The organism is Psychrobacter sp. 4Dc (assembly GCF_002836715.1).
GTDB lineage: Bacteria > Pseudomonadota > Gammaproteobacteria > Pseudomonadales > Moraxellaceae > Psychrobacter.
Genome location: NZ_PJAT01000104.1, coordinates 1 through 42,811, shown reverse-complemented (window position 1 = coordinate 42,811; position 42,811 = coordinate 1). Strand labels below are relative to the sequence as shown.

Annotated in this window: 36 protein-coding genes, 1 pseudogene and 1 riboswitch; of the genes and pseudogenes, 21 read left to right on the top strand and 16 right to left on the bottom strand. The window is 43.5% G+C overall.

The features are described from left to right. Nucleotides 1-256 precede the first annotated feature (256 nt). The 7 genes from CXF61_RS09150 to CXF61_RS09120 all read left to right on the top strand — a co-directional run bounded on the left by CXF61_RS09150 (nt 257) and on the right by CXF61_RS09120 (nt 8,710). On the top strand, nt 257-1,480 hold the full coding sequence (locus CXF61_RS09150) for an efflux RND transporter periplasmic adaptor subunit (protein ID WP_165597983.1): 1,224 nt from the start codon (nt 257-259) through the stop codon (nt 1,478-1,480). A gap of 255 nt (nt 1,481-1,735) precedes the next feature. After that, nucleotides 1,736-2,458: a response regulator transcription factor gene (locus CXF61_RS09145; RefSeq protein WP_057761578.1), complete on the top strand. Its 723-nt coding sequence runs from the start codon at nt 1,736-1,738 to the stop codon at nt 2,456-2,458. Nucleotides 2,459-2,543: 85 nt separating this feature from the next. Then, entirely contained in the window at nt 2,544-4,673 is a 2,130-nt protein-coding gene (locus CXF61_RS09140; protein WP_165597982.1) for a sensor histidine kinase, read from the top strand. A 256-nt stretch (nt 4,674-4,929) separates the two neighbouring features. Further along, entirely contained in the window at nt 4,930-5,700 is a 771-nt protein-coding gene (locus CXF61_RS09135; protein ID WP_057761581.1) for a methionine ABC transporter ATP-binding protein, read from the top strand. 49 nt (nt 5,701-5,749) lie between these two features. Further along, entirely contained in the window at nt 5,750-6,406 is a 657-nt protein-coding gene (locus CXF61_RS09130; RefSeq protein ID WP_371547603.1) for a methionine ABC transporter permease, read from the top strand. A 170-nt stretch (nt 6,407-6,576) separates the two neighbouring features. Next, nucleotides 6,577-7,545 carry a MetQ/NlpA family ABC transporter substrate-binding protein gene (locus tag CXF61_RS09125; protein WP_165597981.1) on the top strand — a complete coding sequence of 323 codons (969 nt, stop codon included), beginning with the start codon at nt 6,577-6,579 and terminating at the stop codon, nt 7,543-7,545. Nucleotides 7,546-7,861: 316 nt separating this feature from the next. Continuing rightward, the gene (locus tag CXF61_RS09120) at nt 7,862-8,710 is read left to right on the top strand and encodes an aldo/keto reductase (protein ID WP_165597980.1); all 849 of its coding nucleotides are present in this window, start codon (nt 7,862-7,864) and stop codon (nt 8,708-8,710) included. 100 nt (nt 8,711-8,810) lie between these two features. Here CXF61_RS09120 and ccmE read toward each other — a convergent pair whose 3' ends face one another. The 5 genes from ccmE to ccmA all read right to left on the bottom strand — a co-directional run bounded on the left by ccmE (nt 8,811) and on the right by ccmA (nt 12,317). After that, entirely contained in the window at nt 8,811-9,311 is a 501-nt protein-coding gene (gene ccmE / locus CXF61_RS09115; RefSeq protein WP_165597979.1) for a cytochrome c maturation protein CcmE, read from the bottom strand. Between the two features lie 243 nt (nt 9,312-9,554). Further along, nucleotides 9,555-9,776, bottom strand: coding sequence for a heme exporter protein CcmD (ccmD, locus tag CXF61_RS09110; RefSeq protein ID WP_165597978.1), 222 nt, complete (start codon nt 9,774-9,776; stop codon nt 9,555-9,557). 16 nt (nt 9,777-9,792) lie between these two features. Beyond that, nucleotides 9,793-10,581: a heme ABC transporter permease CcmC gene (ccmC, locus tag CXF61_RS09105; RefSeq protein WP_165597977.1), complete on the bottom strand. Its 789-nt coding sequence runs from the start codon at nt 10,579-10,581 to the stop codon at nt 9,793-9,795. 314 nt (nt 10,582-10,895) lie between these two features. Next, nucleotides 10,896-11,603: a heme exporter protein CcmB gene (locus CXF61_RS09100; RefSeq protein WP_165597985.1), complete on the bottom strand. Its 708-nt coding sequence runs from the start codon at nt 11,601-11,603 to the stop codon at nt 10,896-10,898. Between the two features lie 84 nt (nt 11,604-11,687). Beyond that, nucleotides 11,688-12,317 carry a heme ABC exporter ATP-binding protein CcmA gene (ccmA, locus tag CXF61_RS09095; RefSeq protein WP_165597976.1) on the bottom strand — a complete coding sequence of 210 codons (630 nt, stop codon included), beginning with the start codon at nt 12,315-12,317 and terminating at the stop codon, nt 11,688-11,690. Between the two features lie 162 nt (nt 12,318-12,479). Between ccmA and CXF61_RS09090 the strand changes: the two genes are divergently transcribed. From CXF61_RS09090 to CXF61_RS09080, 3 genes are all read left to right on the top strand, one after another. Further along, complete coding sequence (locus tag CXF61_RS09090) at nt 12,480-13,583, top strand: hypothetical protein (protein ID WP_227526648.1); 1,104 nt, start codon at nt 12,480-12,482, stop codon at nt 13,581-13,583. Between the two features lie 30 nt (nt 13,584-13,613). Next, nucleotides 13,614-14,432, top strand: coding sequence for a type III secretion system chaperone family protein (locus CXF61_RS09085; protein ID WP_165597975.1), 819 nt, complete (start codon nt 13,614-13,616; stop codon nt 14,430-14,432). A gap of 145 nt (nt 14,433-14,577) precedes the next feature. Next, nucleotides 14,578-15,492: a histone deacetylase family protein gene (locus CXF61_RS09080; protein WP_165597974.1), complete on the top strand. Its 915-nt coding sequence runs from the start codon at nt 14,578-14,580 to the stop codon at nt 15,490-15,492. 33 nt (nt 15,493-15,525) lie between these two features. On the opposite strand, the gene CXF61_RS09075 is transcribed toward CXF61_RS09080, so the two are convergent. From CXF61_RS09075 to coaBC, 3 genes and pseudogenes are all read right to left on the bottom strand, one after another. Beyond that, nucleotides 15,526-16,308 carry a sulfite exporter TauE/SafE family protein gene (locus tag CXF61_RS09075; RefSeq protein WP_101206033.1) on the bottom strand — a complete coding sequence of 261 codons (783 nt, stop codon included), beginning with the start codon at nt 16,306-16,308 and terminating at the stop codon, nt 15,526-15,528. Nucleotides 16,309-16,388: 80 nt separating this feature from the next. Then, nucleotides 16,389-17,036 carry a phosphopantothenoylcysteine decarboxylase domain-containing protein gene (locus CXF61_RS14330; RefSeq protein ID WP_413775334.1) on the bottom strand — a complete coding sequence of 216 codons (648 nt, stop codon included), beginning with the start codon at nt 17,034-17,036 and terminating at the stop codon, nt 16,389-16,391. Beyond that, a pseudogene (gene coaBC / locus CXF61_RS14325) lies at nt 17,031-17,804 on the bottom strand (bifunctional phosphopantothenoylcysteine decarboxylase/phosphopantothenate--cysteine ligase CoaBC); the annotation flags it as partial. The pseudogene coaBC and the gene CXF61_RS14330, both read right to left, overlap by 6 nt. Nucleotides 17,805-17,932: 128 nt before the next feature. On the opposite strand from coaBC, the gene radC reads away from it, so the two are divergent. The 3 genes from radC (at nt 17,933) to CXF61_RS09055 (ending at nt 23,800) form a co-directional block, all read left to right on the top strand. Then, a complete protein-coding gene (gene radC, locus CXF61_RS09065) occupies nt 17,933-18,616 on the top strand; it encodes a RadC family protein (RefSeq protein ID WP_165597972.1) in 684 nt (227 codons plus the stop codon). 349 nt (nt 18,617-18,965) lie between these two features. Continuing rightward, entirely contained in the window at nt 18,966-21,899 is a 2,934-nt protein-coding gene (locus CXF61_RS09060) for an acyl-CoA dehydrogenase (protein WP_165597971.1), read from the top strand. Between the two features lie 524 nt (nt 21,900-22,423). Next, a complete protein-coding gene (locus CXF61_RS09055) occupies nt 22,424-23,800 on the top strand; it encodes a dicarboxylate/amino acid:cation symporter (protein ID WP_057761609.1) in 1,377 nt (458 codons plus the stop codon). 118 nt (nt 23,801-23,918) lie between these two features. On the opposite strand, the gene CXF61_RS09050 is transcribed toward CXF61_RS09055, so the two are convergent. Next, nucleotides 23,919-24,674, bottom strand: a complete 756-nt coding sequence (locus tag CXF61_RS09050; protein WP_057761611.1) for a TSUP family transporter — start codon at nt 24,672-24,674, stop codon at nt 23,919-23,921. A gap of 464 nt (nt 24,675-25,138) precedes the next feature. On the opposite strand from CXF61_RS09050, the gene nhaA reads away from it, so the two are divergent. The 3 genes from nhaA (at nt 25,139) to CXF61_RS09035 (ending at nt 28,589) form a co-directional block, all read left to right on the top strand. After that, nucleotides 25,139-26,341 (top strand): Na+/H+ antiporter NhaA, encoded by a 1,203-nt coding sequence (nhaA, locus tag CXF61_RS09045; RefSeq protein ID WP_102091810.1) that lies wholly within the window; start codon nt 25,139-25,141, stop codon nt 26,339-26,341. 209 nt (nt 26,342-26,550) lie between these two features. After that, nucleotides 26,551-27,153, top strand: a complete 603-nt coding sequence (locus tag CXF61_RS09040; RefSeq protein WP_165597970.1) for a DUF2799 domain-containing protein — start codon at nt 26,551-26,553, stop codon at nt 27,151-27,153. Nucleotides 27,154-27,230: 77 nt separating this feature from the next. Continuing rightward, entirely contained in the window at nt 27,231-28,589 is a 1,359-nt protein-coding gene (locus tag CXF61_RS09035; RefSeq protein WP_165597969.1) for an oxygenase MpaB family protein, read from the top strand. Nucleotides 28,590-28,721: 132 nt separating this feature from the next. On the opposite strand, the gene CXF61_RS09030 is transcribed toward CXF61_RS09035, so the two are convergent. Continuing rightward, nucleotides 28,722-29,456 (bottom strand): NUDIX hydrolase, encoded by a 735-nt coding sequence (locus CXF61_RS09030; protein WP_165597968.1) that lies wholly within the window; start codon nt 29,454-29,456, stop codon nt 28,722-28,724. Between the two features lie 557 nt (nt 29,457-30,013). Between CXF61_RS09030 and CXF61_RS09025 the strand changes: the two genes are divergently transcribed. Next, on the top strand, nt 30,014-30,577 hold the full coding sequence (locus CXF61_RS09025; protein ID WP_101206043.1) for an NUDIX hydrolase: 564 nt from the start codon (nt 30,014-30,016) through the stop codon (nt 30,575-30,577). Between the two features lie 82 nt (nt 30,578-30,659). Here CXF61_RS09025 and CXF61_RS09020 read toward each other — a convergent pair whose 3' ends face one another. Further along, nucleotides 30,660-33,740, bottom strand: coding sequence for an insulinase family protein (locus CXF61_RS09020; protein ID WP_165597967.1), 3,081 nt, complete (start codon nt 33,738-33,740; stop codon nt 30,660-30,662). 292 nt (nt 33,741-34,032) lie between these two features. Between CXF61_RS09020 and CXF61_RS09015 the strand changes: the two genes are divergently transcribed. Together CXF61_RS09015 and CXF61_RS09010 are read left to right on the top strand one after the other, a co-directional pair. Then, complete coding sequence (locus CXF61_RS09015) at nt 34,033-34,494, top strand: universal stress protein (RefSeq protein WP_165597966.1); 462 nt, start codon at nt 34,033-34,035, stop codon at nt 34,492-34,494. A gap of 99 nt (nt 34,495-34,593) precedes the next feature. After that, the gene (locus CXF61_RS09010) at nt 34,594-35,055 is read left to right on the top strand and encodes a universal stress protein (RefSeq protein ID WP_057761630.1); all 462 of its coding nucleotides are present in this window, start codon (nt 34,594-34,596) and stop codon (nt 35,053-35,055) included. Between the two features lie 120 nt (nt 35,056-35,175). Here CXF61_RS09010 and CXF61_RS09005 read toward each other — a convergent pair whose 3' ends face one another. Next, nucleotides 35,176-36,111: a LysR substrate-binding domain-containing protein gene (locus CXF61_RS09005; RefSeq protein WP_165597965.1), complete on the bottom strand. Its 936-nt coding sequence runs from the start codon at nt 36,109-36,111 to the stop codon at nt 35,176-35,178. A gap of 220 nt (nt 36,112-36,331) precedes the next feature. On the opposite strand from CXF61_RS09005, the gene CXF61_RS09000 reads away from it, so the two are divergent. After that, complete coding sequence (locus CXF61_RS09000; protein ID WP_165597964.1) at nt 36,332-37,453, top strand: YeiH family protein; 1,122 nt, start codon at nt 36,332-36,334, stop codon at nt 37,451-37,453. 240 nt (nt 37,454-37,693) lie between these two features. On the opposite strand, the gene CXF61_RS08995 is transcribed toward CXF61_RS09000, so the two are convergent. Further along, nucleotides 37,694-37,903 carry a cold-shock protein gene (locus CXF61_RS08995; RefSeq protein ID WP_045453470.1) on the bottom strand — a complete coding sequence of 70 codons (210 nt, stop codon included), beginning with the start codon at nt 37,901-37,903 and terminating at the stop codon, nt 37,694-37,696. Nucleotides 37,904-38,146: 243 nt separating this feature from the next. After that, nucleotides 38,147-38,569: a YbaN family protein gene (locus tag CXF61_RS08990; RefSeq protein ID WP_165597963.1), complete on the bottom strand. Its 423-nt coding sequence runs from the start codon at nt 38,567-38,569 to the stop codon at nt 38,147-38,149. Nucleotides 38,570-39,002: 433 nt separating this feature from the next. Continuing rightward, a riboswitch (TPP riboswitch) is annotated at nt 39,003-39,119 on the top strand. 172 nt (nt 39,120-39,291) lie between these two features. On the opposite strand from CXF61_RS08990, the gene CXF61_RS08985 reads away from it, so the two are divergent. Further along, a complete protein-coding gene (locus CXF61_RS08985; RefSeq protein ID WP_165597962.1) occupies nt 39,292-40,188 on the top strand; it encodes an ABC transporter substrate-binding protein in 897 nt (298 codons plus the stop codon). A gap of 108 nt (nt 40,189-40,296) precedes the next feature. Here the strand turns inward: CXF61_RS08985 and CXF61_RS08980 are convergent, their stop codons facing one another. Then, nucleotides 40,297-41,625 carry a VWA domain-containing protein gene (locus tag CXF61_RS08980; protein ID WP_165597961.1) on the bottom strand — a complete coding sequence of 443 codons (1,329 nt, stop codon included), beginning with the start codon at nt 41,623-41,625 and terminating at the stop codon, nt 40,297-40,299. 14 nt (nt 41,626-41,639) lie between these two features. After that, nucleotides 41,640-42,811: SEC-C metal-binding domain-containing protein (locus CXF61_RS08975; protein ID WP_193834208.1), on the bottom strand; the 1,172-nt coding region annotated here is incomplete at its 5' end.

Sequence of the window (42,811 nt, the reverse complement as noted above, 5' to 3'; positions counted from 1 at the left end):
ATTTGTAATAAAAATGTATCAATGCATTTTATAGTGTTTGTTTTAGCACAGTTATTATTGCTTTTCCAGTAATTAGTAAAATTATGTTCGAACTCATTAGTATCACAAATAGCTGTTCTTATTTATTAAAGGTGTAACTTCAACTTTCCTTAATACTTGAATTATCAGCTTTCTTAAGTTTAGTAAATATCTTACAGTCGTTCCACCGCGTTACAATTCACTATATAATAATATGACGATTACAATGGTGACTGCTATGACAGCTTCTAGACGTTTAAGAAAAATCCTCTATTTATTCAGCGTACTATTTATCGCAGCTTGTCAGCCGTCACCTGTAAATGAATCGACTGTTACTGACACTGAAGCAGAGACCGCTGACACGCCACTTATCATCACAAGTGATAGTGTCACAATGACGCCAGAACATATCTTGAGTATCAAACCTTCAAGATATCAGCCGAGTCTCGGATTACAAGGTAATATCGAACCTATCAAGCAGACCACATTTGTTGCGGTACATCCGATTCGTATAGAAAAAACACTGGTCAGTGAAGGTCAATGGGTAGAAAAAGGCACGCCATTGCTTGTCTTTAGACGTACGGGCACGGCTAGCAAAGCTGAAGATCTAAAAAAGCCTGAGCAAGTTAATTCAGAATCGAACGATGTTAATAAAACAAATCCAGAAGATACGCAAAACTCTGATGCTAATTCCGCACAAGCTGCGCCAGACACAGACATTGCTGTTGTAAGAAAAACTGATAGTGACAAAACGTTAGAAGCAATATCTTCGATAGATACTGATAGCAACACCTCTATTAGTCAGGATGCAGACATTAATACGGCTAAACAAGATGTACAGTATAATTCGATTACCATTCATGCCAGCTTTTCGGGTCGGATAGAAAACTTATCTGCTGATGCAGGACAACAGCTAGCGGCGCGCAAACCTCTACTACAGATCAGTGACGAGACCAAGCTGCACTTTATGGCTACCCTGCCTATACAAGCAAAACCACAGCTCTCAGTTGGTCAAACAGTCAACTTTACCGCCGAAGGTATCTCAGACAAGTTTACGGGCCAGGTCAGCAAACTGGTATCGACCAGTCAGCCCAAAAAGCTCTTGGTCTATGTTAATGTCATTGATAACGAAGTAAGTCGTGATAAGTTATTACCAAATATGAAAGTCACAGGCCGCGTCAATTATGGTCAAATAGATGTCGGTACTATCGTACCTAAGCGCGCGCTACATGATGTTGATCTGACAGAGTTGCAAACTCCTCCTTATATGCCGCTACAACCATTGACTGCAAATGTTTGGATAATCGGACAAGATCAGCGTTTAACGCGCCAACCTATTGAGGTAGTTGAATACGACCCTACTACGCAGCAGTATTTAATAGCTGGTGTTAGCAATGATAGCTTGATTTGTTTGGCCGACTTACCTGTTGATTCTAAAGGTAAAAAAGTTATTGTGTCATAATAGCTTATGCTGACAGTTACATTACGCAGAAACATTAACAAAGCTTCTCTTGTTTTGTAACAGCATAATTAGGCAATATGACCCTACTATATAGCATTATCCGAGTATTGAAATACGACTCATATTTAATTATGCGCTATTCTTTATATTTGAAAACATAGAGGCTGAGGTTTAACTGTTTATTATTTCCAACAGCTCATCATTACCGAAAACGTTATATTTTTATAAATCACAATAACAATTAGAGGACACTCCATGAGTAAGCAGATTTTATTGATTGAAGACGATCCAGATTTGGCTGAGCTGATCAGCGATTATTTGACCATGAACTACTATGATGTGCATCATGCTGGTCTTGGTCAAGAAGGTCTCGACTTATTAGACACCAAAGAGCGCGATATTGACTTGGTTGTATTGGATCTTATGCTACCTGATATGGACGGTATGCAAGTGTGTCAAAAGATTCGTGGCAACAAGAACAACATGACCAATAAAGTGCCTATTATTATGCTAACCGCAAAAGGCGATACAACTGATCGCGTGTTGGGGCTAGAGATGGGTGCTGACGATTATATCGCCAAGCCTTTTGAGCCACGTGAGCTTTTAGCTCGTATCCGTGCGGTTATTCGTCGTCATGAGCAACCAAATCAAGCCGATAGCCAATCAGACAGCTTAACCTTTGGCCGTTTGAGTGTGTTCCCTGATAGTCATGAAGTCACTATCGATGACCAACCGGTACGTCTAACCACGCATCAGTTTCAGTTGTTACATTACTTTGCCACTCATTCTGGCAAGGTGTTGAATCGTGAGCAACTCTGGCAAGCGATGCCAAACGATGACAGCTCAGACAACATTGACCGTGCAATTGACGTACATATTTCGCGTCTACGTGCTTTGATTGAAGACAATCCACGCCAGCCAAAGCGTATTATTACTGTACGCGGCGTCGGCTATCAATTTGCTACTGATCAGGTATGACCATAAAGGATGCCTAATTAGCTGACTCATGGTGTAAACTCTATACCATGAGTCGGTACAAGCGTTTAATAATAGAGATCGTTTAATGCAGCAATTGGGTTTTCGTTCCGTATTTGCCAAACTATTTGCCAGCGTTATGCTGGCACTTACGTTATTTGCTGTAGCAATGGTGCTGTTGACCCAACTTGTTCATGATAAAGATGCGGGTATTCGCTCAGAGATATTAGCCACACAGATTTTGGGTCAAATCGATCCATTCTTGCACGAATTAAATATTTCCATCAGCAAAGACAACCGCTTACAAGCGCGCTTTATGCTAGCGGTGGTCAAGAAAAGCTTTGATATTTTTGATGAATCACTGCAAGCAAAAATGGGGCTATATGACAATGAAGGTCATTTGCTCATGCAAAGCGACAACAGTGATTTGCCGTTAGAACTCCCCCCTACTCCGTCTTTATTCTCACGTGTTTTTCCATCACTTGCAGATACATCACCTACCAAGCAAGCCCAAGTGTATAGCAGTACGGGTTATACCTTACTGTATGAATCACGTCTAACGCCTAAAAAACCTGTCCTTTCTGCAGCCTTGAACTTATTCACTGGTACGCTACTACTCTTGCTCATTATGGCAGGTGTACTATGGTTGATTGCACGGACGATGACATGGCGTATTGACCAGTTAAGCCAACAAATGACTCAATTGGGTGATGGTGATTTTACGGTACGAGTGAACGCACGTGGTAATGATGAAATCGCTGCATTAGCACGCGGATTCAACCAAGCAGCACAAAAAATTGAACACTTAATTGATGCCAATAACTTGCTACTGGCACATGCCTCCCATGAGCTGCGTACACCGATTACGCGTATTCGCCTACAGATTGAAATGATGGATATGTTGGCTGGTGCGCTACCAACTGATACCAAAGCAAAATTTGATAAACGGGCACAGGCTATCAACAGAGACTTGTCAGGTCTTAATGACTTAGTAGAAAGCATATTATTGGTTAGCCGTTTGGATGCGGGACATGCCTTACAGCAAGTTGAAAACTTAGATTTATACGATTTGGTAAATCAAGAACGTCAGCACTATCCTGAAGCCACGCTGATTGGTGAGCACATCGTGATAGATGGTCAATCATCAATGTTGACTCATTTGATTCGTAACTTACTTACCAACGCTATGCTACATGGCAAGCCACCTGTTACGGTATTGCTATATGGTGTTCAGAGCATAGAAGAAGCTGGAACTGTGCCTGACTATCTATTACAAACAGTGCTATGCAGCAGTTTTGTCGATTACAACAGTTTAGACTTTGACGATTATGAAGAAAACGCTGATGCCAAAGTAATTGAACACAAAACTGCTAAACATGAAGCTACTAGTTCAGTTGATAAAAATAAATCAGAAACGACTGACTCGATAGCAGAGCTACCGACGCCGACTATCTACAAAAACGGTGAAGATATAGCTGCCAGCAATGAGAACAACGATAGCGATGATGACACCAGTATTGATAATGACCTTTCAGATGAAAGCTTAATAGACAGTGTTAGCAAACCCCAAACTACTACTGGCGAATCATCACTACTTGCTGACTATTACAGCTTTACCAGTGAGTTGACCGACAGAATTAAGAAGGTTATTTGGAAGGCTGTTCCAGATTCTACTGAATCTACTAATGACGCCGATAATACTAACAATGCTAACGTGACTGAAGTAACGTCAATAAGCTCTATAAGCAACGTAGAAAGCGAGAATACTGGCACTCTTGTTAATAATAGTGCTCAAAAATCAGATAGTTCTACTACTGATGCCGCTACTAAAAATAACGGTTCAAACAATACGAAAGATGACGCCAAATCTAATAGCTCAAATAATGAGAACTCAGGCGCAGTTGTGCGTAAAGAGGGCTTATTTGCTAAACATATGAAGAAAGCCAAAACTGAACCTGAACGTCCTCTGCCAAAATATGCCGTGCTAGCTGTAATCGACGAAGGCACTGGTATCCCTGAAGGCAAGCGAGAAGAAGTCTTCAGTCCATTTGTACGTTTACAGCAGAAAAACAAAGGCTCTGGATTAGGGTTATCTTTAGTCTCACAAATCGTCACCGCCCATCAAGGGCGCATTATTACAGATACGCTAAATGGTCATACTAGATTTTTAGTGACTATTCCAATTCATCATGACCCTCATTACAACTATCACGAGTAATCAATCCCCATCGTTATATAGATAGCTATTACGCTGTCGCCTTCACATTTGCCATTTTAACTGCTTATTCTTAATAGCTATTAATCATAAGCCGGACACGTATGTGCATATCCAAAGTGCCCGATAATATGCTATATTACCGCCCCTTATTATACGGTTATTGACTGTTGTCGTTTTGACAAGCTTCTTACATATTGAAAGAGGCCTGAGGACGCGTTCTTAACCATTAAAAAATTTATTAAATTTTGAGCCCTCCATGAATGACATGATTGTCTTAAACGATGTGACCAAAAGTTTTTTAAGCGACCGATCAATCAAAGACAAAGACGGCAAACCACATTGGTTTACCGCTGTTGAGCCGACATCTCTGACTATCAAACAAGGCGAAATCTTTGGTCTAATGGGTTATTCAGGGGCAGGTAAATCTACCTTATTGCGCCTAATTAACATGCTTGAGCGTCCAGATTCGGGTCAAGTCGTGATAGATGGTACTGACCTAACCACGCTGTCTGCCAGTGAGCTACGCATTGCCCGTCATAATATCGGTATGATTTTTCAGCAGTTTAATCTGATGTCTAATCAAACGGTTTTTGACAACGTGGCATTTAACTTAAAAATCTCTGGTTATCCAAGTCGCGACATTCATAAACGCGTCATGGATTGTCTTGCGATTGTTGATTTGACCGATCGTGCTGGTCACTATCCTGCGCAGCTATCAGGTGGACAAAAACAGCGTGTGGGTATTGCCCGCGCGATTGCCCCTAGTCCAAAAGTATTGTTGGCCGATGAGCCAACCAGTGCGCTTGACCCTGCAACGACCCGTAGTTTGCTAACTTGTCTGCGCGATATCAATGAGCAGCTTGGCGTGACTATCGTCATCGTGACCCATGAGATGAGTGTTATTCGTAGACTTTGCGATCGCGCAGCATTATTGCATCAAGGACAACTATTAGAAGTTGCGGATGTGCGAGACGGTCTGATTCAAGCAACCACCCCGATTGGCAAAGGCCTAGTCGTCGAGGACTAATGAGGCAGGAGAAATAGATATGTTAACTGGTACTGAATTATCCGCCTCTATAGACAAGCTGCTTGTGTTACGCAAAGAGATCGCAAGCGCGTTTATTGATACGTTTGTGATGCTCGGTATTTCCACCACAGTCGCAATCGTCATCGGTGGACTGTTTGGCGTATTCTTGTTTTTGTCTAGTGATCGACAGTTTTTGCAAAACAAGACGTTGTACGGTGTGCTTGGCGGTATTACCAACTTTATGCGTGCTTTCCCTTTCGTGATTTTGATGATTGCAATGAGTCCGTTTACTAAGGCCATCGTTGGTACGGGTATCGGACCAATTGCTGCATCACTAGTACTGGCTATCGCTGGTTCGTTTTATTTTGCGCGTTTGGTCGAGCAAAATTTACGTGAAGTGCCGCGCGGTATTATCGAAGCAACCGAGTCGATGGGTGCCAGGCCTTTTACCATTATTAAAGTATTACTTAACGAAGCGCGCTCAGGTTTAGTATTATCAGTCACTATTCTTTGTATCAGCTTGCTCTCTTATTCAGCGGCGGCTGGTATGATTGGTGGCGGCGGTTTGGGTGATTTGGCCATTCGTTATGGCTATTATCGCTATCAAACCGAGGTAATGATTTTTATCGTGATTGTACTATCCATCATGGTCGTCTCGATTCAAGCCTCTGGTAACTGGCTCGCCAATCGTTTAGACAAACGTTAAACCGCTTTAGAGAATACTTGACATTACGAGCGACTAGGTTTATTTTTGGCAACACTCAACCCTTATCTCAGCTCTTACAACAAAAGCAGCATTACTATTTATAATGTTGCTTTTTTAATGTTCAGACGATAAACGTTTTACTCAACCCCATTCATTATTAAGGACATATTATGAAATTAACAGATATCAGCCGTCAGTTAGCTACCGCATTTGCTGCTGTTGGTGTATCAGGTCTAGTCTTAGTTGGTTGCAGCAATTCATCAGCGCCAGAAGCGACTAAAGAGCCAGTAACCGAGGGTGCCACTGCAGAAACTGCCGCTAGCGATATCGATCCTGACCATACCAAAATCGTTATCGGTACGACTGAAGGCGATTTTGCTGATATGGTTCGTAACCAAGTGAAGAGCACGCTTGAAGCTCAAGGTTATGAAGTTGAGTTGATTGCTTTTACTGATTATGTCCGTCCTAACCTTGCATTGGCTGAAGGCGATTTGGATATCAACATCTTCCAACATAAGCCTTACCTTGATACCTTCAAAAAAGAAAACAACCTTGATTTGGTTGAAGTATTCCAAGTACCAACGGCTCCACTCGGTATCTACTCAGGTAAAAAATCTAGCCTAGATGAAGCATTCAAAGGCATGAGTGTGTCTGCACCGAACGATCCAAGTAACTTTGCTCGTGCGTTGGTCATGATGGACGATCTTGGCTGGATTAAGCTAAAAGACGATATCGATCCATTGACTGCATCAAAAGCTGACATCGCTGACAACAGCAAATACGATATCGACATCGTTGAGCTAGAAGCGGCTCAATTACCACGCGCACGTGATGAAGTTGACTTCGCAGTTATCAACGGTAACTATGCTACCGACTCTGGTATCAAATTGACCGAAGCCTTGTTCCAAGAGCCAAGCTTTGCTTATGTAAACTGGTCAGCGATCAAATCTGCTGATACTGGTAAAAAATGGGTTGAAGATGTGACCAACGCTTATAACTCAGAAGCTTTCAAAAAGTACGCTCATGAAACGTTCCCTGGCTACAAGTACCCGAAAATCTGGGGTACTGATCATAGCGCACATACGGACACTGCTGCTAAAACTGAAAGCGCTGACGCTCCAGAAGCTGCTGCTCAGTAAGACTTTAAATCAAAGTACCTAGTTTTTTAGGTGTTATGATTAATAGAAACGCCCATTACTTAGAGTGATGGGCGTTTTTTATGGCCTTGATTTTGAGGGCATCATTTCTTCAAACCTCTCATAAAAAGCCAAATGGTCACAAACAATCACGTTACAGCCTGTTTGCCCTTTGTAGGAAACCGTCACTCACGCTTCCACTTGTCTTTGGTTTTTCTTATAGTGGACAGGCTCAATAGTAATTTACTCGTTAGACCATACTATTGATGACATTTAAAACTAATGAAAATTATAAGACACACATAACAAGGATAATAATATGAGCGCTAAAAACTATAATATTCGTACCGCTGGACAAGCAAATATCCCAATCCTAGGCCTAGGTACTTGGCAGTCAACTGGACAAGATTGCGTAGACGTGGTCAAAAAAGCGTTAGAAATGGGGTATGAGCATATCGATACTGCTCAGGCTTATGGTAATGAAAAAGAAGTTGGCGAAGGCATCAGACAATCAGGTGTGGCTCGCGATAAGTTCTTTTTGACTACCAAGATTTTTCCAGATGATATGAAGTTTGAACCGGAAAAACTGGTCGCAGCAGCCAAGCGTTCTTTGGAAGATTTGGGTACAGATTATGTCGATCTGTTGCTGTTGCACTGGCCTGATGACCGCGTGCCGTTATCTGAGACCATTCCTGCGCTGTGTGAACTCCAAAAGCAAGGTTTGACGCGTCATATTGGTGTTTCAAACTTCAATATTGCTAATATCATTGAAGCCAAGAAATATGCTGATGTGCCTATCGTCGTCAACCAAGTAGAGTTTCATCCGTTCATTAAACAAAACACATTGCAGACCTTCTTAAATAATCATCATATTCTACTAGAAGCCTACTCGCCATTAGCGCGTGGTGATGTATTTGATAACGCAGTAATTAAAGAGATTGCAGATAAGCACAACGTAACGCCAGCACAAATCTCACTAGCATGGATCTTATCAGACAAGCATCGTGTGGCTATTCCGAAAACGTCTAACCCTGATCACTTGCAAGGCAATCTAGATGCCATTAAAGTTGAGTTAAGTGCAGATGAGTTAGAAAAAATCGGTAACCTAGCCAGCTCTGACGGTCGTAAAATTGAACATCCTGACTATAGTCCAGTATGGGATGACTAACAGGGTTAATAAGTACGATTAATTGATTAGCTAAACGCAGCAAAATAAAAAGCCACCGATAATCGGTGGCTTTTTTATATGGTATGAAAACTCACAATCATTACTGTTGTAACGTTTCAGTCTCATGAACCTTTTCAGCAGGATTATACTGTTCAGAAGAAGGTATCGCTCCGCTGCGATTATTTTCTTTCATAGATTTGGCAACTTCTGGTGGCATATAGTTTTCGTCATGTTTAGCCAATACTTCACCAGCGACGAAAGTATCGCCCTGCATTTTACCCGTAGCCACGACGCCTGAATTTTCAGCAAATAGGTCTGGCAAAATACCTTGGTAAGTCACTGGCACGGTTGACTGAAAATCAGTAATCGCAAACTCAACATCTAATGGATTGTCTGCTGCACGCTGCACACTACCGGCAACCACCATACCACCAGCACGAATACGTTTGTCTTGAGGCGCTTCACCTTGGGCAATCGCAGTTGCATCAAAGTAGTAGTCAGTTTGCTGCCCGATGGCATAGATAACCAACATAACTGCTACTGCCGCACCTGCCAGCGTAAACATAACCCACGTCAGTTTTTTCCGACGAACTGCATTCATACCACTACCCCATTAATGAGTCACTGTTTTATAAACCATTATCAATCTACAAAACAGAAAATTTTGAAGAAACTACCATTAGAAAAACGTTCTAAAAATGTCTTTCTAATCGTACTCTTCTAATTGCTATATGGTAGCATTTTTCAGACAAATCAATAAGCCTCATCACTGCCTATAAGGTCATATTTTTGTCAGTGTAAGGATACGGTTTCTTACGCTAAAACCATGATATTAAGATGATTTTTATTCAGCTTGTTTGGTTACAGGCATTGAGGTTTTGGTCGTCCGTTGTGCTTGTCGCGCTTGCTGGATGGTCAGCTGTTTGATAAGTGACTGTCGCTGTCTGCGGCTATAGATAATAAATGCCAACATCACGCCGATCGTTATCGCCCAGCACGACCACACAAAAACCCCATGCTTACCCATGGCAAAAAACTCAGATACGCTATAAAAGTAAGGCTGCATAGTGTTTTCCTAGCCGTTATTTGTATTGACCACGAATGTATTCTTTGACCCACGCTTTGCCTTGATCACGGTATAGAATCAGCGTGTTGGTACGATAAATCGCTAATGTTGCAACCAGTAAATAGCTGCCTATAATCATCAGTAACAAAGGCATCCACATATCTGCCGACATCTTCGGTGCGGCGGTCAAACTAAACGTCGCGCCTTGATGCAAGGTATTCCACCACTCTACTGAGTACTTGATAATAGGCAGGTTCACTGCGCCTACAATAGATAAAATAGCAGCCGCTTTACCGCGATTGGCCGTATGCTCAAAAGCGGCAAACAGTGCCATCACGCCCGCATATAGAAACGCTAATATCAGCATTGACGTAAGGCGTGCGTCCCACACCCAGTAAGTGCCCCATGTTGGCTTTGCCCAGATAGAGCCTGTAAGCAAACTGATAACGCATAGTAAAAACCCCATCGGGGCAAGTGCCTGCGCAACCAAACTGGCCGTCTTAATCTTCCATACCAAATAGATTACCCCTAGAACTGCAAGGGAAAAATAGATAGAAATGGCAAGACTGGCCGCTGGAACATGGATAAAGATAATGCGATAGCTATTGCCCTGAAGATAATCAGGCGGCGCAAAAGCAAGGCCCCATACGCTACCAATGAGCAAACAGAGACTGGCCAATATCGCTAACCACTTGACCCAAGGGCTAAAGATACGAAAAAACTGCTTGGTACCCACAGTGGTCAAGAAACCCTGCCAAATGCGCTGCCACAAGTTAGGGGATGAGACGTTATTCAGGTTGGGCATGGGAAGAAACCTATTACACAGCTTACTGGCGATAAAGGATGCGGTCTATAAAGGCACCACTATCAACTCACCTGCTGGCGTTAAACACTGGATAGAATCTACAAAGAGCTGTTTACGTATTCAATTGACTATTATAGCAAAATTGCCAGTTTTCACCACGATGTTAATACATGTGATGCAGATAACTAAATTTCGATGGCTAGGTTTAGATAACTAGATTTAGATAACTAGATTTAGATAACTAGATTTAGATAACTGGGCTTAAATAATCAAATTTCGACAACTGGACTTTAGGACTGCAAAAAGCAAATCGTTTAATTAAGCCATGACATTTTTAAAGTTGTAGCAATCACCCATGGCATAACTAAGACAGAAATAATACTTCCTGCTAGTAATAAGGCTAGAATAGGCAAACCGTTCAGCCCAGAGGCAAATAAGTCGACCGCGCCTGTCGCAAAAATCAATACGGGTAACTGCATAGGCAACGCAATCAAAGGCACCAGCACTGCACCATTCTTTAGTGATAGTGTCAGGCTACTAGCGACCGCTGATAGCATCAACAGCATCGGACTGCCTGTCACGATAGATGCCATCAACACCCATGCCTCAAACCAGCTCAGCTGAAACAAAGGCACAGCAAGCAAGCTTAGCACCGCCACAATACCACTACTAAATATCCAGTGAATGACCAGACGTATCAGCACCCATAACGGTAGTGACGCTTTGGCGACGACCAATTGTGCAAGCGTACCATTATCAAGCGCAGGCTTAAATAAACCATCAACACCCATGACCAGTGACAACAATGCAGCAATCCACACCGCTGATACACCCAGACGATGCAATAGCGCAGGCTCACTACCGACTGCCAGCGGAAACAAAGTAATAATCACTAAGAACAGTACTAACGGATACAACCATTGTACCGCTCCTTGCTGCTTGACTTGCCATTCACGGCGCCACAGCTGCAGGAAGCCAATACTGCGAGGCACTGCGACAATAGCATTTGGGCTTTTATTCATGGCTGCTACTGATCCTACTTGTATTGGACTGTCTGTCATTATTTGTCCTTGCACGTATACTGATGGTACTGATAGCAATCAAACTTATACCATGTAATTTGACAAATCGAGCACTTGATTGGCGACACCGACTGCCTGATGGCTGGTCATTAGTATCGACCCGCCAGCCTGTGCAAAGTCGCATAACCGCTCTTCCATACGTGCCACCATATCAACATCCAGCGCCGTGAAAGGCTCATCAAGTAACCAGAGCGGTGTCACGTCAGGAGTTAACAAGTACAATCGTGCCAGCGTGATGCGCCGCGTTTGCCCAGCGGACAGATGACTGGAGCTGATCGTTTCAAACCCTTGTAGCCCAACCCATGTGAGTGCATCATCAATATCGGTAATACTTGGCGTGATGCCATATAAGTTCAGTAGAAACGTCAGGTTTTGTGCCACTGTCAGATTTGGATGGATGCCCAACTGGTGCGAGACATATAAAGGCTGGATGGGCAGGCACGACTGTCCTTGATAAGTAACCTCACCTGCCAGAACAGGTAACAATCCAGCTAACTGCATGAGTAACGTGGTCTTTCCCGTCCCATTTGCCCCAATCAAATGGCAAATACTACCAGCAGATAGCTGCAACGCAACGCCTTCGCACAGCGGTATCTCACCGCGCTGAACCGTCAGCTCATCAAGTGCAAGTAAAGGCGTATCCAAAACCGTCATCAAAACCTCTGGTTATTTATCAAGCAGCAATCAATATTCATCACAAACAAAGGCAATGTTCGTGGCATAATACCCTATGCTCGCTACAAACACACAGTATAACAAATTGTCGATTACTCTGACTTCAAAAAGTACGACCTTAAAAAAAAACGACTTTAAAATATGACTTCAAAACCTATGCCGACTTCACCAGATAGCCAAACACAAATGCCTGATACAGAGACTGACAACGCAGACACTAACTTGTCAAAAGAGCCATCAGCCAGCCGTTTGACAGTAGATAGCTTGATTGATGCTCAAGTTAACTTTATACAGCAGTGGTTGCACGAGCAAGCTGAGCCACTAGCGATGGAAGCTTGGCAATGGTTTGGTGCGCAGCCTTTGAGCAAATATATTACCTGTGACCATTTACAGCAGCTGATGAAAGACTGGCTGTTAAATCAGCAGATGACTGAGGTGATGCGTACCGATATCCGTGATATTTTGCACACTGTTATTTATCATCCAGTCAATGACAACGTGCCTTTGTCTGAGCTGGTCGATGATACCCAAGTTGAAACCCTTGCCAACTATATCGGTAGCCATGAGCAGCAGCGTAACATACTGATTCATACACTGGTCGGTAACGAAACCTTTGCAGATTTATTGACCCAAACACTCTATCACGCTATCAACGACTTTATGGAAAGCACCCTCGATAAAGCAGGTGGTGTTGGTAAATTGATGAAGCTTGGGCGCAGCTCTTTTGAAAAGGCGACCAACAGAAACCTCGATGAAAAACTGCAAACGTACCTGCATCGCAATATCAAAGATTTGACGCGCAAAGCCGAAGCCAATGCACAAGAACACTTATCAAACGAAGAAGTGGCGCGTCTGATGGTCATGGGTTGGGATCGTATCAAAGACCAACCCATTAGTGAGCTACAAACCTATTTAAGCGACGAGCCCGGTAACAGTAGCATTGACCATATCGAAGCCAGTATCCAACAAAGCTACAACCGCCTGCGACTGTCACCGTATCTGCACAGCTTAGTCTCGGCAAGCATCGACACTTGGTATGCCAATCATCAGTCTGACACGATGGCGACCATTGCGGCGAGTTTGCACATTGATGAAGCGGCCATGAAGCAATGTAGCACTACACTACTGCCTATCGTGTACGATGCTCTTGAGACGCCTTGGTTAACGGCCCATATTCGTGAGATGCTAGCAGCGTTTTATGCACAGCCTGCTATTAAAGAAGGTTTGGCGCACGGTCACGATTAACTTATAACCCTTACTTGTCAACATACTATTATGAGTCAACGCAATAAACTCAGCTTGTGGCAAAAAATAAAACGGTTACTGACTGCTTCCGCACCGCAGTCAGTCGTCGATGCTGCAAGCGAGCAAAGGCCTGCATCACTTGCTGACAGCGAGGTTAATAATACAAAAAATATATCAGCTGATATTCCTGATATCTCTCATGAGTTAGAGACGAATCAGGGCAGCGAACAGGATAGCAATCAAGCGCAAGCAAATACATCTCAACTTAAAACCGATAACTTAAAAACCGAGAGCGCAAATGCAGAATCTCAAAACCAAAGTGACACGCCTATCGTCGACTGCTTAAAACAATACTTCAATGACAAGCAGTGGCACTACACGCACTATCGACCCAAAACCAACGACAGCCAAAAATCACATCATTTATCCTTAAGAATGCGTCATAAGCAAATAAACTGTGGCTATCTGTTTCGGGTGCAAGAAAAAAATAAGCTGCTGGCAGTTTATGGCATTCTGCCATTTCTGATACCAGAAAGTCATCAAAGTGCCGCGATGCTACTTATTACCCAAATCAACTATGACATGCTAATCGGCAATCTAGAGATGGATGTCAACGATGGCGAAATACGCTACAAAAACGCTATCGATGTCGAAGCAGTTGGGATCGACAATGAGATCATTGAGCATTTATTGCAAAGTGTGGTTGCGATGACCACGGTCGCCAATGAGCTGTTTGGCAACTTGGTTAATAACCAAGACCCTGCTGAAGACATGCATACGTTACTGTTAGAGCTACGTCAACAGTCAGACGCGCGGACATTCTTTTTGCCGACTCAGTTTGTTCAATAGTTCAGTCCGTTCGATAACTCAGTTTGTTCAACAGCTCAGTTCATTCGATAAACTGGTTTTTCAGTCAAGTTATAGTCGACGATAGCTGATACTTATCCCTTTATTTTTCTATCCAAAAAACCATCAATACTAAGCTAGAAATCTTATGCTAAAAATTGCCTACTCTGACGTCTTTCGCTACTCCGTGCCAGAAAAGCACCGCTTCCCCATGCAAAAGTACATTATGATTCCTGAGCGTTTGCTGGCAGAAGGAACGATCAGCCAAGATAACTTCTTTGCCCCTGCTCGCTTGAGCGAAGATGAGATTTTGACCACGCATACTGCAGAATACTGGTATCAGCTTAAAACTCAAACACTGCCGCGCAAGGCTGCTCGTGCCATCGGATTTAAGATGACGCCGCAGTTGGTAGAACGCGGTCGTTATATTGCTCATGCAACGTATGAGTGCGCGCTATATGCTCAGCAATATGGCGTGGCTATGAATGTTGCAGGCGGCACCCATCACTCTTTTGCTGGTCATGGAGAAGGCTTTTGCGTATTTAATGATGTCTGTATCGCTAGCAACTTATTGCTAAATCGCGAACAGGCAAAGAAGATTTTAGTTATCGATTTGGACGTTCATCAAGGCAATGGCAACGCCAGTATCATGGCAGATGAGCCACGCGTTTTTGTCTTTAGCATGCACGGTGCAAAGAACTATCCGTTTCGTAAGCAAGTATCAGACTTAGATATTGAGCTAGATAATGATACTGGCGATGCTGAGTATTTACAAATATTAGAAGATACGCTCCCACGCCTAATCACTGAGGTTGCGCCAGATATGATTTTTTATCAGTCTGCTGTCGACGTGCTCGCTACCGATAAGCTCGGTAAACTTGGTTTGACACAAGCAGGTTGCAAGGCGCGTGATGAATATGTTCTGCAGCAAGCAAAAGCCGCCAATATCCCTGTCGCTATCGTGATGGGTGGCGGCTATTCAGAAGATATCGAAGATGTGGTCGAAGCGCACTGCAATACCTTTCGTTTGGCACAGCAGATATTTTTTGAGGAATTGGTCTAATAACATATCGCGTAAAAGGCTTATATGCTCTAGTTATAACAATGCCGTAATGCCTTGCCAACCAACGCGTATTCCAAGCACGATTAAAATCAATAAAATAAGCTGACGAAAACGCGCTTGCGGTAAATAGCGACGCAAACGGATTCCAACCAAAAGAGTCACTATAGATAACACACTCAAAAAAGTAATCAGCTGCCACTCACCACTGCTCAATGCCATGATAGGCTCACGCAACACGATAATCTGGGCAATCTTTCCTAAGAAATAGCACATGTTACCGACTTTGGCGATGGTATTTTTATCGTCACTGGCAGACAACAAATACATCATCAGGATGGTCGACATTGCATTGGTCGAGCCGCCAATCACGCCTGCACCAAAACCAACGGCAATTAACATAGGCTTGGTGTTTGGTAGACGGATTTGCTTACCAAGTAAACTACTCACAACGTAGAAAGCAATGACCGCGGCCAACAATAAGAGAATATAAGCGCTATCAACCCATAGCAATAGTTTCGCACCTAAAATGCTACCCAATAGGCTAGTAAGCGCAAGCAACCAATAGCGTCTGCCGTAGTAGATAAAGTTTTGCCAAATGGTGCGTTCACCGCCTACTAGCCATGTCATCACATTAACGACTAGCGAGGGGAAAATCACTAACACAATGGCGTGTTGCAATGGGTACATACTAGCAAGCGCAGTGGTCGTTACTAGCGTTGCGCCAAGTCCGCTAATACCATGTAGCAGTGAAGCAAGCGCAAAAATGATCGTCAGCACTAGCATCTGAGTGCTATCGTTACCAGCTATATTCATCATATCGGTCACACCATTTTAGGCTCAGCGTCTGTATCTACACACTATCTACATGCTAGCTATCAGATTTAGCGCCTGTAGCTCTAACTATCTTTACGTTGACCGATTGCTTGACCAATAATGCTAGCCAGTTGCTCAGCAATTTTATCTTTACTGGTCTTCTCAAGTGTTACCGCGTCACGCTCATAGCGCTCAGAGAAAAACACCTGCATCGCATTGTCATCACTAGCAAAACCGATATCTACACGTGAGACATCATTGCAAGCAATCATATCCAAATCTTTTGCGACCAACTTACCACGGGCATAACGCTCGACATCTTGCGTCTCTGCGGCAAAACCAACGACAAATAGCTCCGGATGCGCAAGAGAAATCGTCGCTAGAATGTCAGGGTTTTTAACCAGACTGAGCGTCATGGCATCTTGTGTCTTTTTGATTTTTTGCGGTGCGGCTTCTTCCGTACGATAGTCCGCGACCGCTGCGGTCGCAATAAAGATATCTGCTTTCACAAATTGGTTGTTATCATAAGACTGTAGCAAGTCATGACTGTCATTATGGCCGCTTACATCGTCATCACCGCAACCACAGTCGCCATGATGGTGTTCGTGAGAATGGTTATGAGAGTGCTCATGTTCATGTGGGTGCTCATGAGAATGGTCGTGCTCATCTTCAAAGACCAATTGAAGCTCGCTATGCGTGCCATCTACACATTGCTGCGCCGCTATCAGCATATCTTCAGCAGACAGCACATCGATCCGTGTGACATTAAGCGGCGTGGGCAATGCCACTTTACCACCAGCGATTAAGACAACGTCTGCACCAGCAGCCACACAGGCGCGCGCCAATGCAAAGCCCATTTTTCCTGAAGAGTGATTAGATAAATAACGTACAGGATCAATCGCTTCTACGGTGGGACCTGCGGTAATGACCACTCTTTTGCCTGCCAGCAATTGCGGCGTTGTGTTCATCGCTATGAACAGTAAAACCTCACCCAATAACTGCTCAGGCTCAGGCAATCGCCCTGCTCCGACATCACCGCACGCTTGCTCACCGCTAGCTGGCTGGATAATCTGATAATTCATATCGCGCAAGGTTTGCACATTTAGATTGACCGCTGGATGCGCCCACATCTGCTGATTCATGGCAGGAGCAATAATGACAGGCGCTGTAGTGGCAAGGCACACTGTAGTCAATAGATCATCAGCCATACCCATGGCCAGACGCGCAAGCGTATTGGCTGAAGCAGGTGCAATGACGATTAAGTCGGCCCACTTGGCCAGCTCAATATGCCCCATGCCTGCCTCTGCCTGCTCATCGAGCAACGACACGTGCACCTCGTTACCCGTCAACGCTTGTAGCGTCAGCGGTGTGATAAATGCTTGTGCACCCGTCGTCATGATAACGCGCACATCAAAGCCTGCCTTGACTAACAAGCGGGCAAATATAGCAGATTTATAAGCGGCGATACCGCCAGTAATAGCAAGCACAATATTGGACATAAGCGTGGCATCAACAAAAAAGTGAAAAGATAAAATTGCGCTTATAGTAACAATTATGAGATAAATTGGGTAAGATTTTCCGTATCTATCTCAGATAATGAGTATTAACCCATTTTCAAGGAGTGACAATGGCGATCAAAGACTGGCACGAGGATGACAGACCGCGCGAAAAACTTTTAAAGTTTGGTGCAGCTCATTTGTCTGATGCCGAGATACTGGCCATATTTTTGCGCACCGGTACTCAGTCTCAATCAGCGATTGAGTTAGCGCGGCATTTGATTGATCAGTTTGGTAGCTTAGCCGAGCTATTAGCCGCCCCTCAAAAGACGGTTCTTGCCTGCCATGGTATGGGACCTGCAAAGTACGCCCAAATATTAGCCTCACTTGAGATGGGTACGCGCTATCTGGACAGTCAACTCAAAACTGGGCAAGCACTTGGCCGCTCACAAGCGGTCAAAGACTATATCAGTACCCAGTTGCGCGGCGAGCATCGGGAAGTGTTTGCCGTACTTTGTCTCGATAATGCGTTGAACCTTTTAAACTTTGAGATATTATTCACGGGTGGCATCTCATCATGTTCTGTCTGCATCAAGCACGTACTGCGGCATGCACTAAGCCACGCTGCTAGCCAACTTATCATCGCCCACAACCATCCTCATACCGATGCCAAGCCATCGACCGCTGATAACTTACTGACCTATGAGCTAAAAAAAGCCTGTGACCTGTTAGATATCTCGCTTGTCGATCACATTATCGTCGGACGTAACGACACTTTGTCTTATGCCGAAAGCTGCCTTTCCCCTTTTGGTTAGCTCTTTGGCTAGTTTTCGATAATAGCTAGCTACGTGTTCCAACTAGACATATGATTAACCTGCAAACAATTATGTTTGATACATATCATCGACAGAGCGTAGCATTTTGGCTCTTGATAGTTATCGACAACTGTTTCATATTAGTAGCCATTCTTGTCATTTATTTGTCAATTACTTACTAGACCGTTAATACTAGTACTTAAGAGACGTAGAACCGAGCATTTATGGATTAACAAATCATTCGATTTACTTGTAAGACAGTGAATGGCAAGACGAAAAATAATTATAGTTAGCTCTTTCACTCACATACTTTTCGCATTTCTTATTCAGCGTTTCAAAGGAGATAGTCATGGCAATTGGCTTGTTTATTTTGGCAGTCATCATTCAGTTAGCCGTGGTCTTGGCCATCTTTTTGTTGTCCTTATCACGGGTCACCGGTAGCATCATCGCCCTGATTACGGTTATCGTCACTGCAATTATCAGCCCATGGTCGCTCATTTTGGGTATACCAATGGCACTACTGTGCTTGGTCTTACTCGTTGCACCGCTTCGCCAATCGTTAATCACTAAGCCTGTTTATAAGGCGCTAGGTGGTGCGATGCCAAGTATGAGTGATACGGAGCGTGAAGCGCTTGATGCGGGTACTAGTTGGTGGGAAAAAGAGCTGTTTATGGGTGTGCCGAACTGGGATACCTTTGCCAATTATCCTTATCCGCAGCTCTCAGAAGAAGAGCAGAGTTTCATTGATAATGAAGTAGAGACCTTATGTGCCATGCTTGATGAATGGCAAATCCAGCATAAAGATAAAGATTTATCACCTGAGGCATGGCAATTTATTAAAAGTAATGGTTTCTTAGGTTTAATCATTCCAAAAGAATTTGGCGGCTTAGAATTTAGCTCTTATGCGCAAAGCCGTGTAATGAGCAAGATTGCTTCGCGCTCGCCGACTGCCGCTGTGACCTGTATGGTTCCCAATTCGCTCGGCCCTGGTGAGCTATTGATGCATTATGGTACAGACGAGCAAAAGCAGCGCTGGTTACCAGGTCTTGCAAAAGGTGATGAAGTGCCTTGCTTTGGTTTAACTGGGCCCGAAGCAGGCTCTGATGCAGGTGCGATTCCTGATACAGGTGTAGTCTGTTACGGTATGCACGAAGGCGAGCAAGTGCTTGGCTTACGCATGAACTTCTCTAAGCGCTGGATTACCCTAGCACCTGTCGCTACTGTGGTTGGTCTAGCATTCAAAATGCACGATCCTGAAGGTCTGCTTGGCAATCTTGAAAAAACCGATTACGGCATTACTTGTGCCCTCGTTCCAGCCAACCACGAAGGTGTGGTAACAGGACCACGTCATAATCCAATCGGCTCCCCATTTATGAATGGTACGGTCGATGGTAAAGATGTCTTTATCCCATTAGATTACATCATCGGCGGTGTTGAGAATGCTGGTCGTGGCTGGCGTATGCTGATGGAATGCTTGGGCGTTGGTCGAGGTATTTCTCTACCAGCTCTATCGACATCAGCCAGTGAAATGACTTACCTATCTGTCGGTGCGTTCGCAAAAGTTCGCGAACAGTTCAAGATATCAGTAGGTAAATTTGAAGGTGTACAGGACGCTACTAGCCGTATGGCGAGTAACACTTATATGTTAGAAGCGTTCCGTCATTTGGTCACTTGCGGATTAAACCAAGGTGGCACGCCATCAGTCATGACTGCCATGGCAAAATACTATGCGACTGAAACCATGCGTAGCGTCGTCAACGACGGTATGGATGTGGTCGGTGGTCGTGCTGTACAAATGGGTCCGCGTAACTTTTTGGCGACACCTTATCAAGCGATTCCTGTCTCTATCACTGTCGAAGGTGCCAACATTTTGACCCGCTCACTTATGATCTTTGGTCAAGGTGCGATGCGTTGTCATCCTTATTTATTCGACGAGCTTCAGTTACTACAAAGCGAAGATAAAGCTGCTGCTACTGAAAAATTCGATACCCTTTTCTTCAAGCATTTGGGTTATACGTTTAACCGTGGCGCCAAAGCTTTTGTCGCAGGTTATATTGGTGGTAGCGATAAGGCCCCGAGTTTCGCAGACGCCTTTACCCGTCCTTATTACAAACACATTAACCGTTTAAGTGCGAGCTTTGCCCTAACTGCTGACATGGCATTAGGACTATTAGCAGGAGATTTAAAGCGTAAAGAGATGCTCTCTGGTCGCTTAGCAGATATTCATAGTCATCTATTTATTGCGACTGCTATTTTGCAATTCTATGAGCATGGTAGTAAATCAGAGTCTGAGCGCTTACATGCTGAAGTTGCGCTACAAAACAGCTTGTACACGATTCAAGAAGCCTTTGTTTCATTCTTCGCCAACTTCCCAAATCGTATGGCAGCCAATGTGGTTAGCTTTGTGACTTTCCCAAGTGGACGTATCTTTACCCTAGCAAGCGATGAGCTAAAACGCCAGTTGGGCGAGACTTTCATGGATGATTTTGCAGCCAACCCGTTCCGCGATTATCTAAAAACCATGGTTTATTACAACACAGATGCAGACGATGTAACTGGTCGTATGGAACATGCTTATCAGACGTTGGTCGAAATCGAACCGTTGTGGCAGAAGTTCAAAAAGGCAGAGCATCAAGACAGCTTTGAAGGTCTAACCTTTGAAGACCATGTGGTACACGCCAGTCAAAATGGCGGCATTACCGAAGAAGAAGCAGAAGTGCTGATTCAATATAACGCTATGCGTTTTGATTCATTATTGACCGATACGTTTGACGAGCATCTATCGGAAGCGCTAGAACGTGACAATCCTCATGCCCTCGAAAATGCGGTTCATCAACTGACTGATTACGCACAGCTAAAAAGACAAGCTCAGAGTAAAAACGGTATCGCTGTGGATACCGATGCATCTGTCGTCGATGAGCTAGCCACCACTAACGAACCAACTATTAATGATCTAGACAGTCCTGCAAACACAGACAATCATACTAGTGATGCCAATCCTAATCATGGTTATGAAAGTGATGGCGATGTAGAGTTGGTGAGTGAGCAAGATACTGTCAAAGAAGTAAATTCGCAGACAGATTTTGAAGAGTCAAAGCCTGAGAGAGAGGCACTCGATCATCGCCATCGTGATGCTGAATCACATCTTAACGAGCGTATGGGCAATAATCATAATCGTCATATTGCACCACCTGACGAGATCAATACTGAAGTAAGTGATAATGATATCAAACCTTTAGAACGCCAATCACCTTTATCACGCGAAGAAGACGATAAAGTTTAAAGGTCTATGCTGTTTTTGATATTAGTATTAGAAACTGAGTATTATTAGATTTTATAGTAAAACTTTCACTTTTCATTAGCCAGACTATCTATAAACGATAGTCTGGCTTTTTTTGGTCTATTGGAAATTCTGAGCTTAATTAATCATATGAGTCTTATTCTTTTCTTCGCATTTCGATAACTTGAAATCAACGGTTTGATATCAATAGTTTGACATATTCGCTTACCATAAAAACTCTTTCATGAATATTTTGTTTCATATGGGAAACAAACCGTTTAGAATAAATATTGACTATATTATGGGCACATAGTTGTAACGAGAAATGTACATTTAGAATAAAATCAGAAAAAAATCTTGCAGTGCCCTTAGCTATTCTTTTATATTGTCCACGAAAATGTGACATCGAGCGACAATCACGGGAACTTAATAGTCATAACAAGCTTTGTAGTAAGGCTGATAAGTACAATCATGTTGGCTAATGAACACTTACTATAAAGCTGTTATGCACACAAAGGATATGAATTATGTGGAAGAATTTGGGACTGACGGGCAAGATTATTGTTGCCATGGTGCTCGGTATTGGACTGGGCCTATTTCTAAACTACTCAGGATTGAACGGCGAAGGTGGCTTTGTTAACACTTACATCACCAATGGCTTCCTTGCCATTGTTGGTAAACTATTTGTCAACTCGCTAAAAATGTTGGTCGTACCTTTGGTGCTTATCTCACTGATTTGCGGTGTATGCGGTATTGGTGATATTCGCCTACTTGGACGTATTGGTACCAAAACGTTCATTATTTATATGATAACCACTGCACTCGCTATTGCGACTGCGATTGGTCTTGGCTCGCTATTCGGTATCGGTAAAGGCATGAATATCGGAACGGAAGCCGAGTTTGAAGCTGCGTCAGCGCCGCCTCTACTTGATGTATTCTCTAACATTATCCCATCGAACCCCATCAGCGCGATGGCAAATGGTGATATGTTATCGATCATCTTCTTTGCTATTTTGATCGGTGTCAGTATCTTGATGGTAGGTAAACCTGCCAAAGGCTTAGTGCAGAGCCTAGAGCTGATCAACGAAGTTATCTTAAAGATGGTCACGATCATCATGAACCTTGCACCATATGGTGTATTTGCGCTATTGACCAAAGCAATGGCAGAGCTAGGTTTAGACTTGATTTGGTCACTACTGGGTTATGTCGCGGTATTGGTCGGTTCATTGGCCTTCCACTTCTTTGTCACTATGATGATTGTACTTAAAGTCTCTTCAGGCCTGTCTATCAAGACGTTCTTGGCAAAAATGCGTGAAGTACAGATCTTTGCTTTTAGTACCTCAAGCTCGAACGCGACGATTCCTATTACCTTGCGTACGGTTACCAAGCGTATGGGTGTAAACAACTCAGTTGCGTCGTTCACTGTTCCTTTTGGTGCTACCATCAATATGGATGGTACGGCTATCATGCAGGGTACTGCGACCATCTTTATTGCCAACATTTACGGCATTGATTTGGGCGTGACCGAATACTTAACCGTCATCTTGATGTCAGTACTGGCATCTGTTGGTACGGCTGGTGTACCTGGTGTTGGTCTAATCATGCTGTCTATGGTATTCGCTCAAGTGGGTCTACCAATCGAAGGCATCGGTCTAATCTTGGGTGTGGATCGTATTCTTGATATGCTACGTACTGCTGTAAACGTCGGTGGTGATGCTGCTGTTACTACTATCGTGGCAAAATCAGAAGGCAAAATGGATCTGGCTATTTACAATGATCCTAACGCTGGTGCAAAAGACGTATTTGATGGTCATATCGATGAAGACAATGAGCGTGAGTTCTCTGAAGTCTTTAGTGATGGCATCATGGGTAGTGAATACGATGATGTTGATCGTCGCCGCTAACCCACTCCTGCTAGATAGAAGTGCATAAAATAAAAAACCTCAGTCAAGTTGGCTGAGGTTTTTTTATGATTAATAATCAGTAAATGATAATGGTTAATACGGTTCTATCAACAACTAATTAGCCAAACACATACTTGGTCAACATCGCCAGACAGACCAGTACAATCACTGGACGAATCAATTTGCTACCGCCTTTAACCACCATATGCGAGCCAAAATAGGCACCGATGGTTTGTCCAACCATCATCGCTAGCCCCACTTTCCACAGTACGTTGCCACCCAAAATAAAGAAGATTAACGAACCGATGTTGGTCGATAAATTCAATACTTTTGCCGCGCCTGTTGCTTCGATAATTTGACGACCACGTAATGCTACATTGCCAAGCGCAAAAAACATACCAGTACCTGGACCAATATAACCATCATAAAAGCCAATCAACGGTGCCACAACTTTTTGCCATTTGCCCTCTGAGATACGCGGTGCAGCTTCTACTTCACCCAATCTAGGAGCAAATAACGTATAAATACCGATAGCCGCGATTAAAAATGGAATGACCTTTTCAAGCAAGTCAGGTGGTGACATCTGTACAGCGATGGTGCCGATAACGGAGCCAATAAAAGCGGCAATGATAGCTACTTTAATACGTTGCGGTTTGACGACCCCTTTTCTAATCATAGTAATAGACGCCGCTAGTGCGCCTGATGCCGCTTGCAGTTTGTTGGTACCAAGCGTTAATACTGGTGGGATGTTGGCTAGTAACATGGCAGGGATGGTCAACAACCCGCCACCGCCAGCAATAGCATCAATAAATCCTGCCAATGCGGCCACCGCAGTAAGCATTAAAATAATCTCTAACGAGAAAGTTAAGTCCATGACACTGACCTGCAAAATATGATAAGAAAAGAAAAGGAGTTCTGAGATAAGGCTAAAATGTCGTTATCGATAAGCTGACAGCTTACCAGTGCTAGCAAAAGAAATAATGACACATCGCACAGCGCTGCTCATTATAAAGATAAAACCGTAAAAAAAGCCAAAAACGTAACAAAGTCTGCTAAATTTGTCTAATAACGTTCCGAACATGCTCAGCCGAATAGCGACTTATTAAAAAGATGTAACGACTTACAACTATTGTGCTAGTCAAATCCTCTTTATAATATTGCTATTGTAAATATAAAAAAGTAGACCGTTGGCACTGGCTCAACGTATTTTGTTGTCTATATTGATAAGAGTATGAGAAACTGTTTCTGTCTATTTGCTACCTCAAAATTATAGGTAGCGCAGACATTGATGGATATTTGAGGTTATTTAGTAAATTGTATTTAGCGAATGAGGATGATATGGCAATACGAAGGATTAAGGCATTTTTTGAATTTGAGGCAGCAGGCGGTATCGTCTTAGCATTGGCTGCCATTGCTGCAATGATCATTGCCAACTCCCCTCTTAATGTTTGGTATGAAGGTTTTATTCATGCACCAGTCGCCATTCAGATTGGTGAGTTTGCGATTGCCAAAGACGCTCATCACTGGATCAATGATGGTCTGATGGCGGTTTTCTTTTTCTTAGTTGGATTAGAGCTTAAGCGTGAAGTACTCATCGGTGAGCTGTCCAACGTCAAGCAGATAATACTGCCAGCAGGGGCTGCACTTGGCGGTATGATTATGCCAGCGATTGTCTATCTGCTCTTTAACTACAATGAGCCTGAGTTTTGGAAAGGTTGGGCCATTCCTGCGGCTACAGATATTGCGTTTGCACTCGGTATTTTGAGTCTTTTAGGTAACCGTGTACCTAACTCTTTAAAGGTATTTTTGGTCTCTATTGCTATCTTTGATGACATTGGTGCGATTCTGATTATCGCTTTGTTTTACACCAGTGAGTTGTCGTTAGAGTCATTGGCAGTAGCTGGTTTATGTTTGCCGTTCTTATATGTTCTTAATCGCCGTAACGTCACCAATATCACACCATATCTACTCATTGGTCTGATCATGTGGATTGCCGTACTCAAGTCTGGTATCCATGCAACATTGGCAGGTGTGGTACTAGCACTGTTTATCCCGATGTTCGACCGTACTGATCCTGAGCACTCTCCGCTTGAAGAGCTAGAGCACGATCTACACAATACCGTCGCCTTTGGTATTTTGCCAATCTTTGCTTTTGCCAACTCGGGTATCTCGCTCGAAGGCGCAGGTTTTGCTGAGTTATTCCACTCAGTGCCGCTAGGTATTGCCGCTGGTTTGTTTATTGGTAAGCAGTTAGGCGTCATGTTTATGTGCTGGTTAATCTTTAAACTTGGTATCTCAACTATGCCAAAAGGTATGGACTATAAGCAAATCTACGGTGCAGCTCTATTGTGCGGTGTTGGTTTTACCATGAGTTTGTTCATTGGTGGCTTAGCGTTCGCTGGCGACACCACTATGTTTGATGAGCGCTTGGGTATTATCATGGGTTCAATCGTCTCTGGTATTGCTGGTTACATCATGCTAAAAATGAGCTTGAAAGACAATGCTAGCGGTACATCGGTCGATTTGACTCGTCCACATTAATGAAACGTAGAGTAGCTTATAATGGTACTGCTTAATGTTGATGCCACTTATAAGCTGCTCTATTTTATTTGTATGTACGTTATCGAGATATTTATAAGTGACCTAGCAATCAATCACAAGGCTGCATAACGTGATTGATTGCTAATATCATTTATTTGTGTTCACAGTTATTATCGTTATGATAGTTATCACAGCTATCGGAGCTAACCATGTACCGACTTATACACCGCGTTGTACGTCAACTGGCATTAGGGTTGTCTGTGTTCGGTAGTATCTATCTGCTAGCAAGCTGTGCAACACTCTCCAAGCAAGAATGTCTCATCGGTGATTGGCAAGCTATCGGCTATAACGATGGCGTGGCAGGTTATCATTCAGACCGCTTAGCATCTCATACAAAAGCCTGTGCCAAAGCCAGTGTCGCCCCCGACTACCAAGCATGGGAGCGCGGTCGTAAACTTGGTCTACAACAATATTGCACTATCAATAATGCCTATAACATCGGTAGACGTGGTCGTCAATTAAACAATGTTTGTCCAATTGCTATGGCCAACACATTGCAAGCGGCTAATCAAAAAGGGCTAGATTATTACGCCTTAAACAGTCAATTAGACAAAGACAATCACCTCTTAGATACTTACCAATCAGAATTTGATAAGCTAGAAAATGGTGACATGCTAGATTTTGCTAATGAAAAAGAAGCCCGTGCACGGCTGCTATCTCTATCTGATGAGATTCGTGATACCAAACGCCGTATCCGAACAACACAGCAGCAATTAGATTCATTGAACCAATCCAGTAATTTTTACGAATAACTGCGATGCGAAGCTAACGCAATGCAAGTTTGACTTTCTAAGGCACGCCCCAACTCTGAAAATGGTACTTGATAACTATGGATAAGAAAATCATCAATACGGCAAGTACTCCAACTGACAAACCTGACTTTCCATCATCGAACGCTTATCAGCGTCATGGACGTACCACTGCTATCGATGACCATAGCGATTTGCAGGTTCTAAAACGCATTAAACGTTATTTATTGCCAAAAGATTTTACGATCTCGCCTGCTCTACTTGATGAGATAGTGGCAGGTTATGATATTGGCGATCCACTCGCAGACGCGCTAGCCGCTCAGAACATAAAGTTTGCAAAGCCTTTACAGCATACTATTCTTGACGATAGTCCAAACCATAAACTTACGAACAACGACCTTGTAAACAATCCATCATTTAGCGCGCTCACTGAGCAATTTAGCAGCCATCCTGATTGGTTCGACCCAAAGCTTGCTCAGATAGGTGCAGTTGCCTATCGGCGCTATCCACTGATGCTCATTTGGCTATTGCGTAATGTTGCTCTGATGGCCGGCTATAGCATCCCTGCCCTCTCGTTACCGCTCATTCAGACAGGCGCACTGATGCACGATGCGCTACCGCGATTGATGCGTACTTACGCTTATATCTTGGCCGTGTCTGAACACCCCTCATCTAATATGAGCACACGCAATCAAAACAAACCTATCGAGCAAGTATTGGCTATTGGCTCTGAAGGCTGGCGACAATCGATCCAAGTACGTCAAATACATACTTTGGTACGGCAAAACTTACTCAAAGGTAAAGGCAGTGCTGCTACAGGCGTGATACCAAATGCCGAGCAACATCATAACCCTGACGGCAGTTGGAATACCAACTATTGGGGCATTCCTATCAATCAAACCGATATGATTGCCACCCATTTGCAGTTCTCGTTACTGATTATGCGCGGTCTACGATTGCTGGGCGCACGTATTAGCACAGAAGAAGCCGAGGGTATCTTACATCTATGGAATCTTGCCAGTTATTGGATGGGTGTTGATTTAGATCGCTTACCAAAAGATGAGGCCGCGTGTTGGGAATGGCTCTATACCTATCTATCGATACAGCAGCTAGACTTTAAGATGGGTCAGCCATTGGCAAAGGCATTGCATGATTTACCGCGTCAGCTGATGGGTGAAGAAAATCGCCGTGGACGTTTTGTCGAAATGGTCAATGCAAGTGTCACCCGTACCTTAGTTGGTGATGATATAGGCGATGGGCTGAACTTACCAAAATCGAAGATACGCTTTGGTGTATTGTCTTCGGTGCCGATTCTTTTTGCGCTCGATACTGCACGGCAGCATAATGCGTCCGTAGCCCATAAGCTAGAAGCATTTCGTGCCAAGCGCCAAGACAATATGAACTGGTGGCTGAAAAAGAACGATGATTATTATAAGTAGATGATTATAGTCATCCCACTATAAAAGCATTACTGTGTTAACCTCGTTTGAAGTATCACATATACATCTACACTCGGTTGCCTTGTACTACTTTTAAATTGAATCGACTATATTATTAATAGATGACATTTATCAGCGTTTGTTTTCGACGCGGTAATACCACTCTAGCTGTCGATCAAATCCTGTTTCTAATAGGTTAGCAATTACCCGTCCTGTTAGCCCCCATACTGTCTCACCATCGACCTGCCAGCTCGGCGTCAGTATGGTAGCCATTTGCTCTTGCATCTTATACTCAATTTCATACTCTACCGTTGGTTGAGTAACTAACGATTCTAAATCTGCCCAAAAGATGCGTGATATTTCTCCCGCTTCAGGTACGAGTACCAGGCCAGGAGCGATGAGTGCCACGATTGGGCGTACGCTCATACCACTTTTTGAAGTTTGAATAGGTAGCTGACCAAGCAACTGGACTTTATTGGGCGGTAGCGCTGTTTCTTCACAGGCTTCACGCAATGCGGTAACGACATTATTGCCATCGCCTCGATCATGTTTACCACCCACACAAGACACTTCACCCGCATGACTATTCATATGGGCGGCACGGCGTGTTAATAATAGTTTAGGCCTGCGCTCATGAGTAATAGCGACCAGTATTGAGGCATCGGCAATCGGTGTCTGATATAAGCTGTCCAAAATACGCGTACTTTGTGAGTTGTTGCCACTCTCGTACATCGCTGGACTAGTCAGCGCATTTAAGGTCTCGTGCTGCACTCGCTCGGCCAGTTTTCTGAGTGTAGGATGACGAATAAAAGTAGGTACAGCAACTGACAGGTTATCGAAGCTTACAGCCTCCGGTGTGAATAACATTATAATTGCCCTATATTTTTATCGTTATTAAGCGGTACAAACAGCATCTTTCTTGTTTTCTATTATTAAAATCGCGACTAGTAAATAAAACCAATAATCTATCTATTGTTTTCGACCGCTCAATTTATTAGCGGCTTTGATATCAATAATTACTGAACACTCACTAGACTAGCGCAATATAATAGTGGTTGCATGCTATTTATGTGACTGATTCATTGCTTATTAATGCTCAATAACGGCCCTATTAACTAATGATAGTCAGCCTATCTGCGAAATGATGCGTTACTGTTATCGTGATTCTGTCTGTCGATAATATGTGCTATCTTAAGACGATAGCTGCTCTTTAGAATAATATCTTATATAGTCGATCTCATATAAGTCAGGTACGTTTAAGTTAGGTTCATCGTCAGGTTCACTCAGTTTACTGCTTGTGGTACTTACCTTACCGTCCTTCTATCTAACTTATCTCGAAACGATGACAGCAGCACTTCAGAATATAGGTCTTATAACCTATAAAAAACATAATACACAATAACTTTTATAACAAGGTAGTTGATATGCGCTATTGCCTCCAATGCGGTCATGAAGCAGAACGAAAAATCCCACCTACGGACAATATGCCGCGTTTGGTATGCCCCAATTGCCACTATATCCACTACGAAAACCCAAAAGTTATCTGTGGCTCGCTGGTGGTACACGAAGATAGAGTGCTACTCTGCCGCCGAGCCATTGAGCCCCAGTACGGCCTATGGACGATACCTGCAGGTTTTATGGAAAACGGCGAGACCATGGCTGAAGGCGCCGCACGCGAGAGCTACGAAGAAGCTGATGCCATCGTACTGAATCCGCATCTATACTGCATTTATGACTTACCAGATATTGGGCAGATCTACTCTATTTATCTGGCCGATCTAAAAGATGGCGCGTATGGTATTGGCTCAGAAAGTCTCGACTGTGCACTGTTTAGCGAAGAAGACATCCCATGGGATACACTGGCATTTGAAGCCATTCGCCGTACTCTAAAAAGTTACTTTGCTGATCGTAAGCAGTATAACGAGTTGTCAGAATTTCCGATTCATCAAGACAAAATTGGCAAAGATTTGAGTATCAAGCGATATTAGTCAATTACCTAACCGTAAAAAGCCAAGCATGATGCTTGGCTTTTTTGTGCTTAACTTTTAATCAAAAACAAACCTAATTGCCTTAGCTCTTTATTCTACAAACCTCAAAGCCTAGGCCTTTTACTGCCTCTTCTTTGTCGTAAGGCGCTAGCACTGCACGTACATGCTTTTGACCTTGCAGATATTGCTTGGCAACGCGCTGCAAATCAGCGACCGTGACGGCTAATATCGACGCACGCATTTTACGCTGCCAGTCGACACCGCGATGATGCAGATTTGCGAAGCAGGCTTTGATTGCTTCGCCTGCAGGAGAGCCCGGCTTATCCATACCTGAGATAATACCTAAGATAGCTTCTTCTAATTGCTCATCAGTTTGTGGCTCGTTTAATAACCACTCGATACTGGCGTCAAAGTGAGCAAAGGTCTCAGCGCACTGTGGATCACGATAGCTAAAGAACTTAAAGGCACAAGCATTGGCATCATAGCCCGCACCGCCGCCATAGGCACCGCCGCGCTCACGAATCGCACTGTGCAAATAGCCGTTACGTAAGTAAGGCGCTAATACCATTAGTGCCGCGGTATCAGGATGGTCAGCAGCAGGTACAGTATAAGCACTGGCATTGTGATAGACGTTGGTTGGTACTAGCCATGCTAAATCTGCAACATCGAGCACGTCGTTTTTAACATCGTCGCCACTCTCTAACGCCTTACCCGTATCAGTCACACCATTCAATGCATTATCTAATTGCAGATTTGCAAACTCACTTGGGATATTTGCTGCTGCGTTGGTTAAATCATTAGAAGCGGTCGTCGCTTGGCTGTCTTTCCAGCTATCAACGATTAAACTACTTAAGCGTTCGGTTTGCTCTGCTTCACAGATAATAACGGCATGCTTAGGCAAGCTGATCAGACGTTGATGTAAATCCATCAAGCTCGTAGCCAGTTGATCCCATTGAGCATCATCTGTACTAGCATGTGCCAAGAAATCTTTAAGTGCGTTCAATGCTGGTAGACCGCTGCGCACATATTCCAACTGCGCTTGGCGACTCATACCGCGACTGGCCGTTTGCATCGCATAAGAATGCCCTGAGCCCGCTAGGTTTGACTGCCAACCCGCTTGACGCTGCTGCAAAATTTCTTTGATACGGTCATGCTCAGAGAAGATACTGTGCTCCATGACTTCTTTGAGCAAATCAATTGCTTCAGGCTTGCGATTTAGCGCACGCGTTGCCACGACAAAGTAGCTGCTAATCGCTTGGCTATCATCGACGTTGGTACGTTGGCTGATACGTGCGGTCACACCAGAAGAATGCGCGGCCTGCTTGGCTTGCATCTCATGAGCGCTAAGTGAGTCAGTACCTAGCTCAGATAATAGACTTAAATAAATAGGCAACAATGGATGATTAATCACATCATTAACTGGTAGCGCATCTGCGCTCGCATTACCAATTGCTTCAGTGAGTGGGACAATCACTTGATAGTAATAAATGCCATTAGTGCCAGCTTCATACTCAAATAGCGTGCTGTCTTGCCCGCTCAAACGCACCTGCTTTTGGGTGCCTTCTTTAAAGCTGATATCCGTTGGTACGTCTTCTAAACCAACTTTTGGCAACAAGCTCAAATCATCTGGCGCAGCTTGACGTGCAGCCAAATCTAAAGCTTGTTGCTTTAAAATAGCTTTGTCATCAGCAGTCAAATCCATCGCGATAGTATCTAAACGAGTCTGTTCAGCTGCTGCCAAACGCGCTGTTTTTTCGCTATCAGGCGTCATCGTTACGCGTACGCGATGCTGATTGTCCAATAGATGCGTTTTAATCAAGTTCGGTAGCCACTGCGGATCGACGACTTGCTCACGTAGCCACTGTAGATGCTCGTCTACTTCCCAAACATCGATAGGGTTACCATCATGAATAGCGGTACTAAAGCCTTCTAGCATAAGGTTTAGACCATAAGGAATGCTATCGCCGCCGATATGACGCTGATCAATCTCAATCTGATGTAGAATGGTTTCGATCGTCTCATCATCGACTGGTGAATTGGCCACTTCGGTCAGCAAGTCGATAATACCTTGCTCTACTGCTTCGGCATGTTCAGGGTTAGAGCCGCGCAGTCCCGTATAAAAGACCATTTCATAATGACTGTCATCAAGTCCCAATAGCGGACTTGGTGCTTTACCCAGTGGATGGCTATCAAGATAAGCACGCAATGGCGAGCCTGCATGCTCAATCAGCACGCCTTCTAATAGACGCAATGCTAAGCGCTGCTTAGGATCGGTAATCGATGGTAGCAACCAAGCAATCACATGATGCGTCTGATCTGGGCCCGCTTCGTCAGCAGTATAAGTATCAACTGCGCTAATTGGTGCAGACAAACGCTGCTCAGGACGCGATACATGCTTTTTACCTGCTTCAAACTGAATCAAAGCATCTTCGTGTATTTTCGCTTGCGTCTCGGCTACAGGGATATTACCGAAACTCATGATCACACTGTTTGACGGATGATAATGGCTCTGGTGAAACTCGGTCAGCTCAGTGTGCGTCAAGTCAGGAATATCGGCAGGATCGCCGCCTGAATTATAATGATAGGTCGTCGTTGGGAACAGATGATGAGCAACCGTATGATATAGCTGATCAATCTCGCCACTCATCGCGCCTTTCATCTCATTAAAAACGATACCTTTAAACTGCGGCTTATCATTTTCATCAAGCTCTACGCGAATGCCTTCTTGAGCAAAATCGAGCGGATGGATATTTGGGAAAAACGACGCGTCTAGATAGACAGCGAGCAAGTTAAAATAGTCGTTTTTGTTTTGCGTCGCATACGGATAGGCCGTCCAATCAGCTGCGGTCATCGCATTCATAAACGTGTTTAATGAGCGTTTAATCATTGAAAAGAACGGATCACGTACTGGGAACTTGTTCGAACCACATAATGCCACATGCTCTAAGATATGCGCCTCGCCTTTTGAATCCATTGGCTGAGTGCGAAAACCGACCAAAAACGCATTTTCATCACTTGGGTGTGCCAGATGATAATGCATCGCTCCTGTTTTTACATGCTGACTGATCAGCACATCCATCGATAGCGCCTCAATGTGGCGATGCTCAATCAGCTCAAATGCTGGATGCAAGGTTAAATCAGCAGTAAATGGCGTGTCCGTCATAGTTATCCTTATCGCTTATCATGCGTATAGTGCCCTGACTGTCAGGGAAAATAGAGTAATAAATTGGCTAAAAAAGAGTTGGCTTAGCGCTATTAGTGGGGCTGCGACATGGATAAGTCAAGGCAGTAGCCATGCAATAATCCACCACATAATCTACGTTCCTATCAACTTTAGCTATCAGAGCCTTAAAGTTACAAATCTATAAATATCCACAATTTTATTATGGATTTATCGCTTAACAAAGGTGATTTGCACTGCTACTATGAAGTTAATGACTAACTAGGAGTACCTTATGAGCTACCAACATGTTTTACTGGTCACTGATTTGCTATCCGATGCGGACAAAGTGGCGCTAAAAGCCAAGCGTATTCTCGCAGGCTCTCCTGAAGCCAGACTGTCTGTCTTGCATATAGTCAAGGATGACATGGTTCGCTTCGGTTACGAGCTCGTGCCGTCCTCTAGCCTCTCGGGTGATGTCGATAGTGAAAAGTGGCAAGAAGCACGGGCTAAGCTAGCGCAATTTTTGGCACGTAATGAGCTGGAAGCAATCAACTCTGAGGTCACCGCTGCCATCTCTAATAGTAAAGGTATCATTAATTACTGCCGTGAAAAAGACGTCGATTTACTTATCATTGGACGTCATGAGCGCCATGGTATTGCTGCTTGGTTGGTAGGAGCCACTGCCGATAGTATCTTGCCAAATGCTCCTTGCGATAGCTTAGTGGTGAAGCTTGATCAGCCTGTCTTGGAATAATTGGCATTGCTCCCATCCGCTGCTAAAGACGACAAGCTTTACTTAACAGCGCCCTAGAGTAGTGCTATAGTAAATACTATCTGATATGAGGAAGACGCTATGAGTTACGAACATATTTTACTGGTCACCGACTTACTCTCTGATGCAGATATAGTCGCCCAAAAGGCCAAGCGCATCGTCGAAAACCGTCCAGGCTCTAAGCTATCTGTTTTGCATATTGTCAAAGACACCATGGTTGGCTTCGGCTATGAGCTGGTGCCTGCCTCTAGCCTTTACGATGAGATTGATGATGAACGCTGCCAAGAAGCACGTGCAAAGCTAGCGCAGTTCCTTGAACGCAATCAGCTAAATGCGGCAACGTCAGAAGTCACGACTGCCATTTCTAGCAGTGAAGGTATCGTCAGCTACTGTCATAAACACGATGTCGATCTATTGGTCATCGGTCGTCATAAGCGTACCGGTATCGCTGCATGGATCAGTGGCGCGACAGCAGATAATATCTTGCCCAATGTACCTTGCGATAGCTTCGTAGTGCGACTGGACAAGCCTGTTTCAGCATAACAATACGCTTTGATTGTCTTATGTTATCTAGAGCATATCCTAAACAAAAAAGCGCAGCGTAAACTACAACGCTGCGCTTTTTTATGGCTAATAGATTTTAGGTTCATACAATCTCATCATTTAATCTTGTTGAATAATATCTATAAAGGTTTGCCAAATGGGGCTCTGGTGCCGAGCTTTGTGCCAGACCAGCCACCATGTACGCGATAAATCAATTCCCGCTACATTTACTTGTACCAGCTCACCTGTCGCCAATTCCGTCTCAATCACATGCTGCGATAGACAACCAAGACCAATATCTGCACTCACCATGTGTTTGATGGCCTCAGACTGATGTATCGCCTTTACCACTTCTGCATTGGGTAGATACTTAAGCAACTGCTCGTCGATAATCTGCCGTGTGCCTGACCCTGCCTCACGCACCAGTAACGGCAACTGCGCTAGCTGATTAATACTCATCTGATAGCAGTCCTCGTCTTCGCTATAGGTAGCTATACCCTTTAGCCACTTGCTATCGCGCTTGGCAAATATCACTAGCGTATCGGTACGCCATTCACGCTGCTCAATGGCTTTCATATCTACTGGACGCGGCATTCCTTCTACCAGCGCGATATCGATATTTAGTTGCTCAACCTCGCTCACTACCTCTTGCGTATTGGCAATATACATATCGACATTGGCATCGGGCAGCGCCTCATACAGCTTACCAAGTAAAGATGGCAGCACATAGTTGCCGATAGTGGTACTAGCACCGATGTGAATCTGTCCTGCTTGATATTGATGATAATGCTCAAGCGTGAGCGACTGACCCAAGATAGCCTGTGCCTGTATATAAATAGGATGGGCATTGGGATGTTGATTAAGCCTGCGACCGACGCGCTCAAATAGCGGCATCTGTAGTCTAGACTCTAACTCTGTCAGTGCGCTGCTGACTGCTGATTGTGATAAATGCAGCTCCTCACTGGCGCGACTGGTGCTACCTGTCTGATAAATACTGACAAAAACAGCAAGCTGCTTAAGCGTAATCTTTGGCACTGTCTGCACAGATTTTTTCATAATATTGATATTGCCTTATGCCAGTTTTTGCGCTGTTTTATTCGTGACGTTTGTCTTTTTTGATGCTTATGCGCGGTACATCGACTTCTATCATAAACTTTAACCTAAAAAATCGATAGCTTATATCTTATTAATCTGTTTTTATTATAAATATAGCAGGCATATACTGTCTATTCATAAGCTTATGCTTATCTTAATATAAGTAATAGGATGCCGCGTCATGCACACACTCGTCCAATCAGTCAGCAACTCCGTTCACAACTATACCCCTAATCACCGTCACTTGGCGGGATTGGTAGTCGTTCTGATTGGTAGTTTATTTTGCTTATGGTTGGACAGTAGTCTGGATGTATGGTCAAACGGACGTATCGTTGGACTATCCTCTTTAACGCTAGCGATTTTGCTAGGCATGATATTAGGCAATACCATCTATCCTAAATTCGCTGAACGTTTAAACGGTGGCGTTTGCTTTGCCAAAGGTCAGATATTGCGACTTGCGATTATGTTTTATGGATTTAAGCTGACCATGACTCAAGTTGCGAGCGTCGGTATGCCAGCGATTATGACTGATGCACTGGTACTGACGTCAACCTTTTTGCTGACCTATTGGCTGGGTACTAGATGGTTAAAAGTTGATAAAGAAACGGTGATTTTGATTGGCTCAGGGGCAAGTATTTGCGGTGCTGCTGCCGTTATTGCTGCAGAGCCAGTCGTCAACGCGCAAGCTCACAAGGTCACTATCGCCGTGGCAACCGTGGTAGTTTTTGGCACTATCGCGATGCTGCTCTATCCTTTTTTATATCATCTCGGTTGGTTACAGCCTTGGCTCAGCGCCCAGCAATACGGCATGTATACTGGCTCAACCGTTCATGAAGTGGCACAAGTCGTAGTCGCAGGTAATGCAATCAATACTGAGATTGGCGATACCGCAGTCGTGACCAAGATGATACGCGTTATGATGCTCGCGCCTTTCCTGCTTGTGTTATCGTTTGCGCTAACCAAAGAGCGCACCATAGATAGTGCAGCTGTAGAAGAAGATAATAAAGACGAGACGGCGTCATTTATGACTCGTGTCAAACAAGTTAAAGTGCCATGGTTTGCGTTTATCTTTATCGGCATTGTGTTGATACATACTTGGGTGCCGATGTCTGAGAGTATCGTACGCAGTATGGTTATGTTGGACGATGTGCTACTTACGATGGCCATGTTTGCATTAGGTCTGACCACGCATCTAAGTGCGATCAAGCAAGCTGGCGTTAGACCGCTTATATTGGGTGCCATTATGTTTGGTTGGTTGATACTGGGCGGTGGTCTGATCAATATCGGCATTAGCTTTATATAATAATTCGACTGTTCATTTTTAGCTTATTACTTCATTGCACAACATAAAAGGCCTCTAGTTATAAATAGCTAGAGGCCTTTTTGCATTGGTCGCGGTCTAATATGATTAGTTAAAATCTTTCAAATAAGACTTCTACTCGCTTAAGTACTCATATCTTAAATATTAAATCGCAGACGAAAAAAAACGAACCCGAAGGTTCGCTTTTCTACATCTATTCATCTATCTGTCTATAAAGACAAATTAGATAGCAACGATGTTATGTGCTTGTGGGCCTTTTTGGCCTTGAGTTACAGTGAACTCAACTTCTTGGCCTTCAGCCAAAGTTTTGAAACCTGAACCAGTGATTTCGCTGTAATGAGCAAAAACGTCTGCGCCAGTTTCTGGAGCGATAAAACCAAAGCCTTTAGCTTCGTTGAACCACTTAACTGTACCTTTTTGAACGTCTGACATAGTATAATCCTACTTTTAAATTTATTAATGGTCTAGTGACCGGTAACGCTTGCAAATAGCTACTGAACGATAAATATTAAAACGAAGGATTATAACTAATACTACGAGGTAATGATTTGGTGCAGAACTGCTCTTAAGCTTGGGCATATTATAAGGGGTACATCCCAGTATCGCAAGTCTTATCTCATGTTTCGTGTAACCAGAGCCGTTTATTGGCTGATTTTGGCGCAAACTGCAACGGATTTAGGCATTTGGTAAACGGAACAAATATATCGCTACCCCACTACAGACAGCGGCTACCGCCCATGCCATCCACATCATATCGGCAGGCAAACGATAAAATAACATAATTGTCGATGCTGCCATCATAACCGTCGCTAAACACTTGGCATAAAGCGGAACGGCATGATTTTCTTCCCAATCACGGACGAATTTACCAAAATATTTATGATTAATTAGCCAAAAATGAAAGCGTCGAGAACTACGCGCCCAGCAGCCTGCTGCTAACAGGATAAAAGGCGCGGTGGGCATCACTGGCAACAATATACCGATAATACCTAAGATAAAAAACAACCAACCAAGCGTCACAAAGGTCCAACGCAGCATTGGGCTATTGGATTGATCGGTCTTAGGTCGGTAATAGAACACTTTTTTATTATCGGTCATATAAGTTGTCGGTCATGTAAGTTGTCAGTTATGCCAAATGTCGATTGTCTAGAGTAACGCCTATTATATAAGCAGCGGTATAGAAGGCTAATCATGCAATATCGCCCGTCTACGCACAAGACTATTTATATAAGGTTTTTGCTATTGATAGGTGTGTTTGGTTAGTAATTGGGTAAGTACCAATGATAAATACTGCAGTCTTTTATTAACATGTCGATTGAAAGCCCTTATAAAAAGTTACGACAAGCCGTGATAAACAACAGCTATCATAAAGAGCGGTTAACGAACACCAGTCATCACCTGCCATCGTCTTTCCCGATACGCTTGCATCACGTCTCGTAAGTCGTCTATGATGACGCATTAGCTATCGATAATAGCCATTCGCAGTACTGATCAAAAACAGCAGTACTACTCAGAAACAATGCAATACCAATCAATCTTGTCGGGGTGCTTTGATTTAATGCTGTAGACACAGCCCACATCATCGCTGAGACACACCCGTGAACCTGAAGCAGTTAGCACTGACGTAGGAAACAAGCGTGACATACCCTCAGAGGTCTATAAATAAGAGCAGTCTATAGATGACGTACTGGTAGTGATAACCAGATCAAACGCCGAGCATCTGACAATTAGCATCGAGACTTCACTTTTCTTATTTGGCCTTTCTTGTTTTACTTAATCGTATCAGTCTGATTGTTTTCTATACTTAAAAGGAAACAACCATGCAGCCGACCACCAAACTTACTCTGACCCTCGAATGGTTTTTAAACCCTGATCATCTGCCCTTTATCGCTGGTGTGACCACGGGCGCGTATGAGCAGGCAGGGATTGATATTACTATCATCGAGCCAGATGACCACTATGATGGCTTTGCCGAATTACAGAACCAAAGTATCGATCTGCATGTCAATGAGCCTATCCATCTGTTTGAGCATTACGCGCCTAATTTACGTGCGCTAGGCTGCTTTTTTGAGACCGATGGCGGCATATTGATGCAGCAGTCTAGTATGGGCAAGCTAGAAAACAATCAGCCTATCCGCATCTGTACCCCTGCTGCTGAGGAAAAAACCAATCGTATTGGCTTTGAGATATTGGCTCGCTATGCCAAGAAAAATGGCTTTAGTATCAGCCGTGATAATGTGAGCTTTGTGCAAAAAGACTTTTATCATATAAAAAACCTGCAAGAAGACCCAAGCCTAGATGGCGCATGGTTATGCTTTTATAACTTTGAAGGCGTTGAAGCGACTCATGAGGGTTTAGAGTTTACGTTTATCGATCAACATCTGTCACCTTATCCTAATTTTTCGGCGTTAGAGATTCTGACGACGGATGAAATCTATAGCGCGAAAAAGGACGCGATAGATACCTTTATCCAAGTGACCAACCAAATGACGGAATTGTGCAGAAACGAGCCAGCCACCGCCCACCGTATGTATTACGACTATAGTAAAACTAAAGCCGATACGCTGATGGATGCCATTATTGATAATACACTGGGCAGATTGCTCACGCCAATCAAGCCTGATGCAAGTAAATGGCAAGAACTGCGCGAGATGCTAGCCGAAATCGATATCGTAACCTTAACTGATGAGCAATATCAATCGCTTTGGGAACTGTAGAGATTTTAGAAGTTAAGAATTTTTAATAACAAAAAACCGCCATAGCATTTGCTGTGGCGGTTTTTTATTTAGCTGTAATCGAATAGTGAGGTTAACACAGTAATATTTTTATAGTGAAGTGACTATACCAAGTTGCTTGGCTTCTTTAAGCCACATTGGGAACTCTTCTAGCATGTTTTCATACAACGCTTCTTCGCTAATGTCATCCAAGTCATCGAGTTCAAAAAAGTCGCAATTATCAATCACGCGCCCTGTCATGTCGTCTAGTTTTTTTAGGATGCCATAACCACGACCACCCAAGCCCACAAATTGCCAAAATATCGGCAGTTTCGCCGCTTCCGTCATGACTCTCGTGATACCGCGATTGTCATTTACCCCGCCATCACTGATAAATAGCACGTAGACAGGCACATCCAAGCCGTCCTTTTGATAAAACTCTGTCACGGCTTTCATGACCTCTGCTTCATTATTAATGCGTGGGCCAAGTGCCCATTTGCGCCAGCCGCCATGAGCGTTGTTAATGAAACCGTCATAATTGCTCAGTCCAATCTCGCCCAAATACTGCGGATCTCGGGCAAATGCCCAGCAGTCTAGCGCTTGGTCGTCATCGAAGTTCACTGCCAATGGTAATATGCGATTGACTACTTCTTGCACGCGGCCTTTTTTGTACTGTCTATTCATTGAGCCTGAGGCGTCTAGCACCAACGCCACTTTTGCCGTTAATTGTTGTAATTGGCGTTTCTCAAGCGATATCGTGGCTTTTTTAGCCAGATTGACCAGTTTTGGGGCTTTGTCTAGCATGACCTTTTCTAGCAATGGTTTTGCTTGCATTGGCGTGGCGGTCGTCTCTGCTGCTTGTGGACTACTCTCTTCTACATCACCACCAAAATGCTGCACGATGGCAGCAAGTCCACCATTAAAACCTTGCGCGACGTTAGATACCCGCCACACACCACTCTTACGATAAAGCTGCATCAGCATACTGGCTTGCTGCTGGGCAAAGTCTGCTGCTTGATATTCTGCCTGCGCCTTTTGTAATTGCTGCCAAATACCAATCTCTAACGATTGAATTTGATTCAGCGGCGTGTCGGCTGATAATACAAAAAACAAGCTGTCTATATTCGCATCCAGTTTGGATAAATTAACTTCAAACTCGGCTTGGATACCTTTATTCGCTGTTGGCTGCGATTCATAATGGGTGAGCTTGATTTGCCCGCACGGTGAGGTTGGCTGATTATAAAACACCATATAATCATCATTGATCAGTTTGCCCGCTGCGTCTAAGGCAAAGCAGCTGATGTCCATCTCGATTGGGCTGTGGCGAGTGAACTTGAGCGTGATGGGTGCAGTATCGTCAATAGCAAGTTTGCTTAAAGGCGCGCGTTGTCCGACGGTGAGATGGTTCCTGGTTTTCCTTACGCAATAATTTGAGAAAATAATGGCTTAAATTTTTAAGGTCGGCAACATTTTTTGTATTTCTTACCACTTCCACAAGGGCAGTCATCATTAACACCCACTTTCGGAGGTTTAACTTTAGTTTTCAAATTAATTTGACCTGATGGCTTAGCCATTGTAGATAACTTATTCTCCATTTTTTCTGAAAACTGCCACTCATGATTTAAATTAATACCGAATCTGATTTTTTTTGTTTGCGGATCGATACATATACCGTGCCACTCTGGAACTTTACAGTAATACTTTCTTAGTTCTGCATGTGATTTAAGTATCCGGCTCGCCTCTGATAATTCATCATTATTGCAATGTATCGTTAAACCATCATTATCAAAACCCATTGTTAAGTCATGATTTTTTCCGTCGTGACTTGATCTTCTGCACAACTCTTCTATGGCCTCATTTATTTCAAATATTGTATTTTCGCTTAATTTAAGAAGTTGCAAACCAAAATCAATAATTCTCGAATCATTACGCCTTTCAACTTGCTTGATCATGTCATCAATATTGGTACCTATATATTTAGTAAGTATACCTTCAAAGGTGTCTTTTGCATTCAAGCCATCCCTTCTTGATAACATAGCTAGATCAAGTTCAGCATTGAAGTCATCATGAAAATGAATCATAGAGAAATCACTATCAAACCATAAATTATTTTTCAAATGATATGCGAGTATAGTTAGCTCATGTGATGCTAATAGTTTTTCCGCATAATCAGTTCTACGCTGAAGATAGCTCAAAAAATATAAGGGGGTTTTTAGCATTTCAGTTAGGACATCTAAGCAAAAAACGTCCATAACAAATGGTGACTTGATGATATCTGTCACTTTATACTTTAAAAAGTTTCTTGACTGAAAAAACAAGGCTGGATAATGATCAGAAACAATACAAATAGGATATATTTCTTTAAATAGTATATTAGATACATCAATTTGGCTTCCTTGTTCATCTATAAGAATACTATCGGCATTTAAGAGTAAATTAGAACAGGAATATGCTTGATCATAAGCATCTTGTACCGCTTTCTTGAAGTCATCTTGAAGACTTTGGTCATTACCTTTGCGTGATGTAATAGTCAGTTTTTTAGACTTAGCCTGTACAACTATTGCTCTATCAGCAAACATAACCAATACATCGATTTCTCCTAAAATATCACCATTCGCGTTCGTTA

Excerpts from the sequence above, each read along its gene's own strand:
- CXF61_RS09050 (WP_057761611.1), bottom strand. The coding sequence starts at position 24,674 with ATGGACTTAACTTTCTCGTTAGAGATTATTTTAATGCTTACTGCGGTG.
- CXF61_RS08990 (WP_165597963.1), bottom strand. The coding sequence starts at position 38,569 with ATGACCGATAATAAAAAAGTGTTCTATTACCGACCTAAGACCGATCAA.
- CXF61_RS08995 (WP_045453470.1), bottom strand. The coding sequence starts at position 37,903 with ATGTCAGACGTTCAAAAAGGTACAGTTAAGTGGTTCAACGAAGCTAAA.
- CXF61_RS08985 (WP_165597962.1), top strand. The coding sequence starts at position 39,292 with ATGCAGCCGACCACCAAACTTACTCTGACCCTCGAATGGTTTTTAAAC.
- CXF61_RS09135 (WP_057761581.1), top strand. The coding sequence starts at position 4,930 with ATGAATGACATGATTGTCTTAAACGATGTGACCAAAAGTTTTTTAAGC.
- CXF61_RS09140 (WP_165597982.1), top strand. The coding sequence starts at position 2,544 with ATGCAGCAATTGGGTTTTCGTTCCGTATTTGCCAAACTATTTGCCAGC.
- ccmD (WP_165597978.1), bottom strand. The coding sequence starts at position 9,776 with ATGCAGCCTTACTTTTATAGCGTATCTGAGTTTTTTGCCATGGGTAAG.
- CXF61_RS09090 (WP_227526648.1), top strand. The coding sequence starts at position 12,480 with ATGACTTCAAAACCTATGCCGACTTCACCAGATAGCCAAACACAAATG.
- CXF61_RS09060 (WP_165597971.1), top strand. The coding sequence starts at position 18,966 with ATGGCAATTGGCTTGTTTATTTTGGCAGTCATCATTCAGTTAGCCGTG.
- CXF61_RS09020 (WP_165597967.1), bottom strand. The coding sequence starts at position 33,740 with ATGACGGACACGCCATTTACTGCTGATTTAACCTTGCATCCAGCATTT.
- ccmE (WP_165597979.1), bottom strand. The coding sequence starts at position 9,311 with ATGAATGCAGTTCGTCGGAAAAAACTGACGTGGGTTATGTTTACGCTG.
- CXF61_RS09015 (WP_165597966.1), top strand. The coding sequence starts at position 34,033 with ATGAGCTACCAACATGTTTTACTGGTCACTGATTTGCTATCCGATGCG.
- ccmA (WP_165597976.1), bottom strand. The coding sequence starts at position 12,317 with ATGACGGTTTTGGATACGCCTTTACTTGCACTTGATGAGCTGACGGTT.
- CXF61_RS09080 (WP_165597974.1), top strand. The coding sequence starts at position 14,578 with ATGCTAAAAATTGCCTACTCTGACGTCTTTCGCTACTCCGTGCCAGAA.
- CXF61_RS09085 (WP_165597975.1), top strand. The coding sequence starts at position 13,614 with ATGAGTCAACGCAATAAACTCAGCTTGTGGCAAAAAATAAAACGGTTA.
- nhaA (WP_102091810.1), top strand. The coding sequence starts at position 25,139 with ATGGCAATACGAAGGATTAAGGCATTTTTTGAATTTGAGGCAGCAGGC.
- CXF61_RS09010 (WP_057761630.1), top strand. The coding sequence starts at position 34,594 with ATGAGTTACGAACATATTTTACTGGTCACCGACTTACTCTCTGATGCA.
- CXF61_RS09005 (WP_165597965.1), bottom strand. The coding sequence starts at position 36,111 with ATGAAAAAATCTGTGCAGACAGTGCCAAAGATTACGCTTAAGCAGCTT.
- CXF61_RS09120 (WP_165597980.1), top strand. The coding sequence starts at position 7,862 with ATGAGCGCTAAAAACTATAATATTCGTACCGCTGGACAAGCAAATATC.
- CXF61_RS09000 (WP_165597964.1), top strand. The coding sequence starts at position 36,332 with ATGCACACACTCGTCCAATCAGTCAGCAACTCCGTTCACAACTATACC.
- ccmC (WP_165597977.1), bottom strand. The coding sequence starts at position 10,581 with ATGCCCAACCTGAATAACGTCTCATCCCCTAACTTGTGGCAGCGCATT.
- CXF61_RS09100 (WP_165597985.1), bottom strand. The coding sequence starts at position 11,603 with ATGAATAAAAGCCCAAATGCTATTGTCGCAGTGCCTCGCAGTATTGGC.
- CXF61_RS09040 (WP_165597970.1), top strand. The coding sequence starts at position 26,551 with ATGTACCGACTTATACACCGCGTTGTACGTCAACTGGCATTAGGGTTG.
- CXF61_RS09150 (WP_165597983.1), top strand. The coding sequence starts at position 257 with ATGACAGCTTCTAGACGTTTAAGAAAAATCCTCTATTTATTCAGCGTA.
- CXF61_RS09145 (WP_057761578.1), top strand. The coding sequence starts at position 1,736 with ATGAGTAAGCAGATTTTATTGATTGAAGACGATCCAGATTTGGCTGAG.
- CXF61_RS09055 (WP_057761609.1), top strand. The coding sequence starts at position 22,424 with ATGTGGAAGAATTTGGGACTGACGGGCAAGATTATTGTTGCCATGGTG.
- CXF61_RS14330 (WP_413775334.1), bottom strand. The coding sequence starts at position 17,036 with ATGCTGATAGCGGCGCAGCAATGTGTAGATGGCACGCATAGCGAGCTT.
- CXF61_RS09025 (WP_101206043.1), top strand. The coding sequence starts at position 30,014 with ATGCGCTATTGCCTCCAATGCGGTCATGAAGCAGAACGAAAAATCCCA.
- CXF61_RS09075 (WP_101206033.1), bottom strand. The coding sequence starts at position 16,308 with ATGATGAATATAGCTGGTAACGATAGCACTCAGATGCTAGTGCTGACG.
- radC (WP_165597972.1), top strand. The coding sequence starts at position 17,933 with ATGGCGATCAAAGACTGGCACGAGGATGACAGACCGCGCGAAAAACTT.
- CXF61_RS09035 (WP_165597969.1), top strand. The coding sequence starts at position 27,231 with ATGGATAAGAAAATCATCAATACGGCAAGTACTCCAACTGACAAACCT.
- CXF61_RS09125 (WP_165597981.1), top strand. The coding sequence starts at position 6,577 with ATGAAATTAACAGATATCAGCCGTCAGTTAGCTACCGCATTTGCTGCT.
- CXF61_RS09030 (WP_165597968.1), bottom strand. The coding sequence starts at position 29,456 with ATGTTATTCACACCGGAGGCTGTAAGCTTCGATAACCTGTCAGTTGCT.